The sequence below is a fragment of the Sutterella sp. genome (assembly GCF_030539355.1).
In the GTDB taxonomy this organism is placed as follows: Bacteria; Pseudomonadota; Gammaproteobacteria; order Burkholderiales; family Burkholderiaceae_F; genus Sutterella.
In genome coordinates this window covers 1-52,669 of the sequence record NZ_JAUNSF010000011.1, presented here as the reverse complement: position 1 = coordinate 52,669, position 52,669 = coordinate 1, and the positions used below count along the sequence as shown (strand labels likewise).

Annotated in this window: 47 protein-coding genes; 1 reads left to right on the top strand and 46 read right to left on the bottom strand. The window is 64.6% G+C overall.

Features of this window, described 5'->3' with window-relative positions; genetic code table 11:
• Positions 1 to 13: 13 nt before the first annotated feature.
• The 12 genes from Q4F91_RS03655 to scpB all read right to left on the bottom strand — a co-directional run bounded on the left by Q4F91_RS03655 (position 14) and on the right by scpB (position 16,070).
• A complete protein-coding gene (locus Q4F91_RS03655; RefSeq protein WP_303334658.1) occupies positions 14 to 1,525 on the bottom strand; it encodes a Fic family protein in 1,512 nt (503 codons plus the stop codon).
• 229 nt (positions 1,526 to 1,754) lie between these two features.
• Complete coding sequence (locus Q4F91_RS03650; RefSeq protein ID WP_303334656.1) at positions 1,755 to 3,146, bottom strand: hypothetical protein; 1,392 nt, start codon at positions 3,144 to 3,146, stop codon at positions 1,755 to 1,757.
• Positions 3,147 to 3,473: 327 nt separating this feature from the next.
• Positions 3,474 to 4,508 (bottom strand): tRNA dihydrouridine(20/20a) synthase DusA, encoded by a 1,035-nt coding sequence (dusA, locus tag Q4F91_RS03645; RefSeq protein ID WP_303334655.1) that lies wholly within the window; start codon positions 4,506 to 4,508, stop codon positions 3,474 to 3,476.
• A 113-nt stretch (positions 4,509 to 4,621) separates the two neighbouring features.
• Positions 4,622 to 5,059: a YchJ family protein gene (locus tag Q4F91_RS03640; protein WP_303334653.1), complete on the bottom strand. Its 438-nt coding sequence runs from the start codon at positions 5,057 to 5,059 to the stop codon at positions 4,622 to 4,624.
• Positions 5,049 to 6,896 (bottom strand): translational GTPase TypA, encoded by a 1,848-nt coding sequence (gene typA / locus Q4F91_RS03635; protein WP_303334651.1) that lies wholly within the window; start codon positions 6,894 to 6,896, stop codon positions 5,049 to 5,051. The genes Q4F91_RS03640 and typA overlap by 11 nt, the downstream gene beginning before the upstream one ends.
• 35 nt (positions 6,897 to 6,931) lie before the next feature.
• The gene (gene truB, locus Q4F91_RS03630) at positions 6,932 to 7,831 is read right to left on the bottom strand and encodes a tRNA pseudouridine(55) synthase TruB (RefSeq protein ID WP_303334649.1); all 900 of its coding nucleotides are present in this window, start codon (positions 7,829 to 7,831) and stop codon (positions 6,932 to 6,934) included.
• Positions 7,832 to 7,841: 10 nt separating this feature from the next.
• The gene (gene rbfA, locus Q4F91_RS03625; RefSeq protein ID WP_303334647.1) at positions 7,842 to 8,213 is read right to left on the bottom strand and encodes a 30S ribosome-binding factor RbfA; all 372 of its coding nucleotides are present in this window, start codon (positions 8,211 to 8,213) and stop codon (positions 7,842 to 7,844) included.
• A 190-nt stretch (positions 8,214 to 8,403) separates the two neighbouring features.
• Positions 8,404 to 11,226, bottom strand: a complete 2,823-nt coding sequence (gene infB / locus Q4F91_RS03620) for a translation initiation factor IF-2 (protein WP_303334645.1) — start codon at positions 11,224 to 11,226, stop codon at positions 8,404 to 8,406.
• A gap of 153 nt (positions 11,227 to 11,379) precedes the next feature.
• Positions 11,380 to 12,921 carry a transcription termination factor NusA gene (nusA, locus tag Q4F91_RS03615; protein ID WP_303334643.1) on the bottom strand — a complete coding sequence of 514 codons (1,542 nt, stop codon included), beginning with the start codon at positions 12,919 to 12,921 and terminating at the stop codon, positions 11,380 to 11,382.
• A 12-nt stretch (positions 12,922 to 12,933) separates the two neighbouring features.
• Positions 12,934 to 13,497: a ribosome maturation factor RimP gene (gene rimP, locus Q4F91_RS03610; RefSeq protein ID WP_303334642.1), complete on the bottom strand. Its 564-nt coding sequence runs from the start codon at positions 13,495 to 13,497 to the stop codon at positions 12,934 to 12,936.
• A 673-nt stretch (positions 13,498 to 14,170) separates the two neighbouring features.
• On the bottom strand, positions 14,171 to 15,370 hold the full coding sequence (rluB, locus tag Q4F91_RS03605; RefSeq protein WP_303334660.1) for a 23S rRNA pseudouridine(2605) synthase RluB: 1,200 nt from the start codon (positions 15,368 to 15,370) through the stop codon (positions 14,171 to 14,173).
• Complete coding sequence (gene scpB / locus Q4F91_RS03600) at positions 15,318 to 16,070, bottom strand: SMC-Scp complex subunit ScpB (protein WP_303334640.1); 753 nt, start codon at positions 16,068 to 16,070, stop codon at positions 15,318 to 15,320. Before scpB ends, rluB begins: the two co-directional genes overlap by 53 nt.
• 350 nt (positions 16,071 to 16,420) lie before the next feature.
• On the opposite strand from scpB, the gene Q4F91_RS03595 reads away from it, so the two are divergent.
• A complete protein-coding gene (locus Q4F91_RS03595; RefSeq protein WP_303334638.1) occupies positions 16,421 to 17,641 on the top strand; it encodes a site-specific integrase in 1,221 nt (406 codons plus the stop codon).
• A 456-nt stretch (positions 17,642 to 18,097) separates the two neighbouring features.
• On the opposite strand, the gene Q4F91_RS03590 is transcribed toward Q4F91_RS03595, so the two are convergent.
• From Q4F91_RS03590 to Q4F91_RS03425, 34 genes are all read right to left on the bottom strand, one after another.
• Positions 18,098 to 18,373 (bottom strand): hypothetical protein, encoded by a 276-nt coding sequence (locus Q4F91_RS03590; RefSeq protein WP_303334636.1) that lies wholly within the window; start codon positions 18,371 to 18,373, stop codon positions 18,098 to 18,100.
• Between the two features lie 113 nt (positions 18,374 to 18,486).
• Positions 18,487 to 18,888 (bottom strand): structural protein P5, encoded by a 402-nt coding sequence (locus Q4F91_RS03585; protein ID WP_303334633.1) that lies wholly within the window; start codon positions 18,886 to 18,888, stop codon positions 18,487 to 18,489.
• Positions 18,889 to 18,902: 14 nt separating this feature from the next.
• Positions 18,903 to 19,238 (bottom strand): phage holin family protein, encoded by a 336-nt coding sequence (locus Q4F91_RS03580; protein ID WP_303334631.1) that lies wholly within the window; start codon positions 19,236 to 19,238, stop codon positions 18,903 to 18,905.
• A 3-nt stretch (positions 19,239 to 19,241) separates the two neighbouring features.
• The gene (locus tag Q4F91_RS03575; RefSeq protein WP_303334629.1) at positions 19,242 to 19,544 is read right to left on the bottom strand and encodes a hypothetical protein; all 303 of its coding nucleotides are present in this window, start codon (positions 19,542 to 19,544) and stop codon (positions 19,242 to 19,244) included.
• Between the two features lie 194 nt (positions 19,545 to 19,738).
• Positions 19,739 to 20,047 (bottom strand): hypothetical protein, encoded by a 309-nt coding sequence (locus Q4F91_RS03570; RefSeq protein WP_303334627.1) that lies wholly within the window; start codon positions 20,045 to 20,047, stop codon positions 19,739 to 19,741.
• Positions 20,047 to 22,233 (bottom strand): glycosyl hydrolase family 28-related protein, encoded by a 2,187-nt coding sequence (locus Q4F91_RS03565; protein ID WP_303334625.1) that lies wholly within the window; start codon positions 22,231 to 22,233, stop codon positions 20,047 to 20,049. The genes Q4F91_RS03570 and Q4F91_RS03565 overlap by 1 nt, the downstream gene beginning before the upstream one ends.
• Positions 22,234 to 22,236: 3 nt before the next feature.
• The gene (locus tag Q4F91_RS03560) at positions 22,237 to 24,660 is read right to left on the bottom strand and encodes a glycosyl hydrolase family 28-related protein (protein WP_303334623.1); all 2,424 of its coding nucleotides are present in this window, start codon (positions 24,658 to 24,660) and stop codon (positions 22,237 to 22,239) included.
• 481 nt (positions 24,661 to 25,141) lie between these two features.
• Positions 25,142 to 34,525: a hypothetical protein gene (locus Q4F91_RS03555; protein ID WP_303334621.1), complete on the bottom strand. Its 9,384-nt coding sequence runs from the start codon at positions 34,523 to 34,525 to the stop codon at positions 25,142 to 25,144.
• A gap of 12 nt (positions 34,526 to 34,537) precedes the next feature.
• Positions 34,538 to 37,108 carry a hypothetical protein gene (locus Q4F91_RS03550; protein WP_303334619.1) on the bottom strand — a complete coding sequence of 857 codons (2,571 nt, stop codon included), beginning with the start codon at positions 37,106 to 37,108 and terminating at the stop codon, positions 34,538 to 34,540.
• Positions 37,109 to 37,117: 9 nt separating this feature from the next.
• Entirely contained in the window at positions 37,118 to 37,753 is a 636-nt protein-coding gene (locus Q4F91_RS03545; RefSeq protein ID WP_303334617.1) for a hypothetical protein, read from the bottom strand.
• Positions 37,754 to 37,810: 57 nt separating this feature from the next.
• Entirely contained in the window at positions 37,811 to 40,642 is a 2,832-nt protein-coding gene (locus tag Q4F91_RS03540) for a hypothetical protein (RefSeq protein ID WP_303334615.1), read from the bottom strand.
• Positions 40,629 to 41,264: a hypothetical protein gene (locus Q4F91_RS03535; protein WP_303334613.1), complete on the bottom strand. Its 636-nt coding sequence runs from the start codon at positions 41,262 to 41,264 to the stop codon at positions 40,629 to 40,631. The genes Q4F91_RS03540 and Q4F91_RS03535 overlap by 14 nt, the downstream gene beginning before the upstream one ends.
• Positions 41,265 to 41,330: 66 nt before the next feature.
• A complete protein-coding gene (locus Q4F91_RS03530; RefSeq protein WP_303334611.1) occupies positions 41,331 to 41,729 on the bottom strand; it encodes a Bbp16 family capsid cement protein in 399 nt (132 codons plus the stop codon).
• A 17-nt stretch (positions 41,730 to 41,746) separates the two neighbouring features.
• Positions 41,747 to 42,730, bottom strand: coding sequence for a major capsid protein (locus tag Q4F91_RS03525; protein ID WP_303334609.1), 984 nt, complete (start codon positions 42,728 to 42,730; stop codon positions 41,747 to 41,749).
• A 12-nt stretch (positions 42,731 to 42,742) separates the two neighbouring features.
• Entirely contained in the window at positions 42,743 to 43,252 is a 510-nt protein-coding gene (locus Q4F91_RS03520; protein ID WP_303334608.1) for a hypothetical protein, read from the bottom strand.
• Positions 43,253 to 43,406: 154 nt separating this feature from the next.
• Positions 43,407 to 43,754 carry a hypothetical protein gene (locus Q4F91_RS03515; RefSeq protein WP_303334606.1) on the bottom strand — a complete coding sequence of 116 codons (348 nt, stop codon included), beginning with the start codon at positions 43,752 to 43,754 and terminating at the stop codon, positions 43,407 to 43,409.
• Positions 43,755 to 43,787: 33 nt separating this feature from the next.
• Entirely contained in the window at positions 43,788 to 45,452 is a 1,665-nt protein-coding gene (locus Q4F91_RS03510) for a portal protein (protein WP_303334604.1), read from the bottom strand.
• Positions 45,453 to 45,455: 3 nt separating this feature from the next.
• A complete protein-coding gene (locus tag Q4F91_RS03505; protein ID WP_303334602.1) occupies positions 45,456 to 45,758 on the bottom strand; it encodes a hypothetical protein in 303 nt (100 codons plus the stop codon).
• Position 45,759: 1 nt separating this feature from the next.
• A complete protein-coding gene (locus tag Q4F91_RS03500; RefSeq protein WP_303334600.1) occupies positions 45,760 to 46,200 on the bottom strand; it encodes a GNAT family N-acetyltransferase in 441 nt (146 codons plus the stop codon).
• Positions 46,201 to 46,245: 45 nt separating this feature from the next.
• Positions 46,246 to 47,616, bottom strand: a complete 1,371-nt coding sequence (locus Q4F91_RS03495) for a terminase family protein (RefSeq protein ID WP_303334598.1) — start codon at positions 47,614 to 47,616, stop codon at positions 46,246 to 46,248.
• Positions 47,616 to 47,984, bottom strand: coding sequence for a hypothetical protein (locus Q4F91_RS03490; protein ID WP_303334596.1), 369 nt, complete (start codon positions 47,982 to 47,984; stop codon positions 47,616 to 47,618). Before Q4F91_RS03490 ends, Q4F91_RS03495 begins: the two co-directional genes overlap by 1 nt.
• A gap of 1 nt (position 47,985) precedes the next feature.
• Positions 47,986 to 48,312: a hypothetical protein gene (locus tag Q4F91_RS03485; protein WP_303334594.1), complete on the bottom strand. Its 327-nt coding sequence runs from the start codon at positions 48,310 to 48,312 to the stop codon at positions 47,986 to 47,988.
• A 64-nt stretch (positions 48,313 to 48,376) separates the two neighbouring features.
• The gene (locus Q4F91_RS03480; protein WP_303334592.1) at positions 48,377 to 48,604 is read right to left on the bottom strand and encodes a hypothetical protein; all 228 of its coding nucleotides are present in this window, start codon (positions 48,602 to 48,604) and stop codon (positions 48,377 to 48,379) included.
• Complete coding sequence (locus Q4F91_RS03475) at positions 48,601 to 49,092, bottom strand: endonuclease (protein WP_303334590.1); 492 nt, start codon at positions 49,090 to 49,092, stop codon at positions 48,601 to 48,603. The genes Q4F91_RS03480 and Q4F91_RS03475 overlap by 4 nt, the downstream gene beginning before the upstream one ends.
• A gap of 172 nt (positions 49,093 to 49,264) precedes the next feature.
• On the bottom strand, positions 49,265 to 49,702 hold the full coding sequence (locus Q4F91_RS03470; RefSeq protein ID WP_303334588.1) for a hypothetical protein: 438 nt from the start codon (positions 49,700 to 49,702) through the stop codon (positions 49,265 to 49,267).
• Entirely contained in the window at positions 49,695 to 49,880 is a 186-nt protein-coding gene (locus Q4F91_RS03465; RefSeq protein WP_303334586.1) for a hypothetical protein, read from the bottom strand. Before Q4F91_RS03465 ends, Q4F91_RS03470 begins: the two co-directional genes overlap by 8 nt.
• Positions 49,877 to 50,089, bottom strand: a complete 213-nt coding sequence (locus tag Q4F91_RS03460) for a hypothetical protein (RefSeq protein ID WP_303334584.1) — start codon at positions 50,087 to 50,089, stop codon at positions 49,877 to 49,879. The genes Q4F91_RS03465 and Q4F91_RS03460 overlap by 4 nt, the downstream gene beginning before the upstream one ends.
• Positions 50,086 to 50,265 (bottom strand): hypothetical protein, encoded by a 180-nt coding sequence (locus tag Q4F91_RS03455; RefSeq protein WP_303334582.1) that lies wholly within the window; start codon positions 50,263 to 50,265, stop codon positions 50,086 to 50,088. Before Q4F91_RS03455 ends, Q4F91_RS03460 begins: the two co-directional genes overlap by 4 nt.
• 59 nt (positions 50,266 to 50,324) lie before the next feature.
• The gene (locus Q4F91_RS03450; RefSeq protein ID WP_303334580.1) at positions 50,325 to 50,615 is read right to left on the bottom strand and encodes a hypothetical protein; all 291 of its coding nucleotides are present in this window, start codon (positions 50,613 to 50,615) and stop codon (positions 50,325 to 50,327) included.
• Positions 50,612 to 50,812 (bottom strand): hypothetical protein, encoded by a 201-nt coding sequence (locus Q4F91_RS03445; RefSeq protein ID WP_303334578.1) that lies wholly within the window; start codon positions 50,810 to 50,812, stop codon positions 50,612 to 50,614. Before Q4F91_RS03445 ends, Q4F91_RS03450 begins: the two co-directional genes overlap by 4 nt.
• 9 nt (positions 50,813 to 50,821) lie before the next feature.
• Entirely contained in the window at positions 50,822 to 51,040 is a 219-nt protein-coding gene (locus tag Q4F91_RS03440; protein WP_303334576.1) for a hypothetical protein, read from the bottom strand.
• Positions 51,040 to 51,201, bottom strand: a complete 162-nt coding sequence (locus Q4F91_RS03435; protein WP_303334574.1) for a hypothetical protein — start codon at positions 51,199 to 51,201, stop codon at positions 51,040 to 51,042. The genes Q4F91_RS03440 and Q4F91_RS03435 overlap by 1 nt, the downstream gene beginning before the upstream one ends.
• Positions 51,201 to 52,121 carry an ATP-binding protein gene (locus Q4F91_RS03430; RefSeq protein ID WP_303334572.1) on the bottom strand — a complete coding sequence of 307 codons (921 nt, stop codon included), beginning with the start codon at positions 52,119 to 52,121 and terminating at the stop codon, positions 51,201 to 51,203. Before Q4F91_RS03430 ends, Q4F91_RS03435 begins: the two co-directional genes overlap by 1 nt.
• Positions 52,122 to 52,136: 15 nt before the next feature.
• Positions 52,137 to 52,562 (bottom strand): hypothetical protein, encoded by a 426-nt coding sequence (locus Q4F91_RS03425; protein WP_303334570.1) that lies wholly within the window; start codon positions 52,560 to 52,562, stop codon positions 52,137 to 52,139.
• Positions 52,563 to 52,669 lie beyond the last annotated feature (107 nt).

Here is a 52,669-nt window from a genome sequence, read left to right as displayed (position 1 = left end):
TGTCTAAGGTGTCTCAAGAAAGAGAGAAATCGATGTAGTTTGCGTTCGCCGTGGCCCCAAGTACCTTTTTTGTTTCCATCTCAATAAAATCAAAAACTTCTGGTGGCACCCTCTCTGAAAATTTTCTACGAATATTTTTTGACAATTCTCCATTCCGTTCCATTGCGACTGAAATAAGCAACATGCGATCATTATTTCTTATATCAAATCTATCATTCACAATTCTTTCAATTTCATCAAAACGCAACAAGTACTCCACTTCCTCTCTCAAATGAACATTCAAAGCGTGTTCAGCTATATCAAAGAAAAATTCCACCTGGGTCGTCGCATCCCAATACCTATATACAGAATCCGTCCCATAGAACGTAAAATCATACAAAGGATCGCCCCCTGAAAAAACAGCATCCCATAGATCTCTAGCCGGAGCCGAGAAAGCTTTCAGTGCCTCCAAATATTCACTTTCCCTTTTCTTCAAAGCAACAGATATAGGAAGAATAACACCATCCCCGATTAAATCAGATTTACTCAATTGATGATGGATCAAAAATCTACTTAATCTACCATTTCCATCCATAAAGGGATGAAGATAAACAAAACCAAAAGAAGCAATGGCCGCAGAAATAACAGGATCAACAAATCCGTTCCAGCCATTTATCATTTTCATATAGCCATCCATCAAATCACATATAACTTCTGGAGATGGCGGAATATATGTAACCGACAAAGCACTTGGCGAACCTCCCTGGGCAAGCCAGTTCTGTTCCGACCGAAACGCAAATGCATGATTGAATTGATTATTTACTATCTCATTTTGCAAATCACATAAATAGCTTTCATTAATGGAGCATGCGTCCTTAACGTGTCTCAATAATTTCATAAAATTCTTTGCCTTGTCTCCTCCAACATTTTCGCGCTCCAAATCATAAGTTCCCTTCGTCTCACTGAGATAAGCCCAATTCAACGCTCTATCCAAATATTCCGATCCAATTTCATCAAACAACTTTTTTGTTAATGCGAGGATATTTTTCTCCAGTCCTTGCTTAATTAAATCTGTCTTTTCCACAGTTGGACAGTATGACAGCGGCCCAATACCATTGTATGCAACCTTCCACTTCTGATTTTTCTCTATCGGACCTGTTATATATTTTTCACCATCAAAAAGAGTGGAATAACCCTTGTTCGGGCAATTAAAATCAATAGTATCCTTGGTAAAATACTCCCATAAAAAGGAAATTTTATGAAGCATTGCCGAACTAGGCATTTCATAAAGAGCAGCCAACAATTCTTCTTTATTAATTTTCGGCAGTACTTCCGAGAGAACAGCAAGATTAACTCCCTCATGCTTCATTGCAAATAAAACGTGATCAAAAGGAGAATTTGCCGGCGGAGCCATTCTCTCAGGCACAATCAACTGGTTCGATTGTCTCAGTTTCTTATTGACCGCAGAAGAGGCGACAGCCTTAACACGCAGAGGAATAGTTTTGATATCAAACTGCTCTATGAGATTCGCATACCCGCACAACATAACATAAATCGCCTGTAAATTAAATTATTCCCAACCAAAATAATTACTGAAGCGACCGTTTCCACACTTTCTAAGTTCAGATGGCAGGTGCGTCAGATTCTGTCGAAAGAACTCGCATTCTTGATGAATTTCGAATTTTTTCTCGCAAAGTTAGTGAATATCCATCATACCACTCGCAAAATTTAGTATGACTTCCGACACTGACTGTCTGAACCGTGAACTCGACATCTCAGTCATCAGCTACACAAGAATGGCTTCTGTAGCGCCAGTCAAGCTCGCCGGTGAGGCTCAGCGCCACCGAGCAGATCAACGCACGCGCGAGAAGCGTGTTGCCGTCGATCGCCCGGAAGGGATCCTTCTCGGGTCTGCCGCCGTCTCCCCAGAGACGCTCGCTCACCGCATTGAGAGCGGGCGCGCGGTCAAACACCTCCGCAGGCGGGCACTTCCAGGAACTCACGAGGAGGTCGCTCCCCATCGGGGCAAGGCACTCGCCGAGCTTCTCCCAGTCGTAGCCGAAGCCCTTGGCGGTATCAATCAGGAACCGCTCATAGAGCTTCCTCTCGGCCTTGCTCACCTCGATACCTCTCTTGCGCGCCAAGACATAGCGGTCAAGACCGTCAAGGAACTTGGCCTGCACGGCGGCGGCCCTGCTGCGCTCCGTGCAGACGTGAAGCCAGGCCGCAGGGGCCTCCTTCTCGTCAAGCTTCACCGGGAGCGAGCACATCGAGACGGCGCGGTTCCCGGGGCACGTGCTGCGGATGTCCTCGATCGCGGCGCGGTTCTCGATGAAGCGCTTCTGCGCCCACTCGGCCTCGGCCGGGATGCGGGCGACGAGGTGCCGGCCCGTCTTTTGCGCGGCGGCGAGCCACCCCGCGAGAATCCTCAGGTTCCCGGCGGCGCCGGTGAGGCGGAAGTCGAGGACGTCATGGCGGTCGCCGGAGAGGAGCAGCGAGCAGCCGAACGAATCGTCATCGTTGATCCAGGGCACGCGCACGAAGCACTGCTGCCAGACGGGGGCCTTCGCGGCCCTCGCCTTTCGCGCATCGAAGTAGCGGCGGATCGAGCCCGCGTCCGCGCCGATCCAGATGAGCGCGGAGGTCGTCACGTCCTCGGGCATCACCCAGGCACCCATCACCGTGCGGTCCTTCGACTCCTGGTCGGCCGCGCGGTTGTTGATGTAGATCGCCGCCTGCAGGATGAAACTCGCGAGACTCTCGCCGAAGACGGCCGTGAGATCACTGCGGATGCCGGAGTTCTCGGCGACGGCGAGCAGAATCGGAGCGACGCCCATGGCCACGCCCTCGACCTCGGGCGATTCCTGCGGCTCCTGCGCCGCAGCGGGCGTCTCGGCGGCGGGGACCTCGGTGAGCACGGCCTCGCGGCTGCGACTTGCCTGATAGTCCGCCTCGGGCATGAAGGCGTTGTCAATGATGCGACCGATCGTTACCTGCTCGTAGGAAACCTTCCCTTTCCTCACCCGGCGGATGCGGCGCACGAGTCGGACCGTGCCGTTGCCAGCCTTGACCTTCCTGAGTTCCTCAGGCTTGTCGGTCGGGAGGTTCTCGATGCCCGTGAAGTCGCGGGACCATGCAATGTTCTTCGAGGAATTAGCGTCAGTCATGGCGGAGAGGCTCTGTGAGAGATGGGGAAAAATCCGCTGCAGGGGATCCGACCGTGGCGGCATCCCGCATGCGCTGTCCGAATTTCAAGCATACCGCCGCTCACTGCCTAGGGATATCAGCATTCCGGCTCTGACACTTCCCCTGTCTCCACCCTAACTTCTCTGTCGCTTCCTGACTCTCCCTGACGCGTTTTGACACTCCCTGACTCGCAAAACAAGTGAAAAGCGCGTCTCCCCCTCGCAAAATCCGGTGCGGACTCGCAAAAATGGTGAAAACGCGCTTTCGACTCGCAAAATTTGGTCGCAGTAACGTCCCGGACGAAGAGATCAGCGCTCCTCGGCGGCGTCCTCTTCGCTGAACCCATCCCCGAAAGCCTGCCTCCAGGCGTAGTGGAAGAGCTCCGGGCCCTGCTCGCGGATCGCCTTCGGGTCGGCGAGCGTGCGGCGCCAGGCGCGCGCGCCGGGCAGTCCCTGGCAGAGGCCGTTCAGGTGCCGCGAAAAGGCGCGCAGCGCATGCTCGTCGCCCGCCCAGTGCGTGCGGACCTCCTCGGTGACGGCCTCGATCACGGAGAGGCGCGTCACCTCCATCGGGTCATCGAAGAGCGCCCCGTCCACGCCCGTGAGCATCCAGGGGTTCTGGTACGCCGCGCGGCCGATCATCACGCCGTCCATGCCGGCGTCGATCAGCTCGCGCGAGAGCCCGAGGTCGGCGATGCCGCCGTTGAGCACAAAGGTGCAGTCCGGGAAATCTTTCTTAAGCTCGTAGGCCACCTCGCGCTTCAGCGGCGGAACCTCGCGGTTCTCCTTAGGCGAGAGGCCCTTGAGCCAAGCGCTCCTCGCGTGCACGATGAAGACGCGGCAGCCCGCCTCCCTCACCTCGCCCACGAAGTCGCGCACGAACGCGTAGTCGTCGCGGTCGTCGACGCCGATGCGGTGCTTCACGGTGACGGGCTTGTCCGTAGCCCCTCTCATCGCGCGCACGCAGTCGGCGACGAGCTTCGCGTCGAGCATGAGGCAGGCGCCGAAGCTTCCCTTCTGCACACGCGGCGAGGGGCAGCCGCAGTTGAGGTTGTACTCGTCGTAGCCGTAGCCCTCGGCGACCTCAATCGAGAAGGCGAGGTCCGCCGGGTCGGAGCCGCCCAGCTGCAGCGCCACCGGGTGCTCGCAGGGCGAGAACCCGAGGAGCGCGTCGCGGTTGCCGTAGCGGATCGCGCCCGTCGTCACCATCTCGGTGTAGAGCCGAGCGTGCCGCGTGAGCAGCCGGTCGAAGAACCGGCAGTGCCGGTCCGTCCAGTCGAGCATCGGGGCGACGGTGAAGCGCCAGGGAGAGACCGCGTTCTGCGTGCTGATGGTGTCGGACATGTCAGAGAGATGGATGGTTCGGAAAGGTTTTGCGAAGGGCAAAGAAAGAGCGCCCTGGCCGGTGAGGTCGGGCGCTCGTCCTGGAAGCGGTTCCGGTGAATCGGAGGGCTTCTTCAGCCTTCCTCCTCGAGGTCGCCGTCCAGGTAGACCCAGCGGCCGTCCGCCTCACGGCGGAAGCGCGAGTGCTCGGTCATGCGGAAGGCGCCGCGGTTAGTGCGGCCGAGCGCGGTGAAGGTCACCTCGCCCGTCTTCCCGTCCTCGGAGACGCTGCTCGAGGAAACGGTGAGCCTGAGCCACTTCGGCCTCGGCTCGCCCGGGGCGAAGAGCTCGGCGGGCCGCGTCTCTGCGGCCCAGGTTCCGGTGACGTAGTCGTCGCGCCCCGTGGCGTAGGCCGTGAAGCGGCTCCGCATCAGTGCCTCGGGTGTGGGAGCCCCGAAGGGCGCGTCTCCGTCGGGGAAGAAGCGCAGGCAGCAGGCCGTCGCCGCGAGACCGCTGCCGCAGGGGCAGCGGACCGGTGCCGCGGCGGCCGCGCGCGAGCGCTTATTCGCCAAACTGCTTCTCCTCGGCGCGGGCGGCGCGCTTGCGCTCGAAGTCCTTGAGGTAGCGCTTGCGCAGACGGATCGTCTTCGGGGTGATCTCAACGAGCTCGTCGTCGTTGATGAACTCGACGGCGCTCTCAAGCGTGAGCTTCACCGGGGGCACGAGGCGGATCGCCTCGTCCGAGCCGGAGGCGCGGATGTTGGTGAGCTGCTTGCCGCGGATCGGGTTCACGACGATGTCGTTCTCGCGGGAGTGCTCGCCGATGATCATGCCCTCGTAGAGCTTGTCGCCTGGGTTGACGAAGAGGCGGCCGCGCTCCTGGATCTTCCAGAGGGCGTAGGCCACGGCCTCGCCGTCGTCCTGCGAGATGATGACGCCCGAGCGGCGCTCGCCGACGTCGCCGGTCTTGATGGGACCGTAGTCGTCGAAGACGTGGCTCATGATGCCCGTGCCGCGGCACATCGTCATGAACATGCTCTGGAAGCCGATCAGGCCGCGGGCCGGGATGCGGTACTCAAGGCGCACACGGCCCTTGCCGTCCGGAGCCATGTCCTGCAGGTCGCCCTTGCGGCGGCCGAGCTCCTCCATGACGGCGCCCTGATGCTCCTCCTCGACGTCGACCGTGAGGAGTTCGTACGGCTCGAGCTTGACGCCGTCGACTTCCTTGAGCAGCACGCGCGGACGCGAGACGGCGAGTTCATAGCCCTCGCGACGCATGTTCTCGAGAAGAATCGTGAGGTGGAGCTCGCCGCGGCCGGCGATCTCCCAGACCGTCTCGTCGGCAGTCGGGCGCATGCGCATGGCGACGTTGGACTTGAGCTCACGCTCGAGACGCTCGCGGATCTGGCGGGAGGTGACGAACTTGCCCTCGCGGCCGGCGAGCGGCGACGTGTTCACCTGGAAGTTCATCGTCAGCGTCGGCTCGTCGACCTTCAGCATCGGCAGAGCCTCGGGCTCGTCCTTGTCGGTGATCGTCGTGCCGATGTCGAGTTCCTCGATGCCGGTGACGAGGATGATGTCGCCGGCCTGGGCCTCCTCGACCTCCTTCCTCTGCAGGCCCTCGAACTCGAGAATCTGGTTGATCTTCGCGCGGCGCGGCGTGTCATCCGGGCCGTTCATGATCGCCACTTCGGTGTTCGGGTAGATGCGGCCGCGGTGCACGCGGCCCACGCCGATCTTGCCCACGTAGGTCGAGTAGTCGAGCGAGCAGATCTGGAGCATCAGCGGGCCGTCGGGATTGTCGTCGCGGACCGGGACGTACTTGATGACGGTGTCGAAGACCGCGCGCATGTTGCCGATCTTGCGCAGTTCCTCGACGTCATCCGTGTAGCCGGCGAAGCCGTTCAGGGCCGAGGCGTAGATGACGGGGAAGTCGAGCTGGTCCTCGGTGGCGCCGAGCTTGTCGAAGAGGTCGAAGGTCTGGTTCAGGACCCAGTCCGGACGGGCGCCCGGGCGGTCGATCTTGTTGATGACGACGATGGGCTTCAGACCCTGGGCGAGGGCCTTGCGCGTGACGAAGCGCGTCTGGGGCATCGGGCCCTCGACCGCGTCCACGAGCAGCAGCACGCCGTCGACCATCGACAGCACGCGCTCCACCTCGCCGCCGAAGTCGGCGTGGCCCGGGGTGTCGATGATGTTGATATGCACGCCCTCGTACTCAACCGCGCAGTTCTTCGCGAGAATCGTGATGCCGCGCTCGCGTTCGATGGCGTTGGAGTCCATCACGCGTTCCTCGACCTGCTGGTTCTCACGGAAGGTGCCGGCGCACTGCAGCAGGCGGTCCACCATGGTGGTCTTGCCGTGGTCAACGTGCGCAATGATGGCTATGTTGCGAATAGCTCGTGTCATTTTGATTGTTCAGTCTCTGGGGGAAAGAAAAAAATTCAGTGCTCGATGAGGCGCTCGGGCCCGAGCACGCCGCGGTCGTTCACGACCGCCGTGCCGAGGAGCCCCGTCACGGGGCCGTAGACGCGGACACGTCCGCGCAGCTTCAGGCCGAGTGCCAGGCGCTGTCCGAGGAGAAAGCGCTTTTCATCCGCTTCGGAAAGATCCGTGCGCGGGAGCGTGGTGATGAGCGTGTCAGCGGGCGTGAGTTTAACGCGCGCCGCCTCCGCCGTGCCTGTCTCGCGGAGGTTTTCAAGCGTCAGGGCCCCGTCGAGCGTGAGGTGCCCCACGCGGGTGCGGCGCAGGGCCGTCAGGTGCGCCCCGACACCGAGCGCCCGGCCGATGTCCTCGGCGAGCACGCGGATGTAGGTGCCCTTCGAGACGAGGCACTTCATCGTGAAGGAGTCGCCGTCGAAGTCCGAGACCTCGAGCTCGAGGATCCTCACCTCGCGCGGGGTGCGCTCGACGGTCTCGCCCCTGCGGGCGAGCTTGTAGAGCGCGACGCCGTCGCGCTTCAGCGCCGAGTGCATGGGCGGGACCTGGGTGATGGTTCCGAGGAACCCGCGGGCGGCCGCCTCGATTTTCTCCATCGTGATGCCCTCGACGGGGTGCGTGGCGATCACCTCGCCCTCCGCGTCGCCCGTGTCGGTCTCGATCCCGAGCCGCACGCGGGCTTCGTAGCCCTTGTCGGCGTTGAGAAGGTCCGCGGAGAACTTCGTCGCGTCACCGAAGCAGACGGGCAGAAGCCCCGTCGCCATCGGGTCAAGCGTGCCCGTGTGACCAGCCTTGCGGGCGTTCACGATGCGGCGCGCAATCTGCACGGCCGTGTTCGAGGAGAGCCCCTGCGGCTTGTCAAGGAGCAGCACCCCGTGGATCGAATCGCCTTTTTTGCTCGCCATGGCGGTTCTCTCAGTCCTTCTTCTCGGTCGACTCGGTCTCGGCGATCGCGCGCTTGATGAGCGCGTCCATCTCGAAGCCGCGCACGACGCTCGTGTCGATCTCGAAGTGGAGCGTCGGCACGGTGTGGATGCGCAGACGGCGGAAGAGGTGGTTGCGCAGCATCCCAGCGGCGGCGTTCAGGCCCGCGGCACTTGCCTCGGGTTCGCTGCCGAGGACGGTGAAGTAGACCTTCGCGTGCGCGTAGTCAGGCGTCACCTCGCAGCCCGTGAGCGTCACGAGACCCACGCGGGGGTCACGGACCTCCTTCGGGATGATCTCGGAGAGGTCGCGGATGATCTGGTCACCGATGCGCTGGGCGCGTCCGGGTTTGGCGTTTCTCATGAATGAATTCAGTATCAGGCAGTGAAATCGGTTCGCCCGGAGCGGACGCCGGATGCTCTTTTCTTCTTTAAAAGCATCAGACATCTTCCCCGGGCGGAGGAACCGGTGAAAGGAGTTCGAATCGATTCCCCTTCACCGGATTCGCTTCTCCCGCGGTTCCCTCAGGAGGGACCGCGGGAGCGGCGCTTCATCAGAGCGTGCGGGCGACCTCGGTCACCTCGAAGACCTCAAGCTGGTCGCCCACCTTGATGTCCTCGTAGCCCTTGAGCGAGAGGCCGCACTCGTTGTCGGCCTTGATCTCGCGCACGTCGTCCTTGAAGTGCTTGAGCGAGGCGAGCTCGCCCGTCCACACGACGACGTTCTCGCGCAGCAGACGCACCTGGGCGCTGCGGCGCACGAGACCCTCGAGCACGCGGCAGCCGGCGATGTTGCCCACCTTCGGCACGCGGATGATCTGGCGGATCTCCACGAGGCCGAGCGAGGTCTCGCGGCGCTCGGGCGAGAGCATGCCGGACAGAGCCGCCTTCACATCGTCCACGGCGTCGTAGATGATGTTGTAGTAGCGGATGTCCACGCCTTCGTTCTCGGCGAGCTTCCTCGCCTGCGCATCCGCGCGGACGTTGAAGCCGATGATGACGCCCTTCGAGGCGGTCGCGAGGTTCACGTCGCTCTCGGAGATGCCGCCCACGGCGGCGTGCACGACGCTCACGCGGACCTCGGCGTTCGAGAGCTGGGTGAGCGCGTGGATGAGCGCCTCCTGCGAGCCCTGGACGTCGGCCTTGATGATGAGCGGCAGCGTCTTCGCCTCGCCCTCGCCCACGTCGGCGAAGAGGTTGGCGAGGTTGGTGGCGTGCTGCTTGGCGAGCTTGACGTCGCGGTACTTGCCCTGACGGAAGAGGGCGATTTCGCGCGCCTTCCTTTCGTCGGCGAGGACGAGCACCTCGTCGCCGGCCTGCGGAACGCCAGAGAGACCCTGGATCTCGACGGGGATCGAGGGACCGGCGGTGTTCTGGGACTTGCCGAGTTCATTGAGCATCGCGCGGACGCGGCCGAACTCAGCGCCCACGAGCACCACGTCGCCGCGGTGGAGGGTGCCGGCCTGAACGAGGATCGAGGCGACCGGGCCGCGGCCCTTGTCAAGGCGCGATTCGATGACGAGACCCTTGGCGGGACCTTCGTCCGGGGCCTTGAGGTCAAGCATCTCGGCCTGGAGCAGCACGTTCTCGAGAAGTTCGTCGACGCCCTGGCCGCTCTTCGCGGACACGCAGATGAACGGAACGTCTCCGCCGTACTCCTCGGGGATCACGCCCGCGGTGACGAGCTCCTGCTTCACGCGCTCGGGGTTCGCCTCGGGCTTGTCGATCTTGTTGATCGCGACGACGAGCGGAACGCCGGCGGCGCGGGAATGCGAGATGGCCTCCTGCGTCTGGGGCATCACGCCGTCGTCGGCCGCGACCACCAGAATCACGATGTCGGTGGCCTGCGCACCGCGGGCGCGCATGGCCGTGAAGGCCTCGTGACCCGGGGTGTCGAGGAAGGTGATGATGCCGCGCGGCGTCTTCACGTGGTACGCACCGATGTGCTGCGTGATGCCGCCCGCTTCACCCGCGGCGACCTTGGCGCGGCGGATGTAGTCAAGGAGCGAGGTCTTGCCGTGGTCGACGTGACCCATGATCGTGACGACCGGGGGACGGGGCTTGGCGGGGAACTCCTGCTTCTCCTCGAGTTCGCCGAGATAGGCCTCCGGATCGTCCGCCTTGGCGGCGATCGCCTTGTGGCCCATTTCCTCGACGACGAGCATCGCGGTGTCCTGGTCGAGCATCTGGTTGATCGTGACCATCTGGCCCATGAGCATGAGGGTCTTGATCACTTCGGTGGCCTTGACGCTCATCTTGTGGGCGAGGTCAGCGACCGAGATGGTCTCGGGAACCTGCACCTCGCGCACCACGGGTTCGGTCGGCTGCTGCACCGGAGCGTCCTGACGGTGACGGTCCTGGCTGCGACGGCCGCGCGCGGTGCGCCATCCGGAGGAGGAACCCTCCTCCTCGACGCCGCCGCGGGTCTTCAAACCGCGGCCCTTGCGATCCTCGTCGCTCCAGTCGCCGCCCGAGCGGCCGCTACGGCCGCCCTTCTTGTCGCCGTGGGCGCCGCCGCGCTTGTCGCCCGAGCCGCCGGCGGGCTGGGCCGCCGGACGCTGGGCGCCGGGACGGCGCTGCACGGACTTCTCGGAGGACTTGTCGCCGGCCTTTTTCTCGGCAGGCTTCTTCTCCTCGCGCTTCTCCTCGGCCTTGGGCTTCTCTTCCTTCGGCGGCTTCTTGGCGGTGAGGACACCGGCCTTGCGGCTCATCATCTCGCGGATGCGGCGCGCCTCTTCCTGGGCCTTCTTGCGGGCCTCCTCGCGGCGCTTCGCCTCGGCTTCCTTCTCCTTGGCCTCGGCCTCCATGCGGGCGGCGGTGGCCTGGGCGACCTCGGCGTCGAGCTTGGCCTTCTCGGCCTCGCGGCGGGCGGCCTTGAGAGCGGCTTCGTCAGCGCTCTTCTTCGCGGCCTCCTCGCGGGCCTTCGCTTCCTCGGCGGCGCGGCGGGCAGCCTCGGCACGCTCGGCGGCGGCACGGCGCTCGGCCTCCTCGCGCTCAAGGCGGGCCTTCTCCTCGGCGGCGCGGCGTTCGGCGAGGGCCTGGGCCTCCGCCTCGATCTTCGCCTGCTCCTCGGCCTGAAGCTGCGGGTTCTTCATGAAGACGCGCTTGCGGCGGACCTCGACCTGAATGGTGTGGGCCTTGCCCGAGGAGTCGCTCTGCCGGATCACGCTCTTCTCCTTGCGGGTGACCGTGATCTTGCGCTGGCTCGAGTTGGTGCGCTCGATGCGCAGGCTGTCAAGCAGCCGGCTCTTGTCGGCGTCCGACAGCATGTCCGTCTCGGCGGACTTGTCAACGCCGGCGGCGCGGAGCTGTCCAATGAGGGTCTTCACGGAAACCTTGAGTTCCTGTGCGAATTCCTTGACCGTCATACTCGTCATATATCTTCACTCCTTTCGGATGCGGCCCGAGGGCCCGCATTTCTTCTTGCTTTTCTCCCTCGGGGAGGAGATATCTCTCACTCCCCCGAAGGAGGGCCCCGCCGCATCCGCGCGGGAAATCTGTTGGGTTGCTGGAATGCTCCCGCGGGAGCGTCACTTGGACTGGGATTCGTCCTTGGCGGCCTCGCCGGCCTCCTCGCCTTCGCTGAACCAGTGGGCGCGCGCGTTCATGATGAGCTTGCTCGCCTCGGCCTCGTCGAGGCCCGTCATCTCGACGGCTTCCTCGGTGGCGAGGTCGCCCAGGTCATCGAGCGTCTTCACGCCGTGGCTCACGAGCTTGTTGGCGAGGTCGTTCGTCATGCCCTCGAGCTCGAGGAGCTTCGGATCGGCCTTGCGGAGGTTCTCCTCGCGCGTGATGGCGTCGGCGAGGAGCTTGTTGCGGGCGCGCAGACGGAGCTCCTCGATCGTCTCCTGATCGAAGGCGTCGATCGCGAAGAGCTCCTTCTCGGGCACGTAGGCGATTTCCTCGATCGAGGAGAAGCCCTCGCTGATGAGGACGTTGGCGGCGGCGTCATCGATGTCGAGGCTCTGCATGAAGTCCTCGCGGATCTTCGAGACCTCCTGGTCGCGCTTCTCGCTCGCCTCGGCCTGGGTGAGGATGTTGATCTGCCAGCCGGTGAGCTCGGAGGCCAGGCGGACGTTCTGGCCGCCGCGGCCGATCGCGATGGCGAGGTTGTCCTCGTCAACGACGACCTCCATCGTGTGGGTGTCCTCGAGCATCACGATCGAACGGACCTTGGCGGGCTCGAGCGCGCCCACGACGAACTGCGCGGGATCGGCGTTCCAGACGACGATGTCGATGCGCTCGCCGGAGAGCTCCTGCGTGACGGCGGAGACGCGCGAGCCGCGCATGCCGATGCAGGTGCCGATCGGGTCGACTCGCTGGTCACGCGAGGTGACGGCGATCTTGGCGCGCGAGCCCGGGTCGCGGGCGACGGCCTTGATCTCGATGATGCCTTCCTCGATCTCGGGAACCTCGAGCTCGAAGAGCTTCTTCATGAATTCGGGGCTGGTGCGCGAGAGGATCACCGTGCGGCCCTTCGGCGTGTCGCCGACGTGGTCGACGTAGGCGCGGACGCGGTCGCCCGTGCGCTTGTTCTCGCGCGGGATCATCTGGTTGCGCGGGAGACGCGCCTCGAGGCGCTCGATCTCGACGATCGCGTCGCCCTTGTCCATGCGCTTGATCGTGCCCGTGACGATCGACTCCTTCTTCGCGAGGAACTCGGCGAGGATCTGCTCGCGCTCGGCGTCGCGCAGGCGCTGCAGGATCACCTGCTTGGCGTCCTGGGCGAAGCGGCGGCCGGCCGAGTCGATGTCGACGTTCTCGACGGGGCGCTCGACGTAGTCGCCGGGCTCGAGCTCCGGATAGTCGTCATGAATGTCGGAGTACATCTCCTCGCGGTCCGGCTCCTGCAGACCCTGCTCGTCGGGCACGACGATCCAGCGGCGCACGGCGGTGAACTCACCGGTGGCCTGGTCGACGCGCACGAGGATGTCGGCATCCTCGCCGGGGAAGCGGGCGCGCTTGATGGCGCTCGCGAGGGCGATTTCGAGAACGCCGAAGACGATGTTCTTCTCAACGTTCTTTTCACGGGCGAGCACGTCAACGAGCTCGAGCATTTCACGGCTGTTCATTTTTTAAGTTCCTTAACCCTTGAAATTCAGTTCCTTGATGAGGTGTGCGCGCTCGACCTCGGAGAGCGGGAAGGTGACGCGCACGGGCGCGGCCTCGACCGTCTGACGCTTTTTCGAGCGGAGGGCGGCGGCGCGCGGCGTGCGCGCGATGACGACCTCGAAGTAGTCAAATTCAATCTGTTCGGCGCCGGACTCGCCCGAGATGCCGATGATGCGGCCCTCGAGCTTGCGGCGGCCGGCCTCCGGAAAGCCCTCGGCCTTCATCGGGGCGAAGAGCTCGACGGCGGCGAGTTCACCGGCGAAGCGCTCCCAGTCGCGGGCGCGCTTCAAGGGGCGCTCGACGCCGGGCGAGGAGACCTCGAGACGCTCGTAGGTCACGTCCTCGACCGTGAAGAGGTGCGTGAGCTGGTCGCTCACACGCTCGCAGTCCTCGAGCGAAATGCCGCCCTCGGCGGTCGTGTCGATCGTCACGCGCACGAGCCCGCGGGCAAGACGCTCACAGTCAACGAACTCGTATCCGAGGCCTTCAACCGTCTTTTCCACAAGCGCGCCGAGCGCTCCGGAGGATGAATTCATCAGGCGATATCCTTCAAAAAAAACGCAAAAAGGGCCCCGTGCCCGATGGTCCCCCATGGGGCGCGGCGCCGCTTTCCGCTCCAGAATCAAAAAAAAATGGGCTCACACGGCCCATTTCTCTTCTCCCTTCCTCCCAAAGGCTCCGGCTCCGCTTTTCAGCGCTGCCTCTTTGCCCGGGATGAGGGCGGCTCAGAGCTCCTTCCACAAAGGACCTCCTTTCTTGAGGGGAGGTTCACGGAGCGCCGGCCAGAATGCGACGTCTCAACAAGGCTTGTCCGAGGGGAAATAAAAGCTTCCCCTCTCTGTTCCGTGGCACCGGAGTCCGCTGTGAAGGGCTCTCAAAAGGAAGAGAGACATCGGGGAGCGGTGTTCGCGGGGCTTGAAACGGAACATTCGGTCTCCGGCCCGCGGTTCATGCTGCGAACCCGGGGCGGCTCAGACCGGCCGTTGAGGAATGGCCGAGATTATAGGGAGGCGAACCCGCGCGGCGCAAGAAGCCGCGCGGATTTTTTGGCCTTTTTTGAGCGCCTTCGAGCACCTCCCCCGGCCCCGGGAGAGCGCTCGCTGACAGCCCCGGACAGGAATCCAGGGCCGTCCTCCCGCCGCCCTTTCCCCGAAGCGCAGGGTCCGGGGAGAGGAAAGCGGAGGATGAACGGACGATTTCCGTTCTAAATCAGAGGCGTCCGCCGCGCGGGCCGTACCCGCGGCCGCCCTTCGAACCATTGGAACCCTTCGAACCCGCGGCACCGGAGGCACGGGAGGAACCGCGCGGGCCGCGGGCGGGACGGGCCTTGCCCGCCTCTTCCGTCTCATCGAAGCCCCGGTCCTTGCGGTAAGCGCGCTGCGTCGGACGCTCGGAGAGGTCACGCGCGCCCTTGAAGGGAACGCCCGTGCGGTCGCTCGCGCCCTCGCGGCGGGGGCGGCGCTCGGAGCGCTCAACCTTCTCGGTGCGCTCGGCTTCCTCGCGCTCCATGCGCTCGCGCCAGCGGATGCGGGCGGCGGCCTTCTCCGCCTTCACCTCCTCGGCCTTCTCGCGGGCGGCCTCGGGGGAGACGGCCTTCTCGGCGCGCTCGAGCGCGGCGATCCAGCGCTTCACGTCGGCGGGCTCGAGCTCCTTCATCTTGCCGCGGAGCAGCCCCGAGGGGAGCTCCACGTCGCCGTAGCGCACGCGGATGAGGCGCGAGACCGTGAGATTCACGGACTCGAAGAGTCGGCGCACCTCGCGGTTGCGGCCCTCGCGGATCGTGACGGCGTACCAGTGATTCAGCCCCTTGCCGCCCTCGTCGGTGAGGGTCTCGAACTTCGCCGGACCGTCCTCAAGGTCGACGCCCGCGAGGAGCTTCTGCGCATCCTCTTCCGAGAGTTCGCCCACGGTGCGCACGGCGTACTCGCGCTCGAGCTCGAAGCGCGGATGCATCAGGCGGTTGGCGAGCGACCCAGAGGTCGTGAAGATGAGGAGCCCCTCGGTGTTGAAGTCGAGACGCCCCACGGCGATCCAGCGGCCGCCCGGCACGCGCGGCAGGTGCGCGAAGACGCTCGGACGACCCTCAGGGTCGTCGCGGGTGACGATCTCGCCGGCGGGCTTGTGGTAGAGGAGCACGCGCGGCGCCTCGGCCTCGTCGCCCGTCTGGCGGCGGACCGTGCGGCCCTCGACGCGGATCACGTCGTCGGCCTTGACGCGGTCGCCCAACTTGGCGGGCTGCCCGTTCACGGTGACGACGCCGGACTCAATGAGGCGCTCCATCTCGCGGCGCGAGCCCCAGCCCGCGTCAGCCAGCGCCTTCTGGAGCTTCTCGGTGACAACGTGCTCGGTCGTGCCGTCAGCGTTCCTCACCCACGGCGTCTCCTGGGTCTGCGGACGGGGCTTCCTCACCACCGCCTTCTTCTGCGGGGCGCGGAACGGGGTGCGCTTCTTCTCGGGCGCCTGCGGGCGCTTCGTGCTGGTCCTGGTCAAAATCAAGTTCCTCCTGCAGCTGCATCGTGCCGATACCGGGCGATTCCTGCATGTTCTGCCCGGCGGCATCAGGTGCCTCTTGGCCGAGCGCGAATTCCTCGGACTGCGTCTCCCTGAGGGCCGGCAGGTCCGCAAGGCTCTTGAGCCCGAGGTCATTCAAAAAAGTCTTTGTCGTGCCGAGCAGCGCGGGTCTGCCCGGCGTCTCCCGCCACCCCACGGTCTCCACCCATCCGCGGTCCTCGAACTGACGGATGATCGCGGGGTTCACCGTGACGCCGCGGATCTCCTCGATGTCGCCGCGCGTGACCGGCTGCCGGTAGGCGATGATGGCGAGCGTCTCCATCGCCGCGCGCGAGTAGCGCGCGGGACGCTCCTCCTCGAGGCGCGAGAGCCATGTCATGGCCCCCTGCGCCGTGCGGAAGCGCCAGCCGCCGTCGGCGAGCTCCTCGAGCTCCATGCCGCGCCCCCGCCAGAAGGCCTGAAGCGCCTCGAGCTCCCCGCGGATCACTTTCGCGGAGGGCTCGTCATTGAAGAGCCGGCGCATGTCACGGATCGTGAGGGGTTTCCTCGCCGTGAGAAGCGCGGCCTCAAGGATCGTCTGGGGCGTGAATTCAGCCATCGTCTTGGGCGTCTGGAGTTTGGAAGCGTCCGTGCCCGAGGCAGGACCGTGAGAAGTGCCGTCTGACCGGAAAAGATCAGAGGGAAAGGCGTGGAGAAATTTTTCCCAAAAGAAAAACCCCGTGCACTGCTGCTGCGGGGTTTCCATTCTAGCGGCACTCCCGTCTGAGTTTTTTAAAACTCAGGAGAGGTCTGGCGGAAGGGGTGTCCGTCGAAGCTGTCGCGCCATTGCGCGCCATCCCGCGATCACCCTGCAACATCTCGCGCCACCGCGCGGGGATTGGGGCCGCCCTCTGCTCGACAGAGTGATCATCTCGCGCCATACTGCACCATATCGCAACACTCTCACTTATGGCAGTTCTTATGGCGCGGCTCTCAATTGAAGCGAAGATCGACAAACTCCCTGCAGGCATCCACCGCATCGAGCGGGGCCTCTACGTGCGCAAGCGCGAGGGTCGCTGCCCGTCCTGGCTCTTTGTCTACACCGTGGCCGGCAAGCGCAGGGAGCTCTCCCTGGGGCGCGTGGGCGAGGTCGGCATCACAGCCGCCCGCGAGAAGCTCGAGCGCGCCCGGCAACTTGTCGCCGAGGGCGTCGATCCCGTCGAGCACCGCCGCACCGTGCGCGCCCAGCTGGCCGAGAAGCCCGAGGTCTACACCTTCGCGAAGCTCTTCGAGGAAGCACTGCCGGCGATCGCGAAGGCCAAGCGCTGGCGCAACCCCAAGAGCGGCCTGCAGTGGCGCACGAGCATCGAGACCTATGCGCTGCCGGCGATCGGCGACAAGGCGCTCGAGGACATCACGCGCGACGACGTGCTCGCCGTGCTCACGCCGATCTGGGAGACCAAGACCGAGACGGCCTCGCGCGTGCGCATGCGCCTCGAGGCGCTCTTTGCCTACGGCATCGCGACCGGGAAGATGAAGACCGGCAACCCCGCGGTGTGGCGCGGCAACCTGTCGTACTTCCTCGCGCCGCCGAGCAAGATCAAGAAGGTCGAGCACTTCGAGGCGCTCACCGTGCAGGAGATCCGCGACGCGCTCGAGCAGACCGATTGGAACGATCCGCCGGTCACCTGGGTGGCCATCGCCTTCGGCGCGCTCACGGGCGCCCGCACGAATGAGTTCTGCGAGGCTCGCTGGGAGGAGATCAAGGGCGACGTGTGGTACTGCCCGCGGCGCAAGGACGGCAAGGGATACCCTCACCGCGTGCCGCTGAGCCGGCAGGCGCTGCTGCTCCTCGAGCGGCTGCCGCATGACTCGGAGTGGCTCTTCCCCTCGCCGGTCAAGGACGGCACGCACATCAACAAGTACACCCCGCGCGTGGTTGTCAGGAAGCGCGTCGGCCGCGGCACCATGCACGGCTTCCGCTCGAGCTTCAGCGATTGGGCCGCCGAGCAGGACATCTCCGAGCGCCTGTCGGAGAAGGCGATCCAGCACCAGACCGGCAACGCCGTGACGCGCGCGTACCAGCGCTCGGACCTGCTCGAGCAGCGCCGGCCGATCATGCAGCGCTGGGCGGATACGATCCTGCCGCTCGCGTGGATAGAGAAAGAGCCCAACCCCGCGAAGGGTTGAGCTCCTGCTCGCCCTAAATTGATTTTCCCAGACGCTATTTTACCGCGCCGTCACTGCGGCGTCGTGAACTCCGGCACATCGCTGAAGTAGTCCGCCACCCTCTTCGAGAAGTCCGAGAGCTTCTCTGAGTAGGCTTTCGCTGCGGGCGACTGCGGCTCGCTCAGCACTGCAGGCAGCTGCGCTGGCTCGCTTGACGCGGGACTCGACAGACTGCTGCACCCGCTTAGTGCGAGCGTCAGCAGCAGCGAGATCAGCAGCGTGCTGCGTGGTGAGTGCGTCGATCGCGGTGACCATCCGTGCATAGCTTTTGGCTCCTTGTGTTGCGACCGCGATCGCGGTCTCTTCCCTGTGCGAGGCGTCCTTGTAGACGCAGCCACTGATGAACCCGGCGCCGACGAGCGCGATGACCGCGCCGGCGCCGAGACCGAAGACTGACAGTGTGCCGAGGCTCATCCCTCACCCCCAAAGATCGACCGCCGCGCCGGCGGCCAGAATGAGCAGAAACCCGCCCCAGAAGATCTTCCGCGCAGGGAAGTTTTCCACGAGGTTCGGCAGCGCCCAACGGCACACCGCGAACCACGCGAGCGCCGTCGCGAAACCCTGCGCGAACCGCGGCAGCTGGGCATCAAGGCCGAGGGCGATCAGCACGAACCGGCCCGCCCACGCCGCAACGACGAGCAGAATCAGGAACGAAAGCGCCCGCACAAACGGCGAGCTTTCGAGCAGCTTCAACACAACCGGCCTCAGCAGGTCTGATAAAATCCTTTGCATACCAGGTTCCAAATTGGTATAGAAACGGGAGCCGCACGAGATTCCACCCTCGGGCGGCTCTATTTTATTTGGGGTCACACGCCTGCCTCCTGCAGCGCAAACTCCCAGCCATCGCTCGAGATGCTCTCGGCCTCGGGCCCGCACTCATGCCGCGCGATCGCCTTCGCAAGGTCGAGGTAGAGGAGCGGGTCGTCGCTGAAGTGCAGCACCTCATCCGGATCGCGGCGCATCGCCGACGAGACCGAGCGGATGTAGCTCATCGTGTCGTTCTCGTTCGCCGGCGCCCATCGGCCGATGATCTGCCGGATGGTCTGCAGGCCGCGCTTCTCGACGTACGTGCGCAGGGTCTTCACCAGCGCCCTGCAGCCCCACTTCATCGCGGAGAACTGCACGAAGTCCGGGTCGCCCTGGATCGTGGACATGCCCTTCCACACCTCCGCGGTGCGGCGAATGTTCCCCGGGTTCTGATTTCGCATGCCCCTGGCTGCCGTCATTGCTCCTCTCCCTTGCCCTGCTCCGCGGGCGGCATGCCGATGCGGCGCCGAAGCGCCCACCGTGCGTAGTCAAAGATGGTCACGCCCAAGTTGCCGGCGAAGCCCGCGAGCGCGGCGCAGATCGAGTCGGGCTGCTCGAGCGCGTCATGGCAGACCCAAAAGACCATGAAGCCCACGAAGCCGCTCGTGAACATGTCCGCGAGGAAGGTGCCGAGCGACCAGTCGCCGAGCTTGTGCGCCTGCCGGTACTGAATCGCTCCGCCGCACAACGGCACAATGACCGACACGAGGAGCGTCAGCAGTGACCAGTTTTGCGGGCTCTTCTCCGGCATGGCTTAGCCCCCGATCGCGCGCAGGCCGATGTGGTAGCCGAGCGAGAAGAAGCCGACCGAGGCCGCGACGACCAGCACGGCCGCGCCGATGCCGTACCAGAGGCGGCACTTGCGGCGCGTCGCCGTGTCCATCTCGGCCTTCTCTTCCTCGACGGCCGTGTCGATGTCCGAGAGCGCCTTCTTGGCCGCGGTCTTCAGCGCGTCCGTGATGTCCGTGATGCCGAGCTTGGCGAGGAGCGCCGAGGCCGCGTTGTCCGCCTCGCTCGAGGACGAGACCGAGGCGGCGAGTTTGCTGATGAGAGACATAAAAAGCCTCCTGCATGAGTCCGGGCGGGATGCCCATGCAGGAGAGTTTCGAGCGGTGCGGGCGCGGTATATGCACGCCGCAGGAGATGCCCGCAGGACGCGCTGGCGTGGCCGCTGTCGCGTCGAGCGAGACCTCTGCGGGTGTTTGCTCATCCGCGGGCGCGGGGCCAGCAGATGAGCAGCCAGAGGCCGTGCTAGGACCCGCCCGTGCAGACGAAGGCGACCGCGATCACCGCCGCGCACGCGAGCGCAGGGAACGCGAAGTCAAGCGCGTTGTCCTGGCTCCAGTTGCTCGGCAGAAAGCCCGAGTACCAAGGCGGCGTCCCGGCCTTGCGCTCGGCCTGAGCTACCTCGCGCCCGTAGTAGAAGCCCGTGGCCGCAGCCCCGCCGATGACCGCCGCAGTGGGGAGCGGACAGCCAAGAGCGTAGGCGATGCCGCCGAGCACGGTCTGAGCCGCAAGCGCAAGCCCGGCGTGGGAGAGCGAGGAGAGGATGTCGGACATCACGCGCTCTCCTCGGTGTCAGCCAGTGCGAGGCCGAGCGCGGAGAGCTTCGACTCGATCTTCCCGAGCTTCCACCTCTGATACGCAGCTTCGAGCGCAAGGGCCTCGGAATAGCGGATGCCGTAGCGATCCCCGGCCTCCTGAGCGGGCTCGATCACGTTGCCGTCCTCATCAAGCACGGCTTCTTTCGCCTCCCATGTGTCATGGCAAAGGAGGCCGTAGCGCGTGGCATCCAAGCCCTCAGCCGCGAAAGCCTCGATCACCTGTTGGGCGATCACGCCCATGTGGAGGCGAGCTTCGTCAGTGCCCTTCTTCTCGACGGCGTCCTTGAACTGAAACACCTTGAAGCCGACCGCGCCCCATGCCCGCATGAGCGCCTCGTCGGGCTCGGCCACGGAGGTCTTCTCGCGCTCGTCCGACGTGCTGATCGTGGACGAGGCGGCGTAGACCTGAGTCCATCGGTAGGATGCCGCGCCCAACGGAGCAGTGTTATCTGTGATGGGCTGAAGTCCACTTGCGAATCGATTGCCGCCGTCACCCAAGGAATAGATTCTCGGACCTGAAGTCGTGTAAATCGCTCGGAGGGCCTCGCTTCGAGTTGTGTTCTTCTCGTCGGCAACCCACAGAGCGAGACCAACGATAACGCCTGAACTCGAAGTAGGAGAAAAACCTATGCCCTTGTTTTGATAAACATGGAAACCCGTAGCGCTTGCTCGGTTATTTACCGGAATAACATCATCTCCGCCCTCATAGGTATTCGTACAGTTTGTGAATGTACTGCTCGGGTTTCCATCCAAAGGCATTAAGGCGGCGTTTCTGAGAACTCGTAAGTCGTCGCAGTCGTTCGCGGTTACATGAAGAATAGTTGAATTGTCGGGAACTACGCCCATGTAAGCCGTGTCCTTGACGATGATGGAGTTACTCGTAGTGGCGTAGATTAAACTCCGCGCAGAAGGTTCGGACTCGGTCGTATTATGGAACACGTTCCCGCTAATAATCGTATCCTTAACGATGTTCAGATACATCAGATAAGTCGGCGAATCTGACGTTGCCTGATAGGAAACTAAATTATCTGCAATCTTAAGGCGATAACAGGGAGTCTGATCGGTATCGTCCGGGTTATAGGTAACCCTGATTAGCGGTGAAGTAATTACTCCTGTTGAAATTGTATTCCCGGTAATAACGCCATCGCCGATCATACGGAAGTTGAACGCCGGGCTAATCGAGTCGTCGGCAGAAGTTATTTTGTTTCTGACGACGTTTCCCGAGAACACAAAGTCGTAGCACTTCTCAAGCTCAAGACCTCGTACACATCCCTCGGACACGTTCCCGATTACTGTCAGCCCCGTTACATTTCTGACCTTGATCGAACTGCTGTAGGTATTGCCATACTCATAGCAATCGGAAATCGTCAAGCCCCGCTTGGGGTTGCCGCTTCTGTCGGTGACGTAGACCAGATGCGGCGGCTTGTACCCGGAGGATTGAGACGTATCCGTTCGCGTGCATTTGATGTCATACCCACGGCACTGAGTAATGCTCGCGCCGATGAAGTCGTCAAGAAGAATGCCGAACTCGTAGTCTCGGAAGGTGCAGTGGGAAACGTTGATGCCGGAGATGAACGGCTCGACGTTATCGGTGGTGCTGGCGATACCCGTCACGAAGCCGGTGAACAGGCAATCTTCGATGTTCACGTCCTGCGCGCCGAGGTTGAGCATGATCGCGGTGTCATTCACCTCGTCAGAGCCGCCCTTCTCAGCAAGGTCAAAGATGAGACCGCTGATAGACACAGGACCGCCTGTGATGATGAACGATCCCTCAATGGCTGTAGTTGTTTGACGGATGGTCGCCATGCCACAGATTCGCACGGGTTTCGCGATGCTGAAAGCCGCAGAAATCAGATAGGTTCCCGGAGGGAAGTAAAGGGTCGCCCCCGTGTCCGGAATGGATGCTAATGCGGCTGAGACAGCCTCGGTATCGTCCGTCACGCCGTCGCCCGCGGCACCGTAGTCCTTGACATTCACGATGTCGGCGAAGTGTGCCGCAAGGCTTCTGGGTGTGTTGCCGCCACTCGGAGTCACCACCGACTCATCTTCCACGCCCTTGGGCTGCTGCAGGATGAAGATGCCGTCGTCGCTCTTCTTCACGAGAGCCGCACCCGGCACGTAGTTTCTAGAAAGAGAAGCCATGTTTTATCCTAAAAAGACGTTGACGATGCAGTTATCCGCGCCCGTCGCCGCCGCGCTGTATTTATAGGCAAAGGTCAGATTCGTATCGTCGATGCTGTTTAATCGGCAATATTCCAAATTCGTGCTGATCGTAGCCGCGTCGGAAATCGAATATTGAATCTCGTTAACCCTAGGAGTATATATGCAATGGTGTTCCACGGTTACTGTCTGCTGAGCGAGAGAACTGTCATTCGATAATGCGACGGAAAGATTCTTTCGGCTCGCATAAGCCGTGCTGGCGACGCTTGCCGAAATATCCCAAATCTGAGCACGGTTCAAATCGCGTCTGTCGCCGCTGAAGGGAACCTGTCCCGTGCTGAGCTCCATCGAGAGGCGGATCGTCTCCGACATTGGAGTGCCCGAGGAGACAAAGCCCGTCGTGCAGTTGTCGATGTTTCCGCTGATGTTGTTCCCGCGCTTGCTGTTCGAGGCCGAGGTACGCGAAAGCCCAACCACGCACTGACTCGCCGTGAAGCTGATGTCACTCGCGTAGCCCTGCATGTCGATGGCCGTGCCATTGCACCGCTTCACCTTCGCGTCCAGCCGCGCACCACGAACATCCGGGGAAACATAGACCGCTGTTCCCGAGTAAAGCGAGCCGCTTTCCGCGTCTCCGTCTGGTGCCGTCGAGTTGGCGTAGCTGAACTTGACCGTTGCGCCCGCATAGAGCGCGAGACCGCACGTCCCGGCCACGCGGGACGTGGCCGTGATCGTGCGAGTGCAAGTGATTTCAAGATTCAGGTTCTCGCCATACACACTGACCGCATCCCAATTCGGATCGGGGAACGTGTACTCGGGAGCCGCACCCATGTAATCCGGGTGGTAGAGCGAGAGGTTGCGCACGTCAATAAAGGCGGAGCCATACGTGCCCGAGGAAAGATTCACCTGAGCCGAATTGCTCTCGGAGATAATCCTTCCACCCTTCGTGAGACGCACCGTGTTTCGAGTCCTGAAACCCGTTCCCGCCCAACACGCATAAACGTGGATGTCGCCAATCTCGATATTCGTGCCGTCGATCACAATGCCGTCAATACCCTCACCCTCGTAATACTTCGAGGTAGAACGGGTGGAAACGGCTTCAGAATACTTGAGCATTCCCGCGAGGCCGATAAAAGCCTTGCGCAGAATATGATCTCCGGGGCCGCTGATTATCAGACCTTCCTGACCGAAAACCGAGCCATAAATGCTGATGTCGGAAATCTGGTTGTCCGTAACGTCCAAAGCCGTACTCGTCGGCTTCGTGAATAGAGCACCGATCCCGGCCACATTCGAGATACCCACGTTGATGACGAAGCCTCGCCCGCAGACGCTCAGGCCATTGCCGCTCGTGTTGCCGTAGTCCGCCGACGAGTCCTTCCAATTGGACGTGAGATAGGAGCCGTCGATCTCAAGATTGCTCAGGCCGAAATGCAGAAGCTCCGCGCTCTCGTCGAACCCGTCCGTCTTGACAAAATCTCCGTTCGTCCCGGCGATCTGCTTCAGTTGAGTCACGTCATAGCCGCCACCGACAACGTACACTCCGCCCTTCAGCGTGATCGACGTTGCGAGATACGTGCCCGCAGGGAGGAGCACTGTTCCACCGCCCACGGATTCGGCTCGGTCAATCGCCGCCTGAATTGCCGCCGTGTCGTCCGTCTCCCCGTCGCCCACTGCGCCGAAGTCCTTGACGTTGACGACATCAGCGAAGCGCTCGCCGAGCGTGCGCTGAACCGTACTACCTGAGGCCGTGGCCACGCGATTGCTAATGTCCGTGCCCTTCGTGCCGACATCGCCGAAACCTTTGACCCAGAAGTACCCGTTGTAGGGGTAGTTCTCGACCGCGTCGAGCGTGTCCACAATGTGCGGGATGTCCCAGGAGTACTGCTCGACGAGCGCACGGATCTTCTCGCACGTCTCGGCAGCGAGCCCCGCGGACTGCATGTACTCGAGGGTTGTCTGGACCGCGGCGAGGAGCTCAGCCATGAGTTCCTCCGGGGTCTTGGTCGAAGTGGTCGGCGTCTTGATCGCGCGGTCGAGTTGCTCGAGCAGCTGCTGGATGAGCGCAACTGCCTTGTCCGCGGACTCGTTGAGCAAGTCAGGATAGAACCCGCCGCGGTTCGTGAGCGCCATCTCCTGCGTGTACGGCACCGCGGAGAGAATCGACAGATTCGTGCCGCTCGCAAGCGCTTCGCTGAGCGTGATCATGCCGCCGGGCGCGTTGTCCTGGTCCTCGGACAGCGTGACGGTGTAGGCCGAGGACGCGAGCTCGACGTCAGAGTTGCCGTCCTCGCTTGAGATGTAGACCGCGACCTGATCGGTGCCGAACACCTTGAAGCCGAAGGAAAACTCGGTCGTGCTGCCGTCGCCGGTGTACGGTCCTGCTCGGCGGGTCTCGTCAGGGATTGCCATTGGGCGTGCCTCCAGAAGAATCTGCGGAGGAGTGTCCTCCTGGAGGCGCTGCGCTTTATGCACGCCCTGCGCACGACCACGCACGTCAGCGGTAGACCGTGCGCGGGGCTTCAACTCCGCGGCACGGTCGGGCAGAATGAGAGAGTCAGCAGCTGCAGGAGCCAGAGATGATCGACCGCGAGACCGCCTTTTACTACGCGAAGTGTGTCCTTTTGGACATCCTTCTCTTGGTCGCCACTCCATTCATTGTGCAGGCGCTCGATTCTCGAGATCTATTTGAGGCCTTTTTAGAAAGGCCTTTGACCGTTCTCTATATAATATTTTTAGTTTATTTAATAATTGCTTTTGTATATAGCTTATTCAGAGTTTTTATTTTTCACACTCGTAACTGCGCAATAAGCGCTCTTATGACCTATCTAGTCACGCATCCAAACGCAGGCATTGCTTGCATAATCCTATTCTCTGTTTGGGGGTGGTTCATTTAGTCCTCTCCTCGGCCGCGCAACAGCCCCTGTACGAAGTCGCCGGCGTTCTCCGGGTGGATCTCGTCGGCATAGACGCCCGCCATGTAGCCCGCTTCCTTCTTGAGTGCGCCGACCGGGAGCCTCAGCACCACGGAGAGCAGATCGAGGAAGTTGCGCATGGCCGTGCGCGCGTTAGGCTGCTCCTCGCCGGTCACCGTGCGGGCGACCGTGGCCACGCCGCCGGCAGCACCGACAACAAGGTCAACGGCCGGGGAACTCATAACACGCCCGACGTAGGGGTCTTTGCCCCAGAGCGTCTCGAGCGTGCCGTGCAGCGGCAGTGAGTCATCATTTGCCCAGTACGCTGCGACGGAGTTCACCCCGGATCCGATGAACGGCGCCATGGCAATGACGCCCTTGAGCGGCTCGCCGACGAAGAGTTGCAGCGCGTCGTACGCATCCCAGTCGTCGTCATCGTCCGTGTCCCAGCCGCCCACGATCATGCGCAGGATGACCGCGGAGAGGACCGACGGCACCCACGAGATGAGCAGCGCCTCCTTGGCGAAGCGCCCGTACTGCTTGGTCTCGCGCGCGAGCATGCCGCGCTCGGCGAGCAGGTTCAGCTGCATGTTGAAGTAGTTGTAGAACACCAGGAAGGCGCGGTAGAGCGCACTGCCGGTCTCGACCTCGGAGAGGTTCTCGGGCGAGAAGTCGGACTGCGTGCGGCGCACGAGCGCGTCGGCCTCGGCGACAGCGTCCTGCTCGGACATGCCCTCGCGGATGGCTTTGTTGTAGCCCGCCGTCCACACGATGCCGTCGATCGGTTTCTGCATCGCGCTCTGCAGGAAGTAGCCGAGGCGGCCCACAGCGGCGCGCGCGGGTTCGAGCTTCGCGTCGAGCGCGGCGACCTTGTTGAAGGCGCCGCGAGCCTCCTTCACCGGGATGGCGTCGGTCGCGCCGGCGCGGCGCGTCTGCGACTCGTACTCGAAGGAGCGGTCCTCAAGGCGCGCCTTCATGAAGGGCGAGCGGTCCGCGATCTCCTGCAGGGTCTTGCCGGGGAAGCGGATGTAGGCCGAGAAGGCGTGCGCGATCTCCTTGCTGCCGACGAGCGCCGCGGCGATCGAGAGGCCGGTGCTCTGCTGCAGCGCGTTGATGATGTGGCCGACCATGATGTTCATGCCGGCGAGGCTGCGCAGGCGATTGAGTGCAGAGCTCACCTCGTCGACCTTGCCGTCGCTGATGCTCTGCTCGTACGAGCGCTTGATCCACGGCTCGATCACCTTGTCGAGGAAGTGGCCGCCGTGCAGGTTCACCGCCTCGCGGAACTCTCGGTTCTGCACGACCTTTGAGACCTCCTGAGCCGCCGGGCCGATGATCGAGAACTTCAGCACCTTCTGCACGTGCCCCGTCAAGCTGCCGATGTCGAGCGCGAGCGGGCGGTTGTAGCCCTCGACGCGGCTCTGCGCGAAGCCGGGGTCGTTGACCGGCATAACCTTGAGGTACGTGTCCTGCGAGAGCGCGCGCTCGATCTCCTCCTGCCTGCTGCGTTCGTCGACCAGGTAGTGGTCGGTCACGGCCGGCACGTAGCCGCCGCGGTAGGTGCCCCAGGGGGTCTCGATCTCGGTCGCCTCGATCTCCTGGAAGTAGCGGCCGAACATCTTGCGGTAGGCCACCTGGGCCTCGTGCTTGGTCGACTCGAGCGTATCCCACACGGCCTGCACGAAGTCCATGTCAAGCTCGTCGACATAGCCCTCGCGGTACATGCGGGCGATGAAGTTGTCCCAGGCGCTGCTGTCGAGCTCGCCCGTCGGGTTGCCGTCCTGGTCCTCGGCGATCTTGCCCCAGGGGCGGTCCTTGCCGCGGCCGCCGAGGAGGAGCTTGCGCTTGTTCGAGGCGTTGCCGGTGTGCAGGATCGCCGCGATGAGCTCGGCCTTGTTGCGGAAGGTGTAGTTGATCTCGGGCGCCTCGATGTTGCGCACGAGCTCCCAGCGCACGTGCATCGGCTCGATCAAGTCGGCGAGTTGCTTCTGGAGCTCGTTGTTCTTGACGCGGTAGCGCGCGGTCGCGTTCACGATCGGACGGAAGATGTAGTTGGTGAAGGCGCCCTGGGTGCCGCCGTCGAACCATCTGCAGAGGTTCTCAACGCGCACCAGCTGGGCCGCGATGCCGCGGAGCCCGAAGGCCGCCTTGTCGTCGCTGTCGACGGCGTGCAGCTTGCCGGCGATCTTGCCCTTGTGCGGGCGAGCCTCGGCGGTCTTGACGAGCGCGTCGACGGCCTCCTCGAGGTCGAGCCGCTGACCGTCGAGCTCGAGCTTGCGCGCCTCGCCGGACTGTCGCCAGAGCGCGCGGACGTTCTCCATGAACTCGTGCGCCTCACCCATCGGCATGTCAGGGAACATGACGCCCGTGAAGCCGCCGTCCTTGACCATGGCCCTGTAAGCCTCGAACTTGTTCTCGTCGTGCGCCTTGAGATTCTTGATGTACTCATCGGCGGCCGCGCCGTCGACGGGCTTCGCGCTGTGCCCCAGGCCCTTGTTGGTCATGAGGTAGCGGGCGATGTTCACGATGTCGAGGTCGCGGGTCTTCGCGAGCTTCGTGTTGTTGCCGAAGACCTTCCCGCGCAGGCTCTTGAAGTTGTCGAGCTCGGCGGTGTAGTTGAGCGCGAGCAGCGCCGCCTCGTGCTGCACCAGCTGAGCGCGCTTGGCGAGCACGGCCGCCTCGCGGTCGCCCTTGCTGAAAGCCTCCTGCGCCTCGCGCGCGGCACGGGCCTCGGCGCGCATGAAGCGGCGCGCGGTGATGTCCCTGACCGGCATGCGCGAGAGCAGCTGCTCGGCTGCCCTGCGGGCCGCGGCGCGGTAGATCCTCGAGTTGCCGGTCTTGTCGCCGGCGAGGTAGGCGAGCTCGTGCGCGACCATGCGGCCTCGGGCCTCGTTGTGCAGAGCCTCGGTGATGAGGCGCTCCACGCTCGCGGGGTCGACGAGCTCGCTGTGCTGGGCCACCAGGCGCGCCGTGATCTCGTCCTCGATCATCTGCTCCTTGTCGCCGCAGGCCGCGATCTGGCTGATCATCTGGCGCACGTTCGTGAAGCGCGCGAACGGCTGCAGCAGCTGCAGCGTCTGCTCGGGCGAGAGGCCGCCGTGCTTGGTGACGCCCATGGCGATGAGCTTCGCCGTCGTGCGCTCGGAGAGGCCGGCAGCGCGGAGCTTGTCCGGGTCGAGCTTGAGGTTCTCGATGCCGAAAGCCTTGCCGCCGGTCTTGAGGATGTCGACGGCGATGACGTCCTTGCGCCCGTTGATCTTGCGCTCGGCCTTCTCGCGCAGTTGCTTGCGGAGCTCGGCGACCTGCTTGTCGATCTTCTTGCGCTCGCGCTCGCGCGCGTTGGCGTACCACTTCTCGTCGCGGGCATGCGCGGCCGTGATCTTCTCCGCGCCGGCACGCTCGGCGTCATCGCGCTCGAGCATGATCTGCCGCCACTCCTCGTCGGACATGTCCTCGGGCTTGCTCTCGAAGAGCGGCTCGAGACCCTCGGCGCGCTCGGCGTTGATGATGGCCTCCTCGCCCACGAGCATGCGGTCGAAGACCCTGCGGACCTCGGGCGAGATCTCGGGGAGCGCCTCGCCGGTCGCAGCCTGGTACTGCGCACCGATGCGGCTCTCGATCGTGGACTTCACTGCGCGGTAGACGTCGATCACCCAGCCACCCATGCGGCGGAAGAAGCCCTCGGTCTTCGGCGTCGGCGCCTTCGCGGTGGTGATGTAGAGCTCGGCCCAGTGCGCGAAGCGCTCGTGCAGGGGGCGGCGCTGCTCGAAGTCAAGCGCGTTCCACTCGTCGACGCTCTTGAGGCCGAGCGCCTCGAGGATGGTCTGCGCGTCCTCGCGAAAGAGCGCGCTCGCGTTCGGGTCGGTCGCCGCCGCGAGCAGGTTCTCGAGGTACCAGTGCCCCATCTCGTGCACGACGGTCGAGACGTCGGAGTTGAGGCTCAGGCTGATCTCGTTGGTCGCAGTGTTAAAGCCGCCGCGGGCGTCCTGCTGCAGCGAGCCAGGTGCCGCGTTCTCACTCGCCTCTGCAACCGTGCGCTCGAGCGCCTCGCTGGTCTCAGAGAGTGCGTCCACGAAAGCGACTTGCATGTCCTCGCCGGCGTCGTAGTCGGTGGCGTAGTCAATGGCCTCAATGCGGTCGGGCGTGACCAGATTCTCGCGAGCCTCGCCGTCATACACCATGAAAACGATGTCGGGCTCGCCGCTCTGGAAGCGGTCAAACAGATCGTAGTTCCAGCCGTCCGGCGCCCACTGCCGGTCAAACTTCACACGCGCGACAGGAATGAAGCCCGCACTGCCATAGAACTCGGGCAGGATGGTGTTGAAGCAATCCAGACGGCGGCCGCCGGCGGCAATGGCACAGTGAACGACAGCAAGACCGGCCTGAGAACCCTTTTTGCTGAAGACCGAAACAATGTCATCGCCGTTCTTGAGCGCGAAGCCAGACTGTCCGTCCGGCGAGAGGAAAAGACGCAGCCCCTTGAGCTCCGCACGGCTCTTGAGATCGACACAAGCTCCGAACAGCTGACTGCGCTTGGCCGAGCGGCACTTCTCCCAGAAGACCTTCGCGGACTTGGCGCCGGACTCGAGTTCGTAGAAGTCCGTTGCAGCGTCGAGCACTCTGCCGCCGCTGAGGCGCACATTCTCCTCAAGGTAGCCCCGCAGGCCGGTCTCAGATGTGCCGCCGGCGCGCCATACCTTGACGACGGTCGCGCGCTTGTCGTCGATCAGAGTCCGTGCTCGCGATACACCTCCTCGAGTTCCTCGACCGTCATTCCGTACCGCTTCGCTGCGGCCTCGAGCGTCATCTCTTCCCTCGGAGCTGGCTGTCGAAGCTCCGCGAGCTTCTTCTGCACGTACGCCCTCGTCTCCGCGGAGATCGGTCTGAGCTTCTTCTCGGAATACGGCACCTTGGGCCGCCAGCCCTCCCTGCCGGATGTCTGCGCGGAGGTCGGCACCGCCGTCGATGCGATAGAGCCCCTTGCGTTCTCTCGGGTTGATGTTGGCATATCTCTGTTCATTCCTCTGCTGGATGGACGGCTGATTGAGCTCGCCGGCCTTCGCCTTTCCCTTGCTCTTTTTCTTGGAGCGCTTTGCTTCGGCCTTGGCCTCTTCCTCGAGGCGGTTGATCTCTTCCTGCTTCTCAATCTCGGCATCCACTTTGTAGATGCCTTCCTGAGGCTTGGGAAGCTCGGGCTCGTTCTGCGTGGCGACCGCGAGCTCCTCCTTGGAGGGCTTATGCGTCTCGTGCCAGGCGTAGTGCTCGCGCGCACGGCGCACGCCGTCGCGGATGCTCGAGCCGATCTCTACTCGTGAATGTTCGGGCCGCCCATGAAGAAGCGGTAGCGCTCCGGCTCGTTCTCCCTGAGCTCCTGCATCCTCTCCTTCCGCTCGATGATCGCGATCTTCTCCCGAATGTGCAGCATCTGCCGCGAGTTCGGATCCCTGCCCTCCTTCAGAAAGGTTTGGTACCTCTCCTCGAGCACTTCCTTCATCGTGTACGTTCTGTGGGGTGAGTCGTTCGTCATATTCCTTCCTGAAGACTACGGTCGTGTCATACCAGGCCACATCCGCGTAAGTAATGCCTTCAATATCTCTGCAAGACTCAACGATGTCGTCGTATTTATTGGCCTCCGCCTTTACGGCAGCCTCGATTTCTTGATCGGAAAGCCCTTCAAACGCATCCGCATTGAACTCCGGCACGAACTGAAATCGGATGCCGGTGGCGTTGGGCATGCGACCCGCGCGAGCGTCGGCCGAGGGGCGAGCGTCCGTAATCACAGTGTAGAACGTGACGCCCTCCCCCTCAATTTTTTTGATCAGAGTCTTGACGTATTCGCTGTCGTACGGGTGCCCCTCCTTGAAATAGATCTCGACGCCGGGACGGTGGCGCAGGTAATCAACCTTCTCCCCGTCCTTCAGCACGCGGCTCATGAAGGTCGAGTCCTGGTGCTTCGAGCGCGCGATGTCGATCACGGTGCGGAACACGTTCGACGGATCGTAGCCGGTGCGGGCCACGAGCTCGACGTCGAAGGAGGTCTCGTGCGAGCCCATGTAGACGCCGTCGGTGGTGTTCGCGTGGAAGGAAAGCAGATGCACGCCGTCGTCGGCGGCCACGGCGGCGTCGCGCATGCGGCGCGCGGCGACAGCCTGGTCGGCGTCCTGCGGGATGAAGTCGGCGCCCTGAGTGCCCTTGCCCATCGTGAGCGAGATGCCGGCCTGGTAGCGCGAGACGCGATCCTTGGCGGCCTCGAGAAACTCTCGCGCGGCCTGCCTCTCTTCCTCGGTGCTGTCGGCGCGGTTCAGTGTTGAGCGGGCATTCCTGATGCCTTCGCGGTCGGGGTTGCCCTCGAGATCGGCCTCGTACTCAAAGGAGCCGCCGGCGCCCTCGGCGGTCGTCCAGTCATTGATGGTCCAGATCTCTTTCTCGACGAACCACACGACGGCCTGCAGGTCATCGTCTTGCACCGTGCGCAGCCGCTCATCCTGCGAGAGCTCGGGATCCGCGCGGATGAGCTCGGCAGCGCGGTGCATGGCATCCTGGCCGAGGCCAAACTGCCCGGTGCTTTCCCAGTTTCCGTCTTCGTCAATCGTCAGATCGCCCTTGACGGCACCCTCGGCACGCGGCGCCACACGGAGCTTGCCGGCGTGTCGCTGCAGCAGGCGCGCAGCCCACACGTCGATGGTCGCGCCCGGCGCGTAGCCGATCAGGTTGCCAGCGAAGGTGATCGCCTTCGGCGCGGTCTTGCCGACTCGCTTAAGCGGGTTCGCGTTTCGCACCTCACGCCAGTGACCAAGAATCGCTCTCAGAGCGTTGCCTGAGTTGGTGCTGTAGAGCGCGCCCGACTCCTTGCGGGGGAGCCGGTAATTGACTATCTGGGCGAGCTTCTTCGAAAGCTCCTCGAGCTTCTTGTACTCAGGAAGCTCTTTGACCTTGTCCGCGCTGACCGCGTACTTCTTTCTGCCATTGGCGTCAACGGTGTACGGGCGCTCCTTGTCAACAAGGTCGCTGATGGCCTGCAGTGTCGCGATGCGCTGCTTGTCCCAGTCCTCCCAGACGGGCAGAAGTTCGTCCCAGTTGCCGCGCGTCAGCTGGCGCATGATGTCGACTGCTGACTGCCAATTCTCGCGCACAGGGGTCTTCGGAGAGGTCGCGCCGAGCAGGTCGGCGAGCACGTCGCCGGCAGAGCCAAACTCCTCGCGCAGGCGGCTGCGCATGGCCTTGTACCAGGACGCCTGTCCGATGATGTTCGCAGCCTCCTTGTCGCCGTCGAGCATGCGGTGGTAGATCGCACGCACTTCCTCAACGAGACCGTCGGAGATGGCGATCACGCGGTCCGTGTACTCGGGAGTGCCGCGCTTCAGCGCCTTGCCGTTGTCGTCAAGATTGAATGTGTAAGCGCTCGTTTTGAACTCCGGCGCGTAGCCATCGTCGCCCTTCTTGATCTTCGAGAGTTCGACGGGCATCCAGCCGTTCTCGGGGCGATATGTCTCATGCGCGGCGAGAATCTGCCTGCGCAGGTCCTCCTCGACCTCAGGCTCGAGCTTGGCATCGCGGAGGATCTGCTCCTCTGCCGGCGTGAGCTCGGTGACCGGCTCGGCGATGGCGCCCTGGTTCAGCACGCCCTCGGGCGCGCGGCTCACGAAGCGCGGACGGAGCTTCTCGGCCTCCTGATAGGACATGCCCCTGCGGCGCGCGGTGTTGCCGACGATCGTCGCCACCATGCGGGCGGACGCCGACAACTGCGACTCGCTGAGGGGTGCGCCGGTCGCGCGCATCTCCTCCTTGATGCGCTCGATGAGCTCGCGGCGGAAGGTCTTCTGCTCGTCCGTCTCGGTCTTCTCGAGGCGCTGCTCGGCCTCGCTGATCTTCGCCTCGGCCTGCTCGGGGTTCTGCTCGAGCTCGCGCATGGCCTCGAGCATCTCGCCCGTGACGCGCTCGGACTGCCGCATCTCGAAGTACGACTCGGCCTCGGGATCCAGGCGCACGTGCTGCATGAGGTTCTGCCCGAGCGGCGTGCCGGCGATCGTCTCGGCGTAGACCGCGGCAGGGATCTCGACGTCGGCATGGTTGAGCACGGCCTGATCGAGGTTCGCCGCCACATCGGGCAGCACCTTGGCCAGATCCTCGCGGCTCACGCCGTTGTCGACGAGCGCCTGGTTGAACACCTTGCCGTCGATGTAGACGGTCTTGACGTCGCTGCCGCCCTCGTCGCGCACGATGCGCTCGGCCATGCCGCGCGGATCGGTCGCGGTCTGAATGGTCGGCGCGCTGCTCTGCAGCTTCTCGAAGAACTCGACGGTCTTCTCGGCCTGCCGCGCGCGGTGTGCCTGGTAGCCGTAGGAGGGGATCGCCGTCAGGCCGCCCATGAGCACCATGCCGCGGAAGGCGTGCACGGCCGTGCTCGAGAGCTCATCCCACACCTCCTCGGCCGTCAGGCCGGGGCGGTCCGGCGTCGAGATGTAGCGCGCGAACTCGCCCATGGCCATGGTGATGGCCTGCTGCGCGACCTCGGTCGCCGTCTCGCTCGCCACGTTGACGCCGTACGCCTTCGCCGCAGTGCGGAGCGCGTAGCCCTGCGTTATCTGCCTGAGCGCCGCTGCGGTGATCTCGCGCTCGGCGTACTCGAGCACGGGGCGCAGGAGCGGGCTCAGCATCACCTTCACGTTCCCGGCCTCGAGGCCGCCGTTGAGCAGTCCGACCACCGACGAGGCGTACATCGCCGTGCGGCGGTCGATGCCGGCCTGCACCATGTCGCGGAAGGAGTTGCCGCCCTCGGCCTGGTACATCGAGTCGAACGTGCCCGCGGTGGCCATGGCCGTGCCCACGGCGCTCACGGCGGCGCCTGCGGCCGCACCTGCGGCAGTGCCGACGCCCGGAACGATCGAGCCGGCAGCCGCGCCTGCGCCCGTGGCGCTCAGCCACCAGGCACCCATCGTGCCGGCGACGGCAGCGCCGCGCGCAGAATGCAACGCACCACCCACCACTGAGCCGAGGAGGTTGCCCAGGTCGTAGCTGAAGCTGTCCTGGTTGATGCCGACGCTCGCGGAGAAGAGCGCGTCCTCGAGCGCCTGGTTTTTGCGGCGGAAGCCCTTGTCGAGCGGCAGGCCGGCAGCATCGAACTCGATGCCTTTGTCGCGCATCTCCGACCAGAGCGTGCCCTGCTCGATGCCGGAGTAGCCCATCTTCAGGCCGCCCCACAGGTTCGTGAGCATGCCGGCCTCGGGGTTGCTGAGCCGCACGGCGCGGTCGGGAGCGAGCCTGTATTCGTCGTCGGGCTCGCCGGTCACAACCGTGCTCGGATCGAAGTACGGCTCCCGGATGTTGATCGAGTTGTTGACTGCTGCAAGGAGTTTCGACATTGGGTGAACCTATCAATAGATGCGTCCGGGATCGGCGGGGAGCTTGAACTCAGGCCCCATGACGTACCACGGCCTCGAGTCCTCTTCTTTTTTTTCGGGTCGGTTGATCTCGGAGAGATCGAGCGAAACGCCCCTCTCGCGCTCCTCGAAGTACTTCACGAGCTCGGCGATCTTGGCCTCCGAGTACTTCCCGCGCGGGCGGAAGACCGTCGCACCGAACTGCTGGGTCCAGCTGCCGCCCGGGTTCTCCGGCGTCGAGTACTTCGACTCGTCGGAGAAGGTGTAGTGGTTGGGCTTCTTGAACTTGTCCGGGAGGTGCACGCCGCGGCCGGACTTCGCGCGCTCTTCCTCGCTCATCTCCTTCCAGGCGCCTCGGAGGTCGTAGTTGAAGACATCGCGCGCGCGGCCCGTGCGCCTGGCCCATGCCTGGTACTGCTTCTCCTCCTCCGCGGTGAGCTCCGTGTTGTAGTAGTCGGAGAGGTCGGTGTTGAAGCTCGGAGCCTTCACCGAACTGTCGGCGCCGCCCGGGCTGACCTGCACGGTCACGGGGCGGAAGCTGTTCGCGTGACGAACGACGTCGCTGCCATCCACGATCCAGTAGCGGCCGGGCTCGCCCGTCTGCCGCAGCCAGATCCGATTGCTCTCGATGCCGTCCTTCAGTGCCTGCCCCGTCAGCGGGTGCCGCTCGTTCGCGCCCGTGAGCCTGCCGACGAACTGCGCCTTTGGATCGAGCGCCTCGCCGAAGGCCGCAAGGGACTTCTCGGCGTCGTCCTTGGTCAGGCCCTTGGAGAGAAGAACCGGGCGCCCGTTGATGACGGTGCGCTCGCCAATAACAAGGTCAAGCGCCTTCTGGATGGCCTCGCCCGCGTTGCCGGCCTGCCCTTCAGCCATGAGACCGAGAGCGACATTCGTGACGGCGATCCGCTGCTCGGCGCGCGTCGCCTCGTCGTCGTAGTACTTGTCGATTTCGATCGCGATCTGAGACGTCGTCTGCTCGACCGGGACCGCCTTCGCGCCCTGGCCGGTGGACTTGTCCGGGATCTCGTGCGTCTTCTCGGCGCGCGCAAGCTGTCCGCGGTAGTAGAGGCGTACGGTCTCGGGATCAATGTCGGGATCCGCCGCCATCGCCGCAGGCACGTACCCCTCGATGTTCTTGCCGAAGTTGCGCTTGAGCATGGTCAACCCGTCGGCATCGAGGCCGCCGGCGACCATGTACATCATCTGGGTCTTCTCCTGGGGCGACTTGCCGTCCATGAAGGTGTCGAACCCGGCCTTCTCATTGTTGGTGAGGAGGCCGGGGGCGGAGCCCGTCTGCTTCTCGATGTCCGAGGCTCGGCTGGTGCGCTCGACCAGTTGCTCCCTGAGCTTGTCCGGGTTGTTCCAGTTGAGCGCCTCCGCGCCGGCGTAGGCCATGGGATCGGCCGCCATCGCCTTGAGGCGCGCGTCGCACGCACGGATGACTGCGGCGCTGGATGTTGTCGCTCGTAGCTCGGCAAGCTCGGCAGCGGTCATGTTCGGGACGCTCTGGAAGGCGAGCACCTCCTGCACCTTCTCGTACTTGGCGGGGTCGCGACTCTCGAGCTCCGAGAGGAGATGCGCGGGGATCTTCTCGCCCTTCTCGGCCGAGGCGGCGATGTTCTTGACGAGCTCGTCGGTCTCAGCCTCCTCGATCACCCTGCGGCGGGAGAGCTCAGCGCTCACGGTTCTGTAGACGTGGTCGCGGGTCTCGGGGTCCTTGATCTCGAGCGCAGCCTTGAGCGCGGCGGTGCGGTCGTCGCCGTACTTCTCGAGGATGTCATCGCTCTGCGCGGTGATCGCGGCCTGTTTTTCCTCGGCCTCGATCGCCTTCTCGGACTGCGCGATCTGGGCCACACCCATCTCGCCGCGGTTCTTCTTGAGGTATGCCTTGGCTCCTGCGATGTCGTTGTTGTCCAGGAAGTCGCCGACCTTCTGCGCATGAACGGGTCCGAGGTACTTCGTGAAGTCGGGCACCACACCCTTGCGCTTCGCGCTCTCGACGATCACGGCGCGCATGCCGGCGATGCCGCTCGCCGATTCGTTGGGGTCGTCGCTCATGGCGAGGCCGAGCGCGGTGCTGAGCGAGCGCTGCCTCACGCTCTCGTCGTAGACCTGCTGCTGCTTGAGCGTGTGCGTAGTGATGGCGTCGTTGTTCTGCCCGCGGGCCTTGGTGTAGTAGTCGTTGAGCGCGTCTCGCTGCGCCTTCGAGGTTGCCTCGCCGAAGACCGCCTCGTACTCCCCGCGGAACTTGTCGTCGATCTCCTCCTGCAGCGACTTCCCGCCCGGGCGCTTGAGCGCGTTCTCGCCCTCAAGCTGCGACCACTCCGAGCGCAGCGCGATGCGCTTCTCCTCGAGGCGGGTGATGAGGTCCTGCGAGCGGGTCTTGTCAAACTCCGCCTGCCACGCGTTGAGCTTCTCGAACACGCCGCCCTTGCCGGTCATCATCTCGCGGACGGCCATGCCGCCTGCGCCGTTGACCTTGGGCGCCTCGTGGAGCTCGCCCATGACGGGGCGCTCGACCGCGGCCGGGGTGCTGTAGGGGTTGGGTACCTGAATGCCTGCCATGGCTTCTCCTTACTTGCTCGTGCCGACCTTGCTGCCGCCCCACTTCTGCATGGCGGACTCGCCGAACATCATTCCGGCGTTGAGGTGCTGCGTGAGCGCCGCGGCCCACGGCGAGATGCTCGAGGCGGCGACGCGCACGGCCTTGGCCTGCCCCTGCGCGCTGACGGCCTGCTTGCGGTAGCCCCACGAGTTGGCGATCGCGTTGGCCATGATCTGGTTGCGGTTCATCTCCTTGGAGATGTCGACCGAGGCGAGCACCTCGGCCGCGGAGCCTGCGCCGGCGACACGGATGCCGCTCGCGCCCTGGCTCGCGCGGATCGCGCCCTTGGTCTGTCCCGCCTGGAAGCTCACCTGCGCGGACTCCTGATGACCCGCGCGCACGGTGTCCTCGGCCGCGGTCTGATACGACTGCGCGAGCATGTCGTAGAGCTCGGCCTGCATGTTGAGGATCGACTTCTGCCGGCGCGCCTTTGCGTAGGCGAGGATGGCGCCGACCGAGCCCTGCTCGCCGGCGTAGCCCATCTTCATGCCCATCTGGAAGTCGCTGAAGCTCTGCTGCGACATGACCGACTGACCGGCCTTCTTCGAGGCGCCGGCCGTGGTCTGACCATCGTTCTGAAGGTCGATGTTGAGTAGTCTGCCCATGGGGTGCTCCTTGTGATCGGGCCAAGGTAGACCCCGCAGGCAGGCGCTTTATGCACGTCAGGAAGCGACCGTCATCGCGATGCTCGAGATCTCGAGCGGCAGCGGGTCGTCCTGCTTGAGGCAGATCTGCCCGCCGTCGGACCAGCGCACAGGCGGCTTGATGCGAATCTCGCCCGTGACGCGCGCCGGGGCCGTGCCGGGCTGCTCGGTCGTGCGCTGCGCGTACTCGGCGAAGCGCTCGGTCTCCGCGTCGTACTTCTTCAGCGTGCTGTCGCTGTAGCCGACCCAGATGCCGCTCGACTCGTAGAGCCTGATCGCGACCTCGCTCACGTTCTTGGGCTCGCCCATGCCGTAGCCCTCCTTCTGCAGCACGGTGGGCAGGCTCTTCACCTCGGTCGTGTAGGGCAAGCCCACGTGCACCACGGAGGCCGGCACCTCGAGCGTGATCGTGCCGTCGGTCACCGTCTGCTGCGGCAGCACCGCGCCGTCGGCGAGGATCGAGACGGTCCTGCCCTCGAGCCACGTGAGCCCGCTCACGGTCGTGGTCTCCGCGCCGCGGTACGTGCCGCCCGAGTCCACGAAGAAGCAGTCCTCGAGGTTCTCGAACTGCCGCGTGCTCAAGCGCTCGACGTAGCGCACGACGCTGTCCTGGATCGTGCGCCGCACAACTGCGTAGAGCGCGGTCTCGTCGTCCTCGGCCACGCAGGCGACCGACTCGAAGGCGCCGTCGGTCTCGTGCCGGTGCCACGCGCCCACCTGCTGCTCGGGCACGTACGTGAGGCCGAGCAGCTGCCCCGAGCTCGAGACGCACCAGATGACGGGGAACGGCGCGCGCATGAAGGCCATGTCGACCACCTGCCGGTAGTCAAAGAGGTGCGGCGCGAGCAGGCACAGGTCGCCCGAGACATAGCCGCCGGCGGAGTCGTTGTAGGCGAACTCGTGCAGGTGTCCGCCCATGCTGTCGCAGTAGATGAGCGCCGAGTTGATCGTGACGGGCTGCACGTCGTTGCTGCCGATGTACGACTGCGGACGCGCGCTGATCGAGTCCGGCGTGATCGCGTCGGAGTTGAGCGGGCTGATGCGGAGCTCGCTGTCGCCGGTGAGCACCATCAGGTGCGCGAGCGCGGCGAGGTGGCGGATCTTCGAGAACGTCCTCGCGGAGATCTGCGCCTCAAGGCGGTCGTCGTCGACGCTCGGCAGCGAGTAGCTGAGGTCGTCCTCGGTGCCCGTGCGCGTGGCCCAGAGCTTCGTGGGCAGGTTGGGCGTGCCGCCGAACCAGCGGCGCTGCTCGAAGTAGGTCACGGCCGAGGGGTAGTCGCCCGTCGACGAGACGACCGCGGTGAAGCTCGCGCCCGAGCCGACGCCCAGCGGATCCGTGACGGTGATCGTCGGCGAGGAGTAGCCCGAGCCGCCGGTGAGCACGTTGACCGCGGTGATGACGCCGTCGGTGACCACGGCCTCGAGGGTCGCGCCCGAGCCGCTCGAGGAGAGCTCCTCGACGTTAAAGACCGGCGAGACGTCCTGCGTGTTGAGCGAAGCGGTGCCGGTGCCCGAGGCCGAGGAAATGCTGCCGCGGCGGGTCGTCGTGCAGGTGTAGGTGACCTTGAGCTTGGGCGTGATGTAGCCGTGGCCGGGGTTCTTGATCGTGAACCCTGTAAGCGTTGCAATGTTCTTGTAGTAGTAAACCGTGCGGTAGTCGCGCGAGTCCGCGCTCTGCCCGCCGGCGTTCCAGCGATCGTAGCTCGTGCCTGTCGTGTACTCGATGACGGGCTCGACCACGGCGCCCGATCCCTGCCCCTGCTCGTCGTAGACCTCGAGCGTGAAGGTCGGGTACGTCGACGGATAGCTCCCCGAGCTCTGCAGCGCGTGTGTGGCCACGCTCAAGTACTTTGTCGATGACGATCCTGTCAGCGAGCTCACGACGCTCTCGAAGACGTTGCTGCTGCTCGAGGTAAGGCCGAGCGAGCCGTACGTGGTCGCGCTCGGCGTGGCTGCGATGCCCTTCTTGAAGCTCGAGTAACCCGTGCCGCCTGAGTTGATGGTGACCGACTCAATGCCGCCCGAGGCCGTGAAGGCGGTGCCGAAGCGCCGCGGCGTGATGCTCAGGTCGGCGTCGATGTCATCGTCGATCAGGTACGTGTCCTCGGTGTCGCCGATGCAGCCGTAGAGGCCGCCCTGGTACTTGTAGACGCGATAGAACTCCGCGCCGCTGACGGCGTTCCAGGACACGCGCACGGTCGTGCCGGTCGCGTAGAGGTTGGCCACCACCTCGACCGCGTCGGAGGGCTTGCTCTCGTAGAGCTTGTCGCTCGAGAGCGCGGCGACCTTGTACTTGAAGGTGTACTTCTCGGCGTTGCTGTCGCTCTCGGCCGCGGTCGCGCGCACGGCGGTGACGCCCGTGGGCGTGCTGAGCTTCGGGTCGAAGCTCACCTCGGCCACGCGCCAGTCCTGCGCGGAGTAGCGCCTGAGCTCGGTCGGCGGGTAGTAGTGGTGCACGATCGTCATCACGTCGCCGCTCTGCACGTAGTGGAGCTCGAAGAGGTGCTCGGCGGCCCACGGCGTCGCGATCTCGTAGGGCGCCGTGCCGGCGGCGTTCATCAGCGTCTGGCCGTCGGTGTGAAAGCGCGCGTACTTGTCGCCGAGCTCGATCACCATCGTCTGGCTCTCGCTGAACGTGAACGGGATCAGCCTCGTCGCCTTGCCGGGGTACTTGCAGGCGTTGACGTACGCAAAGCCGGGACGGTTCTGCACGGGCCCCTGCGGCAGGATGAAGGCGTTCAGGCACTCCTCGAGGCCGGTCTGGTACGTGGTGTGGTCGATGCGCCCGTGCATGCGGGGCGAGATCTCGCCGCCTGTGAAGCTGCGCTGGATCACCTTAGAAGTAGTCATGCTGCCCCCTGTCCCAGTAGTCGCCGAGGAAGTCCTCGCGGCGGCCCTCGTGCAGCCGCAGCTGCCGCGCGTCGTTGGCCATCGCGCGCTGCACCGTCGCCTCGTAGATCTCGCGCATGCTCTGCGAGACCTGCACGCCGGTCGCGCCGGGCATCACGGGGCCGGCGAGGTGCGAGGCCAGGAGCCACGCGAGCGCGTCGACGAAATCGCTCGGAAAGAGCGAGGCCGGCGTCTTGGCCGACGTGTAGCGGATCCAGCACGTATCGTGCTTCCACACGAGGCAGGCGCGGGAGTCCTGCTGCTCGATCGTCCACAGCGTGCGCATGAAGTGCTCGGTGAGCCCCTCGTCGTCGACGTGCGCCTCGAGCACGGTCACGCAGTCGCTCGGCAGCGGGAAGGCATAGCCGCCGCCCACGGGCTCCGCGGCGAGCCTCGCGAGCGTCTGCCGCTTGATGGCGAAGCGCCACGGGTAGGCGCCGAGGATCTGGGAGAGCGCGAGCGGGTAGAAGCGCGCGCAGTGCTCGGCCTGCATGCCGCCGTCGGCCGGGCTGATGCTTGTGACGTTGGCCTCGTCGCCCAGGCGCGCGAGAGCCAGGTTGCAGATGTCGACATCAGATGCCATGGTTTCCTCCTACGAAAACGGGGGCCGAAGCCCCCGAGATGTGGATCACCTCCTTGCGGTTGGTGATTAAGCGCCGTTCGCAGAAGCCGCGAAGTCGCCGATGCGCTTCCTCGTCTGCGCGCCGAGCGTGACGCCGGCGTGGACCGTGCCCGTCATGCTCGTGCCCGTGTAGGCGAGGCGGAGCTTGCCGAAGACGTCAGGCGGGATGTCGAGCACGATCTGGTCGCCGGCCGCGCCGGTCTCGACCGAGCCCGAGGCGACAGCGCGCCACGTCGAGCCGTCCTCGGAGCACTGAAGCTCGGCCTTGAGGTCGGAGGCCGTCGCGGTGAGCACGGACACGACCACATAGGCATGGTCTGCGACCGCGATGCCGGCGCCGGCGAGGTCGAGCGTGTTCGTCGAGTAGGCGGACGAGCCCGACAGCGCCTGACCGTCGGAGAACTCAGAAAGGGTGTCAAGCAGCATTTTTGTTTCTCCTTGAATTAGTCAGCGGTGACCTGATCCTCGTTGATCGAGATCGAGTCGCAGACGACGATCGGGATGCCGAAGAAGGAGGTCTTGAACTGATCAGCGGCCTCGGTGATCTTGAGGCACTGATAGCTCTTCGAGAGCGCGGCGAGCTCGAGGATCGTCATGATCTCGCGGCGCACGTAGAGCTTGGTGCGGCCCACGTACTTGGCGAGGATCTCGTTCTTGGCCTTGATCATGGCGGCGATGAGCGCGTCGCCGTCGACGTTGTTGATGTCGACGTTGCAGACGCGCGCGCAGCCGCGCCAGTCGTCGAGCGTCGTGCCGATGCCCCACTTGAAGTGCGTGCGGTACGCCTCGAACATCGAGCCGTCGTCCTTGGTGATCGTGACCTGGCCCTTGTCCGTCTTGCTGAGGCCGCCCGTCGACCCCTTCGGGTAGAGGCCGTGGAAGACCGAGTGCGAGATGAAGTAGAGCGAGGTGAGGTCGCTCGTGCCGCCCATGCTCTTCACCATGCGCGCGCACGGCGTGTCGGTGTTGAGCGTGTTGTAGCGCGGCGCGATGCCGGTGAAGCGCTCCGGGTTCACGGTGACGTCGCCGTAGAAGATCGTCTCGGCCATGGTCTGACCCATCGCCTCGATGAAGGGACGCTCCTCGGAGAAGCGCCAGGCGGACGTGTTGCCGTTGAGGTCCGCGAGGTCCTTGTCGACCTCGGAGTACGCCTCGAGGTTGCCGCAGACGTCCGTGACCTGTGCGGTCTGGGACTTGCTCGGGAGCACGCCGCCGTAGAGCTTGCGCCACGTCGGAGTCGGCAGGCCCGTGCGGATGGTGTGCACGTGACGCTGGTCGGAGTTGCACTGAATGAAGCCGATGTCGCGAAGAATCGGCAGGTCTTCGTTGAGCACCTCAGCGATCGGCGCGATCTTGCCGTCGCCGTCAAGGCGGGAGACAACATCGAGCAGGGTCGGATGAGTCGTGCTGGTCGGATTGGTTGCCATAGGAAACCCCCTTTAGTCGTTCATCTGAGAGTTGTTGTAGTAGCCGGCGAGGGACTTCCGAGAACCACCGCCGCGATCGCCTCGCACAATCGCGTCGTCCGACACAGCGTCGGAAATCTTCTTGAACATTCGGATGACGCCGGGGTGGCAGTTGAGGCCGGTCGCCTTGAGGAGCGCGATGGTCTCCGAGTCGGCGAACTGCCCCAGCGCCTTGCCGGCGGCCTGCTTGGTCGCGGCCCAGTTGGCGCCGCCCATCTCCGGGTCGGCCTTGGCGCGCTTGATGAAGTCCACCTTGGCGGCCTGAAGCTGCTGTTGCTGCCTCTGCGCGAGCACCGGGGTCATCTTCTCGAGGATCCCGGCGAAGGCTTTCTGCGTGAGTCCGTGCTCCTTGCACACCTTGCCGAGCTCGCCGGCGGTGACCTCGTCGAGCTTCATGCCCTCGGGCAGCTTGATGCCTTCGGTCGAGTAGCTCTCGGGGGATGCCGGGCTCTCATCGGCATCCCCCTCGGGCTGGCCCTCCACAGGCGCATCTATCCCGTCCGCGTCGTCCGCTTCTGCCTGTGCGGGGTCCGCTCCCTCGGCAGGGTCCGCGCCGGCACCTTCAGCAGGCGCAGGCGCTGCAGCCGGGGCCGCAGGCGTTTCAGCAGCAGGCGCAGGCGAAGCGGCAGGCGTCGGGTCACTTGCCGGCTCCGTCGACGTCGAGGCGGGTGTTTCTTCGGTCATCTCGTTCTTGCTCCATGAGTCGGACGAGCTCCGGGCTCAGCGCGCGGAGTCTCGTCAGGATGTCGAGGCCCACGTCGCGCCGGCCTGACTGCCACGCCATGCGCAGCGCGTCGAAGGCCGTGACGCTCACGTCCTGCGCGGTGAGGGAGAGCATCCAGGCGAGCGCCTCGCGGCCGCTCTTCGTGCCGAGGACTGAGAGGAGCGCGGTGTCAAGCCGCTTCTCCGCCTCCTCGGCCGCCTTCTTCTCCTTCTCCTCGCGCTCGACGCGCTCTTCGTAGGTCTCGAAGTTGTTGTCCGTCATGCTTTCACCTCATTCGCGATCTATATGCACGCATCAGATCGCGCCGCCCGTGCCGAGGTTGCTCATCACCTCCTGCATGCTCGGGGAGTCGCTCGCGGCGGCCATGTCCTTGATCGCGCTCGCGCCCTGTTGCAGCTGCTCCATCTGCTGCGCCTGCGCCTGCTGATCCGCACGCTGCCGGCGGATGAGCGCGACCTGATCGCCGGCGACGATCATCGAAGGCGGCACGCCGTACATGTCGGCGAGCTCGTCGATGGTCGTGTCGACGTCGAGCTTGTCCAGGGCGTTGGGGTTCAGCTGCGCGAGCATGCCGATCTGCTGCGTGAGGCGCACGATGCTGTTCACGTTGGCGCTGTTCTGCTGCGCGGCGAGCACGCTGATGTACTCGACCGAGAGCTCGCGCTCGGCGAGCTCGGGCGGCACCTCGGGGATGTCGCCGGTCTCGACCATGCGCGTGAAGGTCTGCGTGACGAGCGGGTCGAGCATCTCGGTGTGCAGGCGCTCAAGCACGGGGCCGAGCATCAGCACCTTCTCCTGCTCGAGGGCCTGCACCTCGGTCGCGGTGCGGTCGCCCTGCGCGGTCGTGCCGGCGATCATCTGGAAGAGGTTCGCGTAGAAGATCTTCTGGATCTGCGCGGTGCTTGCGGCGAGCAGCGTGAGCAGGCCCTGCATGTCGAGGTTGGCCTCCCACGCCGTGCGGATGGCCTGCGACTCGCCCGCGGCGACAGGGATGCGGCCGCCCGGCCTGAACTGCGAGAGGTAGCCCGAGGCGGAGGCCGGGTACTGCACGGGCGGGTTGCTCATGAGGTCGGCGATGTGCGCGAGGCGCGCCTCGATGCGCTGCAGGCTCTTCGCCGCGGAGAGCGCCTTGGCGCCCGGCCCGCGGCCGTAGACGGATCCGCCGGCGGTGAACCACCGCGGACAGAGCGCGGGGAAGTCATCGAAGCCGGACTCGTTCAAGACGGGCGCGTCGTCGGCGCCGTTCTCCTCGAAGTAGACCGACCTCCACTGCTTGTTCAAGTTGTCGCGCTTCATCTCGTCGCGCTCGAGGCGCGGCTCGATCGCGTGGATGATGCCGATCTTGGTCCACGGGTCTGCCTCGTACGCGGTGCGCACCATGGGCGAGACCTTCTCCCATCCCCAGCGCTGAATGACCTGCTTGGCCGTGATCTCAAAGCGCCTGTAAAGCGTGTCGATGCGGCCGAACTCGTCGTCAGCGAGCCAGTACTCGCCGATCGTGAGGTTCTGCAGCGCGATCAGGTCCTCGGGGTGCGCGCGCACGAGCGTGCACGCCGTGCCGAAGACCGGAAGCTCGAGGTAGCTCTGGTGCAATTGGTTGTAGACCTCGGCCTTGGCGAAGATCATCATCATGCGCACGCGCACGGCCTCGAGCCACTGCTTGACGGCGGGGCTCTCGTCCAGGGTCGCGTCGTTCGTGGTGAGGCGCAGCCAGGGGCGCGAGGGTGAGCTCACGCCGCCGAGCAGGCCCGCGGCGAGCATGTCCGCGCAGCTGGTCGCCTCGGCATTCATGATCTTCCTGAAGCGCTTGCCGCCCTCGCGGACGTCCTCGCCCGAGAAGGCGCCGGCGTCCGGCAGGATGAAGTCGCGGATGTCCTGCCACTGCGGCTCCCACGTCGTGCGGTCGAACTTGAGCGCCTCGAACCTGCGGCGGATCTCCTTGGGCTGTGCGCGCGGCATGGCTTAGAGCCCCAGCAGGGTGTTGCCGCCGCCAAGCTGCGACTGCTGCGTGCGCGAGCCCGTGCCGCCCGTGAGCGAGGTCGCGCCGAGACCGCCCGCGGTGTTGCTCTCGAGGATGCCCTCGATGTCCGGCGACTTGCTCTCGGCCTTGTTGCGGGCCTGCTCCTCGTCCTGCGCGGCCTGCTTCTGCAGCGCCAGCTGCTCCTGCGCGAGGTTGTACTCACGCTTGCTCTGTCGGTTGTCCTGGTAGTCCTGCCACAGGCCGATGACGCCGCCCGTGATCGCGCCCAAGATGCTGCTGCCCATATCAAAGCTCCCTTTGGTAAGTGATCTGGCGAGATACGGAGCACCGGCGCGCGAGCGCGCGGTCGAGCGGCGAGCCCGCCGGCACGGCCCACTGAAAGGCCACGGCGCGGCGGCTCCTGGCTTCGCGCTCGGCACGAACGAACAGCTGCCCGCCGACGCCCAGGGCGCGCGCGGACGGCGTGACGTAGATCGTGTCGTTGGTCGCGAAGAGCCTGTCCACGGCATGCGGATGCGGCGATATGATGACTAGCGCGTACCCAACAGGGAGGCCATCTGCGTCGCGCGCGATGAGGCCGAAGCTCAGGCCAATGGCGTCGAGGTCCCGGTACATGCGCCAGGCGGGCCGGAGCTCGCCCGGCATGCCGGTCTCGGCGTGGTTCTCGTCGATGAGCGCAGTGCAGTCGTTGAGCGCCTGCAGGAGCGTGGTGGTCTCGTATCTCATGCGGGCGATGGTCGCGCCCAAGGTGGCGCGGTATATGCACGCTCGTCAGCGCTGGCCCCACTCGACCTCGAAGGCGGCCATCGGGTCGTAGTTGCTGCCGTCGTCGCCGTGGATCTGCCGCTCGAAGCGCGGCTCGAGGCGCGGCCGCACGGGAGCGGCGAAGGTGAGCGCGAGCGCGTCCGCACGGTCGGGCGAGCGGCCGATGCGCTCCTTGATCTTGTCCTTGGCCTCGAGGATGCGCAGGCCCCGCTGGGTGAAGCCGTAGGTCGGCGCGGAGAGGTCGGCCTGCAGCGCCGGGTCGGGCGGGATCGCGGCCCCGCTCTCGAGCCATTTGCGCATCTCGTCCCACATCTCCATGCGGCGGTTGGCGTAGACGGTCTTGCGGTTCGCGGCGCCGCCGAAGGGCACCTCGACCACGTCGATGCGCAGCTGCCGCAGGCGGTCGATGACGCCGGCACCCTCGCCGGCATCCACGAAGACCGCGTCGGGCCTGAAGCTCGCGATCTCGATCGCCACGCGGTCGGCAACTTCCATGTTGTCCTTGCCGCGGATGATGATCGGCTCGAAGGCCACGAGCCCCTGGCGCTTGAAGATGACCGAGTTGTCCGAGCCGAAGCGCGCGACGTCGACGCCCATCACGCGCGGGGCGTGCATGTATGTGGTCGCGTCGATCTGCCTGCCGGCGGCCGCGCGCACGACGTCGATGCTGATCAAGGCGTCGTCGGCCGCGGCGTTGAAGTCACAGAGGAACTCCTGCCGGAACTCGCTCTCGCTCATCTCCTCCTTCAGGCTCGCGATCTCCTTCGCGTCCAGGGCGTTGGTCTGCTCGATCGAGTAGAGCATGGCCTTCCACTCGGGCTTCGACTCGGGGTCATCCGGGTCCGCGGGCTTGTCCTGCAGCCTGAGCGCGCGGTCGTAGAGGTCGCTGAAGAGGTTCACGCCCTTCGGCGTGCCGATGAAGGTCGCCCAGCCCTTGCGGTCCGCGAGCGCCGGGCGGATGATCTCGCCCCACACCTCGGGCTTCATCTGCGCGACCTCGTCGAGGATCGCGCCGTCGAAGTAGAGGCCGCGCAGCGCGTCCGGGTTGTCCGCGCCGAAGATGCGGATGCGCGCGTTGTTCGGCAGCGTGATCTCGAGGTCGGTCTCGTTGATGCTCCGCCCCGGCACGACCGAGGTGTAGTGCTTGAGGTACGACCACGCGATCTGCTTCGCCTGCACGCGGAACGGCGCCACATAGCCGAAGCGCGGCTCGCGCCTGCGGGACTTCAGCGCCATCTTGATCAAGTGGTTGACCGCGAGCACGGTCTTGCCCATGCGGCGGTGCGCCACGAGCACGACGAAGCGGTGCCGCTCGAGCTCCTTGTGGATCACGTCCTGCGGGTACCGCGGCGTGTAGGGGATGACGATCCTCGGCATCACTCCTCCTCCTTGATCTCGCCGGGCTCGGCCCAGCTGATTTCGATCCCGCCCGAATGCTCCTCGCGGCGCTCCTCGACGGGCTTCTCGCCCGCGGTGTCGCGCAGTGCGATGAACGCACGCACATCGCCGGCCATGGCGGTGTTGAACATCGCGTCGACGAGCACCTCGCGGTTGGTCTTGGTCGGGTCGTCGATGTTGGTCGAGTCCAGGAACTCCTGGATGACCTCCCTGAACTGCTTGCGCTCCCTGAACTTCCGCGCGCTCGCAAGCCCGCCACGGCGGCCGTATTCTCGAGCTTGTTCCGAGGTCGGAACTCGCAAGTACTGCGGGTTGCCTCGGCGCTTCGTCTTCTTCTCCTCTGCCATCTCAGAACCTCTTCTTCCTTCTCTTCCACGTCACCGGCGTCGTGCACCGCATGCGGCCGTGCAGGATCGCCCACACGGTGCTCTTCGGCATCTCCACCTTCAGGCAGATGTCGGCGAGCCTGAAGCCCGCGTCGGCGAGCATGAACACCTCCTCGACCTCCTCGTCGGTGTACTTCGCGCGGTGGTGGTACTGCCCCAGCGGGACCGACTTGAGCCCGACGGGGACCATCTCCGTGCCGAAGTTGTCGGCGATCCGCCCCGGCGTCCGCTTCGCCGCGCGCTGCCGGCGATCCTCGGCGAGACGCTCGAGCCGCAGGCACAGGCGCACGATCGACGGCGCGCGCAGGTTGCACGGCCTGAGCGGCGCCTCGAGCCCCGGGAAGAGCGAGTCCTCATCGCCTGAAGCACTCGGGCCACAGGCGCCGCACTTCCTTGATCGCCTCGCTGACGACGAGGAGCCGCGCGATGCTGCCCTCTGGGTATGTGCGGGCCCGGCCGGCTGCGACGACGAGCATTGCATGGCACCGGGGCGGGTATACGCACACGGCAACGCCGAGGGGCTCGCGCTCCCCGGCGGCGTCAGTGTTTTCGAGCTTTCCTTCTTCTTCATCCTTCCTCATGCCTGCTCCCAGTCGAGCACGATGACGAGCCGCCCGGGCTTCTCCGGCGGGTGCCACTCCTGCTCCCTGAAGTGAAAGGTGTGGTCATCCACGCCGAGCGCCTGGGCGATCCCGTCGAAGTGAGCCTTGAGCGTCGCGAGCAGGTTGTCCTCGTCGCGGTAGCGCATCGTCGGCGGCGTGCAGACGAGCGTGATGTTCATCCGCCCGTCGCCGGCGAGGCGCACGCGCTCATGGCCCGAGGCCCGGGCCTTCGTGAGCAGGCATGCCGCATGCTTCTGCTTCTTGAAGACCCGCGCCTTGGCGAAGCGCTCGAGCCGCGCGTTGGGCGAGAGCTCCTTCGGCGGCCACGGAAACTCGAGCGTCAGCGTGCGGTGCGTGCCTTCCTGAGGCTCGCCATCAAAGAGCGAAAGCCCTCCTGCAGTCTCGCCGCGAGCGCCTCGCGCGCCTCGATCTTGGCCGGATCGTTCACCGGCGCGAAGTGCGGGCACGGCGCCCTCGAGTCGATCGGCCTGAAGCACTTCCAGGTCTGCCCCTTCGGCTTCAGGCTGCAGTAGACGAGCCCGCGAGCGAGCATGCCCTGCTGGCCCACGTGAAGCTCCCGCGGATCTCCCTTTTGCAGGCGCGCGAGCGGTGCGAGGTGCTGGCACTCGAGACATCTGCTCATCCCTCCTGATCCTCGTCGGGCAGGCCGTTGATGCGGCGGATCGTGCGCTTGAGCTTGTACTCGCGCTGCGTGAGCACGACCGACCTGATGCCGGGGTCGAGCATCATCTGCTCGATCATGATCAGCACGTCGGCGATCTCGCCGGTCCAGGCCATGTAGTCGTCGACGGCCTCCTGGTTGAGCTCGTCCTCGGGGCGGTCCGAGCCGATGCGGGTCTCGGTGTGCATCATCATGCGCGAGGTCGCGCGCGTGAGCTCGCCGCACTCCTCGATCAGCTGGAAGCGCTGCAGGTGGCCGCCGTAGTGCTTGAAGATCTTGCGCAGGCGCGGGTCCTCGAGGAGGATCGCGGTCGGCTGCGGGCCGAAGTTGGGCTTGGCGCCGAGGTGTCCGTTGATCTTGGGGATGTCCGCGCGGACGGGCTTGATGTCAGTCATGGATGATCTCCTGGATGATGAGGCAGAAAACGTAGAGGTCGGCGATGAGGAAGCCAACGGCGAAGAGCCCGGCGACGAGAGTCACCGTTTCGTCGAAGGATTTGCGAAAGAGCTCCTTCGAGAGGTCGAAGCATCCATACAGCACGACGAGGAGCACGATGAGCCAGAACAGAGTCACTTGGTTTCCTCCTTGGGTTTGTTGGTAATGAGATCCGTGCAGAGCTTCGTGAGCTTCTGGGCGTCGGGGTCCTCGCGCTCGTAGGCGATGCGCAGGATCTTGAAGAGCTCGCCCAGCGCTTCGATGCGCTTCATCCTCTCGGCGTGCGAGAGCCACATGCCGAGCGCGAGCAGGAAAGCGATGAGGCAAGCGCAGACAAAGAACGTCATAGGCACCTCAGCGCGAGGTCGATGAAGAAGCAGCACACCACGCAGCACACGACCTGCAGGGCGCACCACACAGGGAACTCGCGCCACGGGCGGACGGTCATCAGCAGCAGCGAGCCGAGGATGCCGGCGAAGCTCAGGAGCGAGCAGAGGATGTAGGCGGCGGCGTGCTCAGTCATCGTCGATCTCCTCGATGCGGCGCATGACGAGGAGCGCCAGGTAGCAGATGAGAAGGGACTCAAGCATGCCGGTCCTCCTCGCGAACCTCCGGGTAAAACTTCGCGACGATGTCGCGCTCGATCTTCCTCTCGAGCTCCTCGGCCTCGCGATCCTTGCGGGCCTTGTGGTGCACGTACGCGACCCCCGCGAAGCAACACGCCATGACGACCACCGCGAGCGCGAGGAGACGCTCGAGCAGATCGAGCCGCGTGACGAACAGGCCGAGCAACCAACCGACGAGCACCGAGCCGCCGCACAGCGCGGCCGAGAACCTGAGGTCAGGCCACCAGTCGTTGAACAGATCCCTCATGACCACCCCCTGAGCATCAGGCCGATCTCGAAGATGAGCCACACAGGAATGCCGAAGAGCAGGAGCCCCACGCCGATGTGCTCATATTCGAGCGTGTAGCGGAAGAGGACCGTCATCGCGTAGTTGAGGCCGAAGGCCGCGACCAGCCCGAGCGCGAAGACGACAAGCACGAGGCACATGACAGCACCGAAATTCATCTCAGCACCTCACCCGATCCCATGCTTTTCCATGAAGTCCGCGACCTCGAGCAGGTGCTCGTAGCGCCGGCGAGCGAGGTCACGGAGCTCGGCCGCGTCGCCCGGCTGGGAGCGGCGGGCCTCAACGATGTAGTCGAAGCCGCGGCCCGAGAGGTCATCGGAGTACTGCTGGTTGTAGAGGTGCACAAGCTCCTCGCGCGGATCCAAAGTTGTCTTGCTGGTTTCCATCACCGCACCTCCTTGAGCGCGTCGCCGTCGAGCGGGCGATGCTCCTCGAGCATGAGTTGCACCTCCCAAAGCTGCTGCCGCATGTCGCGGATCGCCAGCGACTGAAAGACGCTCGCGACGGCGAGGAAGATGAGCGCCAGGCAAATGAAGATTTCAGCCATCACTGCACCTCCTCGAGAAGCGCGTCCACGCTCGCGAAGCGCTTGCGGTGGCTCTGGCCGTCGAAGCGCAGGAAGATCGAGCGATGCTGCACGCGGTCCCACAGGCGCTCGCCGAGCATCTGGCGCACGGTCGGCTCGTCGGATCCGCCGCGCACATCGGGCTGCACGTTGGTGATGAAGATCGTGGGCAGGTGGTTCGTGATGCGCGTGTCGATGAGCGGGTAGAGGATCGACTCCTCGTACTTGCTGCCGGTCTGCACGCCGACCTCGTCGAGCACGAGCAGGCTTGCTTCCATGAACGGGCGGAGCGGCTCCTCGCCGAAGGGCGCGGCCTTCACCGCGGCGATGACCTGCCACAGCAGCGCGTATGCGCAGTCCACCTCAGGCATGAGCGCCTGAAGGATCGCGCAGGCGATGTGGCTCTTGCCGGTCCCCGAGGGGCCGTAGAGGAAGAGCCCGTTGCCGGTCTCGCGGAGCTTCGCGAAGTTGCGCACGTAGAGCAGCGCCTGGCGCACGTTGTCGCCGTTGCGCGCGGTCGTGACCTCGAAGTCGTCGAAGCCCTTGCCCTGGTACTCGAGCGGGATCGCCGCGTCGTGCAGCGCCTTGTCGAGCATGGCCTGCCGGCGCTCGGCCGCGACGCGCTCCTCGCGCGCCCTCTCCTCGGCCTCGAGCCGAGCCTGCCTGGCTTCGATCTCCTCGCGGTGCTCCTCGTAGTAGCGGTCCCGCTCCTCCTGCGCGCACTTCGGGCAGCGATCCTTCCCCGGCGGGTAGATCGCCTCGCCCTTGAGCGCGATCGCGGTGAAGGTGTAGCGGCCGTGCGTGGCGCACTCGGCGGCGATCTCGACGGTGCAGCCGCTCGGCACTGCGGTCGCCATGCGGTTGCGCCGTGCGCCGCCGGTTCCAAGAAATGGTGTGGTCATAGTTGAGAGCTCCTGTTAAAAATCATCCGTGTAGTGCTGCATGTCCTCTTTCTGCATCGGTCTGTTCCGCGGAGGAGGCGCCGCCGCGGGCCTGCGGTTCTTGCCCCAGTCCACCTCGTTGCGGCACCAGGTGCGCCACGCCGCGAGCCAGTCCTTGAAGGTCTTTCCGTTCCCGCGGGCGTGGTCGCAGAACTTGTCGAACACCCTCTGCACGTCGCCGGTGCCGAGCCCGATCTTCTCCGCGGCTGCGCGGTAGTCATCAGGCACCTGCGCGCCGAACTCGAACGGGCACGCGCTCGCGCGCTTCGGCGTCGAGCCCCTGTCCCGCGGCTTGGTCTTCGGCGTCTCGTAGATCGGCGCGGCGGTCGCGGCCTCGGCCTCGGCGAAGAGTCCGTCGAAGGGAGGCTCGTCGGGCGGGAGGTCCGCGGGAGCGGCAAACACCTCTGAGAGATTCCTTTCCCGATTACCTTTCTGATTAGTTACTGATTCGGGTAACGATTTCGTAAGGGGTGGGGTCACGGTTTCAGCAGGGGTGGGGTTACGGTTTC

Bases quoted from the DNA above. Each gene is read 5' to 3' on its own strand.
- Q4F91_RS03445 (WP_303334578.1), bottom strand. From the start codon at position 50,812: ATGAATTTCGGTGCTGTCATGTGCCTCGTGCTTGTCGTCTTCGCGCTC.
- Q4F91_RS03655 (WP_303334658.1), bottom strand. From the start codon at position 1,525: ATGTTGTGCGGGTATGCGAATCTCATAGAGCAGTTTGATATCAAAACT.
- Q4F91_RS03550 (WP_303334619.1), bottom strand. From the start codon at position 37,108: ATGGCAGGCATTCAGGTACCCAACCCCTACAGCACCCCGGCCGCGGTC.
- rbfA (WP_303334647.1), bottom strand. From the start codon at position 8,213: ATGAGAAACGCCAAACCCGGACGCGCCCAGCGCATCGGTGACCAGATC.
- infB (WP_303334645.1), bottom strand. From the start codon at position 11,226: ATGACGAGTATGACGGTCAAGGAATTCGCACAGGAACTCAAGGTTTCC.
- Q4F91_RS03500 (WP_303334600.1), bottom strand. From the start codon at position 46,200: ATGAGATACGAGACCACCACGCTCCTGCAGGCGCTCAACGACTGCACT.
- Q4F91_RS03650 (WP_303334656.1), bottom strand. From the start codon at position 3,146: ATGACTGACGCTAATTCCTCGAAGAACATTGCATGGTCCCGCGACTTC.
- Q4F91_RS03450 (WP_303334580.1), bottom strand. From the start codon at position 50,615: ATGAGGGATCTGTTCAACGACTGGTGGCCTGACCTCAGGTTCTCGGCC.
- Q4F91_RS03560 (WP_303334623.1), bottom strand. From the start codon at position 24,660: ATGGCAATCCCTGACGAGACCCGCCGAGCAGGACCGTACACCGGCGAC.
- Q4F91_RS03440 (WP_303334576.1), bottom strand. From the start codon at position 51,040: ATGGAAACCAGCAAGACAACTTTGGATCCGCGCGAGGAGCTTGTGCAC.
- Q4F91_RS03470 (WP_303334588.1), bottom strand. From the start codon at position 49,702: ATGACTGACATCAAGCCCGTCCGCGCGGACATCCCCAAGATCAACGGA.
- truB (WP_303334649.1), bottom strand. From the start codon at position 7,831: ATGGCGAGCAAAAAAGGCGATTCGATCCACGGGGTGCTGCTCCTTGAC.
- Q4F91_RS03515 (WP_303334606.1), bottom strand. From the start codon at position 43,754: ATGACGGACAACAACTTCGAGACCTACGAAGAGCGCGTCGAGCGCGAG.
- dusA (WP_303334655.1), bottom strand. From the start codon at position 4,508: ATGTCCGACACCATCAGCACGCAGAACGCGGTCTCTCCCTGGCGCTTC.
- Q4F91_RS03535 (WP_303334613.1), bottom strand. From the start codon at position 41,264: ATGGCATCTGATGTCGACATCTGCAACCTGGCTCTCGCGCGCCTGGGC.
- Q4F91_RS03545 (WP_303334617.1), bottom strand. From the start codon at position 37,753: ATGGGCAGACTACTCAACATCGACCTTCAGAACGATGGTCAGACCACG.
- Q4F91_RS03525 (WP_303334609.1), bottom strand. From the start codon at position 42,730: ATGGCAACCAATCCGACCAGCACGACTCATCCGACCCTGCTCGATGTT.
- Q4F91_RS03505 (WP_303334602.1), bottom strand. From the start codon at position 45,758: ATGGGCAGCAGCATCTTGGGCGCGATCACGGGCGGCGTCATCGGCCTG.
- Q4F91_RS03580 (WP_303334631.1), bottom strand. From the start codon at position 19,238: ATGCCGGAGAAGAGCCCGCAAAACTGGTCACTGCTGACGCTCCTCGTG.
- Q4F91_RS03430 (WP_303334572.1), bottom strand. From the start codon at position 52,121: ATGACCACACCATTTCTTGGAACCGGCGGCGCACGGCGCAACCGCATG.
- Q4F91_RS03510 (WP_303334604.1), bottom strand. From the start codon at position 45,452: ATGCCGCGCGCACAGCCCAAGGAGATCCGCCGCAGGTTCGAGGCGCTC.
- typA (WP_303334651.1), bottom strand. From the start codon at position 6,896: ATGACACGAGCTATTCGCAACATAGCCATCATTGCGCACGTTGACCAC.
- Q4F91_RS03490 (WP_303334596.1), bottom strand. From the start codon at position 47,984: ATGGCAGAGGAGAAGAAGACGAAGCGCCGAGGCAACCCGCAGTACTTG.
- Q4F91_RS03495 (WP_303334598.1), bottom strand. From the start codon at position 47,616: ATGCCGAGGATCGTCATCCCCTACACGCCGCGGTACCCGCAGGACGTG.
- Q4F91_RS03565 (WP_303334625.1), bottom strand. From the start codon at position 22,233: ATGGCTTCTCTTTCTAGAAACTACGTGCCGGGTGCGGCTCTCGTGAAG.
- Q4F91_RS03530 (WP_303334611.1), bottom strand. From the start codon at position 41,729: ATGCTGCTTGACACCCTTTCTGAGTTCTCCGACGGTCAGGCGCTGTCG.
- Q4F91_RS03435 (WP_303334574.1), bottom strand. From the start codon at position 51,201: ATGGCTGAAATCTTCATTTGCCTGGCGCTCATCTTCCTCGCCGTCGCG.
- Q4F91_RS03540 (WP_303334615.1), bottom strand. From the start codon at position 40,642: ATGACTACTTCTAAGGTGATCCAGCGCAGCTTCACAGGCGGCGAGATC.
- Q4F91_RS03480 (WP_303334592.1), bottom strand. From the start codon at position 48,604: ATGAGGAAGGATGAAGAAGAAGGAAAGCTCGAAAACACTGACGCCGCC.
- Q4F91_RS03455 (WP_303334582.1), bottom strand. From the start codon at position 50,265: ATGACTGAGCACGCCGCCGCCTACATCCTCTGCTCGCTCCTGAGCTTC.
- Q4F91_RS03555 (WP_303334621.1), bottom strand. From the start codon at position 34,525: ATGTCGAAACTCCTTGCAGCAGTCAACAACTCGATCAACATCCGGGAG.
- Q4F91_RS03575 (WP_303334629.1), bottom strand. From the start codon at position 19,544: ATGTCTCTCATCAGCAAACTCGCCGCCTCGGTCTCGTCCTCGAGCGAG.
- Q4F91_RS03570 (WP_303334627.1), bottom strand. From the start codon at position 20,047: ATGTCCGACATCCTCTCCTCGCTCTCCCACGCCGGGCTTGCGCTTGCG.
- nusA (WP_303334643.1), bottom strand. From the start codon at position 12,921: ATGAACAGCCGTGAAATGCTCGAGCTCGTTGACGTGCTCGCCCGTGAA.
- Q4F91_RS03595 (WP_303334638.1), top strand. From the start codon at position 16,421: ATGGCAGTTCTTATGGCGCGGCTCTCAATTGAAGCGAAGATCGACAAA.
- rimP (WP_303334642.1), bottom strand. From the start codon at position 13,497: ATGAATTCATCCTCCGGAGCGCTCGGCGCGCTTGTGGAAAAGACGGTT.
- scpB (WP_303334640.1), bottom strand. From the start codon at position 16,070: ATGGCTGAATTCACGCCCCAGACGATCCTTGAGGCCGCGCTTCTCACG.
- Q4F91_RS03585 (WP_303334633.1), bottom strand. From the start codon at position 18,888: ATGCGAAATCAGAACCCGGGGAACATTCGCCGCACCGCGGAGGTGTGG.
- Q4F91_RS03460 (WP_303334584.1), bottom strand. From the start codon at position 50,089: ATGACGTTCTTTGTCTGCGCTTGCCTCATCGCTTTCCTGCTCGCGCTC.